General features: G+C 42.7%; 42 protein-coding genes, 1 tRNA gene and 1 pseudogene (1 of these 44 running past the window's edge). 32 read left to right on the top strand and 12 right to left on the bottom strand.

The genetic code is table 11. The features are described 5' to 3' along the window. The first annotated feature begins 150 nt into the window (after nt 1-150). A tRNA-Gly gene (locus BUA75_RS03720) sits at nt 151-226 on the top strand. A gap of 122 nt (nt 227-348) precedes the next feature. On the opposite strand, the gene BUA75_RS03715 is transcribed toward BUA75_RS03720, so the two are convergent. Then, on the bottom strand, nt 349-1,017 hold the full coding sequence (locus BUA75_RS03715; RefSeq protein WP_072873240.1) for a class II aldolase/adducin family protein: 669 nt from the start codon (nt 1,015-1,017) through the stop codon (nt 349-351). 184 nt (nt 1,018-1,201) lie between these two features. Between BUA75_RS03715 and BUA75_RS03710 the strand changes: the two genes are divergently transcribed. Both BUA75_RS03710 and BUA75_RS03705 read left to right on the top strand, forming a co-directional pair. After that, nucleotides 1,202-1,585, top strand: a complete 384-nt coding sequence (locus BUA75_RS03710) for a PadR family transcriptional regulator (RefSeq protein ID WP_072873239.1) — start codon at nt 1,202-1,204, stop codon at nt 1,583-1,585. Further along, nucleotides 1,582-2,991, top strand: a complete 1,410-nt coding sequence (locus tag BUA75_RS03705) for an MFS transporter (RefSeq protein WP_072873238.1) — start codon at nt 1,582-1,584, stop codon at nt 2,989-2,991. Before BUA75_RS03710 ends, BUA75_RS03705 begins: the two co-directional genes overlap by 4 nt. A gap of 33 nt (nt 2,992-3,024) precedes the next feature. On the opposite strand, the gene BUA75_RS03700 is transcribed toward BUA75_RS03705, so the two are convergent. Next, nucleotides 3,025-3,804, bottom strand: coding sequence for a sulfite exporter TauE/SafE family protein (locus BUA75_RS03700; protein ID WP_072873237.1), 780 nt, complete (start codon nt 3,802-3,804; stop codon nt 3,025-3,027). A 609-nt stretch (nt 3,805-4,413) separates the two neighbouring features. Between BUA75_RS03700 and BUA75_RS03695 the strand changes: the two genes are divergently transcribed. Both BUA75_RS03695 and BUA75_RS03690 read left to right on the top strand, forming a co-directional pair. Further along, on the top strand, nt 4,414-5,613 hold the full coding sequence (locus BUA75_RS03695) for an iron-containing alcohol dehydrogenase (RefSeq protein ID WP_072873251.1): 1,200 nt from the start codon (nt 4,414-4,416) through the stop codon (nt 5,611-5,613). Between the two features lie 78 nt (nt 5,614-5,691). Further along, nucleotides 5,692-7,152 carry a CoA-acylating methylmalonate-semialdehyde dehydrogenase gene (locus tag BUA75_RS03690; protein WP_072873236.1) on the top strand — a complete coding sequence of 487 codons (1,461 nt, stop codon included), beginning with the start codon at nt 5,692-5,694 and terminating at the stop codon, nt 7,150-7,152. 178 nt (nt 7,153-7,330) lie between these two features. Here the strand turns inward: BUA75_RS03690 and BUA75_RS16480 are convergent. Both BUA75_RS16480 and BUA75_RS16475 read right to left on the bottom strand, forming a co-directional pair. Next, nucleotides 7,331-8,065 (bottom strand): annotated as a pseudogene (locus tag BUA75_RS16480) (MFS transporter); the annotation flags it as partial. 15 nt (nt 8,066-8,080) lie between these two features. After that, nucleotides 8,081-8,497: an MFS transporter gene (locus tag BUA75_RS16475; RefSeq protein WP_165611937.1), complete on the bottom strand. Its 417-nt coding sequence runs from the start codon at nt 8,495-8,497 to the stop codon at nt 8,081-8,083. A gap of 87 nt (nt 8,498-8,584) precedes the next feature. Here BUA75_RS16475 and BUA75_RS03675 point away from each other — a divergent pair, with 87 nt between their 5' ends. After that, the gene (locus BUA75_RS03675; RefSeq protein ID WP_072873233.1) at nt 8,585-9,094 is read left to right on the top strand and encodes a hypothetical protein; all 510 of its coding nucleotides are present in this window, start codon (nt 8,585-8,587) and stop codon (nt 9,092-9,094) included. A gap of 774 nt (nt 9,095-9,868) precedes the next feature. Here the strand turns inward: BUA75_RS03675 and BUA75_RS03670 are convergent. The 5 genes from BUA75_RS03670 to BUA75_RS03650 form a co-directional block, all read right to left on the bottom strand. After that, nucleotides 9,869-10,192, bottom strand: coding sequence for an antibiotic biosynthesis monooxygenase family protein (locus BUA75_RS03670; protein ID WP_072873232.1), 324 nt, complete (start codon nt 10,190-10,192; stop codon nt 9,869-9,871). 31 nt (nt 10,193-10,223) lie between these two features. After that, nucleotides 10,224-11,279, bottom strand: a complete 1,056-nt coding sequence (locus BUA75_RS03665; protein ID WP_072873231.1) for a cytochrome d ubiquinol oxidase subunit II — start codon at nt 11,277-11,279, stop codon at nt 10,224-10,226. Continuing rightward, nucleotides 11,276-12,643, bottom strand: coding sequence for a cytochrome ubiquinol oxidase subunit I (locus BUA75_RS03660; RefSeq protein WP_072873230.1), 1,368 nt, complete (start codon nt 12,641-12,643; stop codon nt 11,276-11,278). Before BUA75_RS03660 ends, BUA75_RS03665 begins: the two co-directional genes overlap by 4 nt. Before the next feature lie 152 nt (nt 12,644-12,795). Further along, complete coding sequence (locus BUA75_RS03655; protein ID WP_072873229.1) at nt 12,796-13,488, bottom strand: response regulator transcription factor; 693 nt, start codon at nt 13,486-13,488, stop codon at nt 12,796-12,798. A gap of 49 nt (nt 13,489-13,537) precedes the next feature. Beyond that, nucleotides 13,538-14,569 carry a sensor histidine kinase gene (locus BUA75_RS03650; RefSeq protein ID WP_072873228.1) on the bottom strand — a complete coding sequence of 344 codons (1,032 nt, stop codon included), beginning with the start codon at nt 14,567-14,569 and terminating at the stop codon, nt 13,538-13,540. A 174-nt stretch (nt 14,570-14,743) separates the two neighbouring features. Here BUA75_RS03650 and BUA75_RS16255 point away from each other — a divergent pair, with 174 nt between their 5' ends. The 6 genes from BUA75_RS16255 (at nt 14,744) to BUA75_RS03625 (ending at nt 19,801) form a co-directional block, all read left to right on the top strand. Then, nucleotides 14,744-14,899, top strand: a complete 156-nt coding sequence (locus BUA75_RS16255) for a hypothetical protein (RefSeq protein WP_238413699.1) — start codon at nt 14,744-14,746, stop codon at nt 14,897-14,899. A gap of 3 nt (nt 14,900-14,902) precedes the next feature. Further along, a complete protein-coding gene (locus BUA75_RS16250) occupies nt 14,903-15,391 on the top strand; it encodes a sulfite exporter TauE/SafE family protein (RefSeq protein ID WP_238413700.1) in 489 nt (162 codons plus the stop codon). A gap of 334 nt (nt 15,392-15,725) precedes the next feature. Continuing rightward, complete coding sequence (locus BUA75_RS03640; protein WP_072873227.1) at nt 15,726-16,913, top strand: FAD/NAD(P)-binding oxidoreductase; 1,188 nt, start codon at nt 15,726-15,728, stop codon at nt 16,911-16,913. 30 nt (nt 16,914-16,943) lie between these two features. Beyond that, complete coding sequence (locus tag BUA75_RS03635; protein ID WP_072873226.1) at nt 16,944-17,537, top strand: helical membrane plugin domain-containing protein; 594 nt, start codon at nt 16,944-16,946, stop codon at nt 17,535-17,537. A gap of 51 nt (nt 17,538-17,588) precedes the next feature. Beyond that, nucleotides 17,589-18,986 carry an MBL fold metallo-hydrolase gene (locus BUA75_RS03630; RefSeq protein WP_072873225.1) on the top strand — a complete coding sequence of 466 codons (1,398 nt, stop codon included), beginning with the start codon at nt 17,589-17,591 and terminating at the stop codon, nt 18,984-18,986. 212 nt (nt 18,987-19,198) lie between these two features. After that, entirely contained in the window at nt 19,199-19,801 is a 603-nt protein-coding gene (locus tag BUA75_RS03625) for an NAD(P)/FAD-dependent oxidoreductase (RefSeq protein WP_072873224.1), read from the top strand. Here the strand turns inward: BUA75_RS03625 and BUA75_RS03620 are convergent, their stop codons facing one another. Next, on the bottom strand, nt 19,802-20,785 hold the full coding sequence (locus tag BUA75_RS03620; RefSeq protein WP_072873223.1) for an aldo/keto reductase: 984 nt from the start codon (nt 20,783-20,785) through the stop codon (nt 19,802-19,804). Between the two features lie 113 nt (nt 20,786-20,898). On the opposite strand from BUA75_RS03620, the gene BUA75_RS03615 reads away from it, so the two are divergent. From BUA75_RS03615 to BUA75_RS03530, 18 genes are all read left to right on the top strand, one after another. Beyond that, nucleotides 20,899-21,090, top strand: coding sequence for an H-type small acid-soluble spore protein (locus tag BUA75_RS03615; protein ID WP_420950533.1), 192 nt, complete (start codon nt 20,899-20,901; stop codon nt 21,088-21,090). Between the two features lie 137 nt (nt 21,091-21,227). Further along, complete coding sequence (locus BUA75_RS03610) at nt 21,228-22,226, top strand: RluA family pseudouridine synthase (protein ID WP_072873221.1); 999 nt, start codon at nt 21,228-21,230, stop codon at nt 22,224-22,226. 13 nt (nt 22,227-22,239) lie between these two features. Continuing rightward, the gene (locus BUA75_RS03605) at nt 22,240-23,298 is read left to right on the top strand and encodes a M20/M25/M40 family metallo-hydrolase (protein WP_072873250.1); all 1,059 of its coding nucleotides are present in this window, start codon (nt 22,240-22,242) and stop codon (nt 23,296-23,298) included. After that, nucleotides 23,289-24,314 (top strand): M42 family metallopeptidase, encoded by a 1,026-nt coding sequence (locus BUA75_RS03600; protein WP_072873220.1) that lies wholly within the window; start codon nt 23,289-23,291, stop codon nt 24,312-24,314. Before BUA75_RS03605 ends, BUA75_RS03600 begins: the two co-directional genes overlap by 10 nt. Further along, on the top strand, nt 24,311-25,300 hold the full coding sequence (locus BUA75_RS03595; RefSeq protein ID WP_072873219.1) for a zinc-binding metallopeptidase family protein: 990 nt from the start codon (nt 24,311-24,313) through the stop codon (nt 25,298-25,300). Before BUA75_RS03600 ends, BUA75_RS03595 begins: the two co-directional genes overlap by 4 nt. A gap of 15 nt (nt 25,301-25,315) precedes the next feature. Then, on the top strand, nt 25,316-26,473 hold the full coding sequence (gene aroC / locus BUA75_RS03590) for a chorismate synthase (RefSeq protein ID WP_072873218.1): 1,158 nt from the start codon (nt 25,316-25,318) through the stop codon (nt 26,471-26,473). Next, nucleotides 26,470-27,552, top strand: a complete 1,083-nt coding sequence (gene aroB / locus BUA75_RS03585) for a 3-dehydroquinate synthase (RefSeq protein ID WP_072873217.1) — start codon at nt 26,470-26,472, stop codon at nt 27,550-27,552. Before aroC ends, aroB begins: the two co-directional genes overlap by 4 nt. A gap of 57 nt (nt 27,553-27,609) precedes the next feature. Beyond that, complete coding sequence (gene aroH, locus BUA75_RS03580; protein ID WP_072873216.1) at nt 27,610-27,984, top strand: chorismate mutase; 375 nt, start codon at nt 27,610-27,612, stop codon at nt 27,982-27,984. Between the two features lie 391 nt (nt 27,985-28,375). Further along, nucleotides 28,376-29,437: an anthranilate phosphoribosyltransferase gene (gene trpD / locus BUA75_RS03575; protein WP_072873215.1), complete on the top strand. Its 1,062-nt coding sequence runs from the start codon at nt 28,376-28,378 to the stop codon at nt 29,435-29,437. Beyond that, the gene (gene trpC, locus BUA75_RS03570; RefSeq protein ID WP_072873214.1) at nt 29,434-30,231 is read left to right on the top strand and encodes an indole-3-glycerol phosphate synthase TrpC; all 798 of its coding nucleotides are present in this window, start codon (nt 29,434-29,436) and stop codon (nt 30,229-30,231) included. The genes trpD and trpC overlap by 4 nt, the downstream gene beginning before the upstream one ends. Continuing rightward, nucleotides 30,231-30,914: a phosphoribosylanthranilate isomerase gene (locus tag BUA75_RS03565; protein WP_072873213.1), complete on the top strand. Its 684-nt coding sequence runs from the start codon at nt 30,231-30,233 to the stop codon at nt 30,912-30,914. Before trpC ends, BUA75_RS03565 begins: the two co-directional genes overlap by 1 nt. Beyond that, nucleotides 30,895-32,112 carry a tryptophan synthase subunit beta gene (gene trpB / locus BUA75_RS03560; protein WP_072873249.1) on the top strand — a complete coding sequence of 406 codons (1,218 nt, stop codon included), beginning with the start codon at nt 30,895-30,897 and terminating at the stop codon, nt 32,110-32,112. The genes BUA75_RS03565 and trpB overlap by 20 nt, the downstream gene beginning before the upstream one ends. Beyond that, nucleotides 32,087-32,881, top strand: a complete 795-nt coding sequence (gene trpA, locus BUA75_RS03555) for a tryptophan synthase subunit alpha (RefSeq protein WP_083574044.1) — start codon at nt 32,087-32,089, stop codon at nt 32,879-32,881. The genes trpB and trpA overlap by 26 nt, the downstream gene beginning before the upstream one ends. A gap of 29 nt (nt 32,882-32,910) precedes the next feature. Further along, nucleotides 32,911-33,945, top strand: coding sequence for a 3-deoxy-7-phosphoheptulonate synthase (aroF, locus tag BUA75_RS03550; protein WP_072873211.1), 1,035 nt, complete (start codon nt 32,911-32,913; stop codon nt 33,943-33,945). Beyond that, complete coding sequence (locus BUA75_RS03545; RefSeq protein ID WP_072873210.1) at nt 33,942-34,844, top strand: prephenate dehydrogenase; 903 nt, start codon at nt 33,942-33,944, stop codon at nt 34,842-34,844. Before aroF ends, BUA75_RS03545 begins: the two co-directional genes overlap by 4 nt. Next, entirely contained in the window at nt 34,813-36,150 is a 1,338-nt protein-coding gene (gene aroA, locus BUA75_RS03540) for a 3-phosphoshikimate 1-carboxyvinyltransferase (protein ID WP_072873209.1), read from the top strand. The genes BUA75_RS03545 and aroA overlap by 32 nt, the downstream gene beginning before the upstream one ends. Nucleotides 36,151-36,461: 311 nt before the next feature. Further along, nucleotides 36,462-37,886, top strand: a complete 1,425-nt coding sequence (locus BUA75_RS03535; protein ID WP_207549696.1) for a hypothetical protein — start codon at nt 36,462-36,464, stop codon at nt 37,884-37,886. Between the two features lie 176 nt (nt 37,887-38,062). Continuing rightward, nucleotides 38,063-38,632 carry a YpiB family protein gene (locus BUA75_RS03530; RefSeq protein ID WP_072873207.1) on the top strand — a complete coding sequence of 190 codons (570 nt, stop codon included), beginning with the start codon at nt 38,063-38,065 and terminating at the stop codon, nt 38,630-38,632. Between the two features lie 102 nt (nt 38,633-38,734). Here the strand turns inward: BUA75_RS03530 and BUA75_RS03525 are convergent, their stop codons facing one another. Then, nucleotides 38,735-39,613 carry a YitT family protein gene (locus tag BUA75_RS03525; protein WP_370541552.1) on the bottom strand — a complete coding sequence of 293 codons (879 nt, stop codon included), beginning with the start codon at nt 39,611-39,613 and terminating at the stop codon, nt 38,735-38,737. A 128-nt stretch (nt 39,614-39,741) separates the two neighbouring features. Beyond that, the gene (locus BUA75_RS03520; protein ID WP_072873205.1) at nt 39,742-40,806 is read right to left on the bottom strand and encodes a YkvI family membrane protein; all 1,065 of its coding nucleotides are present in this window, start codon (nt 40,804-40,806) and stop codon (nt 39,742-39,744) included. 337 nt (nt 40,807-41,143) lie between these two features. On the opposite strand from BUA75_RS03520, the gene BUA75_RS03515 reads away from it, so the two are divergent. Continuing rightward, the gene (locus tag BUA75_RS03515; RefSeq protein WP_072873204.1) at nt 41,144-42,583 is read left to right on the top strand and encodes an NADP-dependent isocitrate dehydrogenase; all 1,440 of its coding nucleotides are present in this window, start codon (nt 41,144-41,146) and stop codon (nt 42,581-42,583) included. 363 nt (nt 42,584-42,946) lie between these two features. After that, nucleotides 42,947-43,638 carry the 5' portion of an undecaprenyl-diphosphate phosphatase gene (locus BUA75_RS03510; RefSeq protein ID WP_072873203.1) on the top strand. The gene runs 127 nt beyond the window's last position, so only the first 692 of its 819 coding nucleotides appear in the window; its start codon is at nt 42,947-42,949; its stop codon lies off the right edge, out of view.

The following is a 43,638-nucleotide window of genomic DNA, read 5'->3' as shown; positions in this document are numbered from 1 at the left end:
TCTGCATGGACATCCGCACATCGATCCCTTCGGTAAGATTTCTGTTTGAGTGAGCCGATACCCTTTCGGTAAGATTTTAGCTGAGTGATCGCGAATGCTTGCTTCCTAATGATCATGTGGGATATACTATAGATTGATTGAATTGAAGATGCGGATGTAGTTCAATTGGCAGAGCGTCAGCTTCCCAAGCTGAATGTTGCGGGTTCGAGCCCCGTCATCCGCTCCAGAAAAGACAAGGCTTCCGAGATGTTTATCGGAAGCCTTTTTTCGTGTAGAATCTACAAATTCACTACAAACTTAATTTTCGGATTCCAGCAATTGAGAGAATTTATCAACCGCTGAAGAAAATCAAGAATGAATATTTTCAAACTTGCGTTTATGCTCTTCAATTTGTTGAAATGCCTGTTCTGGCAATGATTTTTCTCCTCCAATAAGACGAGCTTTTAATATCAATTCTGCTCCTTCGTCAAGTGTGGCGAGCAACTGTGCCGTTTCTACAGGAGATTTTCCAAACGCTAAAACTCCGTGATTAGCTAGAAGGACAGCAGAAATGCCTGGTTTTAGTTTTACCGCTTCAACTATTCCATTCACGGACGCATTAGAACCTCGAGGTGCCCATTTAATAACAGGTGCTGGTTCAGTCATTCCAAACCGCATAAGTGGTTCGTACACTACCGGAATAGGTTCGTGTGCAATGGCAAAAGCTGTTGCATTTGGGGCATGCGTATGAATAATGCCACCTACCGATTCTCTCGCTCTATATACAGCAGCATGCATTTGTATAATTTCAGCTTGAGCTGGCATAACTTCGCCTTCCAGAACTGTTCCATCTGTACGAATGACCGCAAAACTATCTTCATCTAAATTTGCAACATTCCCACCGCGTGTCATGAGCATAGTGTCTGAGGATAGCCTAGCAGACAAATTCGCATGAAAACCCCGGAACATAAGACCTGCATCACGAAGTAAATTTGCGGCATTGATGATATTTTGTTTACTTTCTTGAATATCCACCATGTATAACCCTCCATTGTGTTAATGATATCATACTGTATATTACAGTATATTATTTTGATGTCAATAGATAATTCATTTATAAGTAAAAATTTAGATAAAATTAACTGTTGAGTATATATGCAACTTCAATTATACTGTTTAACACAGTATGATTTCTTTTCAAATTGTATAGAGAGGGATTTTAATGGCAAAAGATACTAGTTTACCAGGGAAACAAAATCGTCATTTACCAGCTTTTATTTTGTTGTTTTTATCAAAAGAAGATACACATGGTGGTGCTCTTTGGAACAGAATGAACGAAATGATGCCGGCTAATTGGGGAATTGATAGTGGAGCGGTGTATCGTGTTTTACGTGATTTAGAAGAACGTCAATGTGTTACATCTTATTGGAATACAGAAGATACTGGACCAGCTAAACGTATTTATCATATAACTCCTATAGGATTAGATGAATTAAAAATGTGGTACGAGGACATATGTTTACGAAAAAAAAATCTGGATTTTTTTATACATGAGTATGAATCCTTGAATAGAATCCACGAGTTCAATGGAGAGACAAAAGAGTGAAACAAGTATCCGAACAGACATATCAATCTTGGTATAGATGGATTATATTTACTGTTGTTGTGTCGGGTACATTTATGGTGAATGTAGACAGTAGTATTATGAATGTTGCCCTGCCGGTTCTTGAAAAAGATTTTCATACAACGCCACAAGTTTTACAATGGGTGATTTCTGCATACTTACTTATGATTACAGGAATTTTACCGATTATAGGAACTCTATCAGATAGATTAGATAGAAAAACTGTTTTTTTAACAGGTATTGGTATATTCACTTTCGGTTCTTTACTTTGCGCTTTCTCTGAAAGTATTTTACAATTGATAGTTTTTCGAATTTTCCAGTCTATTGGCGGCGCTATTATTATGGGAAATGTTATGTCCATTGTTTCGTATATATTTCCGTCAGGTGAACGAGGTCGGCCTTTGGGTTTGGTTGGAAGCGTTGTAGCAGCTGGAACCATTGTCGGACCTTCCTTAGGTGGTTTTTTAATTTCTTCGTTTGGATGGCGATCTGTATTTTTAGTGAACTTGCCAATAGGTGCAATTTCGTTTATTGCAATAATTTTTGTATTAATGTCCATTCGTAGCAACCAAGCGAAAAATTCATTTGACGTGATAGGAGCTAGTTTATATTTTTTGGCCATTATTTGCTTACTACTGTTTATGTCGGAAGGTTCGACATGGGGGTGGGATAGCCTGGTCAGTTTTGTGACGATAACCATCTCCATTATCTCGTTTCTATTTTTGATTAGACGAGAAATATCGATAGAACATCCTATAATTCAAATTTCATTATTTCGTTCAAGCGCATTTTCAATTGGTAATTTTACTGGATATATATCCTATATCATGATGATGTTTCCGGGAATTTTACTGCCTTTGTATATGCATCAAGTATTACATATCTCTGAATCTCATATTGGATTTCTTCTTACACCACAGGCTGTATGCATGATTCTCTTTTCTCCAATCGGGGGATGGTTAGCTGATAAATATGGAACACATGGTCCAGCGATGATAGGATTATTATTCGCAACACTAGGACTCGGATTTATGTCAATGTTTCATATCCATACATCCTATTTAAATATTGTGATCGCGCTATCCTTATTTGGCATTGGAATTGGTTTATTTACATCCCCTAATAATGTTGCTGTACTTGAAAGTGCACCACTCGAAAAATCGGGAATTACAGGTAGTTTAATGGCTACCGTACGGAATTTTGGAAGAGTTTCAGGCGTAGCTTTATCTGTATTATTCTTACAACTATCGGGAAATCATTTGTACACGACTCAAGGATTTATTCACGCCACATCTTTTTCATTTACCATGGGGTTCTTTATAGGAATACTAGGGATACTACTTACTTTGATTCGGTTGATCATTCAACGTAAATTACGTGCGTTATGATAATGTCAAATCATTTTTTGTCTAGTAAGATTATTAAAGTAAAACATCCATCCAAATTTTCAAACTTGTAGCTAATATAAGTGCAGCAAGTATGAATCGAAGCCATCGGGTATTCATGTGTTTACTGATTCGAGCTCCTAGGGGAGCACCGAGTATACTTGCCCAAATCATAATAAGGGCTGGACCTAGTAAAACATCACCAGTAGAAAGTTTTCCTATGGTTGTACCAATAGAAGAAATGAGCGTTATAGCTAAAGAAGATGCTATGGTGACTCGCGTTGGAATTCGTAGAACGACAAGCATAATAGGCACTAAAATAAATGCGCCTGCCGCACCTACAATTCCACACAATATGCCTACTATAAATGAAGCTATGACAGCAATGGAACGCTGAAAGGTAATTTCTGTTACAGGAATTTCTTCTAATTCTTTGTTCGAGAAAAACATCATTATGGCAGCTACAGTCGCTAAGGAAGCATAGATAATATTGATCGTCGATTCAGGTAAAAATTTAGCTCCGAATGCCCCAATAAAACTTCCAATAAGGATGGCGCTACCCATGTATGAAATAAGCTTCCAATGGAGGAAATTCCCTTTTCGATAAGCCCATACTCCGGATCCTGCTGCAAATAATACCTGAACTGCACTGATGCCAGATACCTGGTGAGCTGTAAATGCTGCAACTCCCAGTAAAGGTGGTATATAGAGCAATAGTGGGTACTTGACAATTGAACCACCAATACCAAGCATTCCTGAAATAAACGAGCCTACCAATCCAATCGTTAAAATGGTAACAAAAGTAGCTAAACTCATAAACACATCCCCTAACAACATGAATAAAGTAGATATTTGTTTATATGCTCAGCTGGACAAGATTATACGTGTAGGGGTATGTAGGGTGGGAGACCATCGGTATATGGATATGGATTGATGCCATTTTGCACTTGCCTTATCATTGAGTTATTCAGAGATTGGGGCAAGTAGTCAGGTTTAAACCATTTTGCCTGGATCACTCGGATCACTCAGATAAGGGGGAATGGAGAGCATTGCTGAAAGGCTCAGAGGCTGGAGTCACAGTGACATTGAACACATACACTTCATCTTTTCTTCAAATAAAAATAACAACTACGATAAGCAGAATCGTTGACGGAACAAATCTCATGAGTACACCGATATGAAATCCAGTTACTTCCTTAGTGAAAATGTCTGAAATGAACGACAAATTTGTTTTGATTTTTTTACATAAACAGACATTGCATCAACACTACATTTGGATAAATCAAAGAATACGGTTGATTGAAAAGTTCATTGTATTTGAAAATGACATGCTTTGCTGAGTTACCCTTACAACTTGTTATATTCTTGGCACGAGAATTGCTGATACATTGGTATGTAAGTCAATTATGGAAAGGATTGACGATCATGAGTTCAGCACAAGTGAGTTCAATTGGGGAGTTTCGTGTCCCAAGCGTGGTCTATTCAGGAATCGGATCGCTGGAGAAACTGGGAAGTGTAGTATCGAATCTTGGATCACGGGTGTTGGTTGTAACGGACAAGATTATGATGGATTTAGGACATGTTGAACGAGTTTCAACCCTCTTGAAACAATCCGGTCTGGAATACACGGTGTATGCAGGTGTGAACGCAGAGCCGACAGACATACATGTTGAAGAAGCACTAAGTGAATTTATCCAGCATCATTGCGATTTGGTCGTTAGTATTGGTGGTGGCAGTTGCATAGACGCAGCCAAGGCAGTCGCCGTTATGGCTGTTCACGAAGGTTACATTGGACAGTACATGGGGAGTAACAGGTTGTTCGATAAAACGCCAATACCTTTGATTGCAATTCCGACCACAGCGGGAACCGGATCGGAAGTAACAAGCGTTACGGTTATCACTCATACAAAAGCTGATATTAAAATGATGATTCGCCAACCGGCACTGATTCCATACGTGGCTATTGTCGATCCGTTGCTCACCATTTCGTCTCCACCTCAGGTGACAGCTGCTACGGGAATTGATGCGCTTTGCCATGCGATAGAGGCGTATATTTCAAAGCGGAGACATCCTCTCACTGATACGTTAGCCATGTCGGCAATTCAAAAAATTGTTAACCACATCGAAAGAGCCTATGTCAATGGTGAAGACCTCGTGGCTCGTGAAGCCATGTCCATTGCAGCGATGGAGGCGGGTATGGCATTTACCAATGCTTCAGTTTGCCTCGTGCACGGTATGTCTCGTCCCATCGGAGCAGTTTTTCACGTTCCGCACGGTATATCGAACGCAATGCTGCTGCCAACGGTTTTGGATTATTCGAAAGATGCTTGTACAGATCGACTTGCAAATATTGGCCGAGCGCTGAATCTCGGAGATGAGAGCAGTTCTGACGAAGATGTGGCCAACAGTACCGTTCAACACGTGTCGCAGCTTTGTGCAAAGTTGGATATTCCCAACATGAAACAATGGGGCATTGATGAAAACGAGTTCATAAAGACTTTAGACAAAATGGCTACGGATGCAATTGCAAGTGGAAGTCCGGCAAACAATCCGAAGGTACCTTCTCATGAAGAGATTGTACAACTCTACAAATCGGCTTATGCAATGGACTTTTCTTTTCAATGAAGAAAACTCGCGCGTAAGTTTGCAGGAGTTGTTTGAAGATACATTATATAAGATACCCATTTGGGAGGTAGTGGACATATGACAAAATCGTCAACAGAAATTAAGACCCTCAAGAACTATATAGGCGGTCAGTGGATAGAGGCACAGACTGAGAAATATGAGGACGTACCGAATCCCGCAACAGATCAAACAATAGCCCGCGTTCCACTTTCGACCCCAAACGACATTGATATAGCTGTCAAAGAGGCGACTAAAGCTTTTGCGGTTTGGAGTAAAACACCTGTTCCCAAACGAGCTCGAATCCTCTTTCGGTATCAACAACTGCTGGTTGAGCACTGGGACGAACTCGCTCGCCTCATCACCGTTGAAAACGGCAAAAGCTATAAAGAAGCCTATGGAGAGGTGCAACGCAGTATTGAGAATGTCGAGTTTGCTGCTGGTGCTCCAACACTGATGATGGGGGAACAGTTGACGGAAATTGCATCTGGGCTCGATTCTGCCATGTATCGTTATCCGGTTGGTGTTGTCGCAGGGATTACGCCGTTTAACTTTCCAATGATGGTTCCATGCTGGATGTTTCCGCTTGCCATTGCTTGCGGCAATACCTTCATTCTCAAACCGTCCGAACGGACACCAATGATGGCGCAGCGTCTTGTGGAACTGTTCAACGAAGCAGGACTTCCGCAAGGCGTCCTCAATATTGTTCACGGTGCTCATGACGCCGTAAATGGTTTGCTGGAACACAAAGGTATCAAGGCAATTTCCTTTGTCGGATCGCAACCTGTTGCAGAGTATGTCTATAGAACGGCTGCACAAAACGGAAAGCGGGTGCAAGCTTTAGCGGGTGCAAAGAATCATACGATTGTTCTTCCGGATGCCGATCTCGATTTGGCTGTAGAGCAAATCATTGGTGCAGCCTTTGGTTCTGCTGGGGAGCGATGCATGGCTTGTTCCGTAGTTGTTGCAGTAGGAGATATTGCAGATGAGCTTGTTTTTAGACTCAAGGAAGCATCGGATCAGATCCGGATAGGAAATGGATTGAATGAAGAAGTATTCTTGGGTCCGTTAATTCGTGAGAGTCATCGTCAAAAAACTCTCGGCTACATTGAATCTGGCGTGAAACAAGGGGCTCAGTTGGTGCGCGATGGTCGTTTAGACAGTGTCGAAGAAAATGGATATTTTGTAGGTCCTACCATCTTCGATCAAGTCAGTACGGAGATGACGATTTGGAAAGATGAGATTTTTGCACCGGTACTTTCCGTTGTACGCGTCAACACGCTCACCGAGGCGATTGAATTGACGAATCAATCCCGGTTTGCCAATGGTGCCTGCATTTTTACTGATAGTGCGAGTGCGATTCGGCAATTTCGAGAAGAAATCGATGCTGGTATGCTTGGAGTCAACATCGGGGTGCCTGCACCGATGGCATTTTTCCCGTTTTCTGGTTGGAAAGATTCGTTCTATGGTGACCTTCACGCAAATGGCAAGGACGGCGTCAATTTCTACACCAGGAGAAAAATGGTGACTGTGCGAATGTAATCCTTTGGGACATTAACACACTATTCGAATTCAATTTAAAGTTTTTATAGGATTGGGTAGCAGGAAATTAGCTGACTTATAATGATGGAAGATTACACAATCCTTTGATGCTAATCTTCATAAAACGACTCCGACCAGTTGATAACAAACGGCCGGAGTCATTCTGCAATTTAACAATTTAAGCCCCTTCAGTCGCTTGTGGAGTCCGGAGCCACACACCCTGCAGCCAGAACAGTGCAATGGCAGCAAGAACAACACCGCCAATCATGAATAGAAAGCCGTCATTGTACGAATGTGTCGCAGATACAATGCCGCCGATGATAAGCGGTGCAATAAAACCCCCAATCTGACCTCCGAAGTTCACAAAACCGGTAAATGTACCGCGCAAACTGTCGGGCAAAAGATCAAGTGCAACACCCCAAATTGGACCAAAACCACCGTAAAGGAAGAAAGCAGCGGCACAGAGTCCGACCACACTTCCATCAACAGTACCTGTAGTATACGCAATGTATAGTGATACGCCCGCTATCAAGTAGCTAATCGCAATCATGGTGGCACGGAAGCGGTACAACAGTTTGTTGCCAAGGAAGCCAAGAATGACAAGTCCTAAAAATCCAAACCAGTAGGGTAAAGAGGCATCTACACCGAGCGCTGAAAGCGTTATATGGCGTGCCTGACTTAGGTAGGATGGCATCCATCCCAGGAATCCCCAGTATGCGATATTAAAAAATAAATAGGCAAAGAACGCAAGCCTAATCATCGGATATGCCAAGACATCAGACCATGTTGCATGCAGTCCTTTACGATTTATGATTTCGGTATGCACGATACCTTCTGAAGGTTTGTGTGGAATCAGGAAGGAAATCAAAATGGCCATGAACACGCCCGGAATAATAAACCAATAGAACATGCCATGCCAACCGGCTACTTAAAGTAGCCAGACGGCTAACGGAGCCACAATAGCCGGACCTAGGGCAATAGATATCAAAAAAAGCCCGTTTGCAGCTGACCGCTGTTTCGATGGAAAAAAGTCTCCAATTAATTTGAATTGAGCGCCATTTTCGAGACCTTCCCCAACGCCAAACAGAACTCGGACAACAATCAGAAATCCAACGGACATGGCCATACCTGTCATGCCTGTGAAGATGGACCACCAAATGAGTGCAATCACAAGTAATTTCTTAGCACCAATTTTATCAGCGAGAATACCACCCGGAATTTGTAAAATGGCATAACCAAATGTAAATGCGGATAAGACTGCTCCGAAGGCCACTGGACTAATGTGCAATGCCTTTTGAATGGTAGGATCTGCAATTGAAATGTTGATTCGGTCCAAATAAGCCACAAACATCATACTCTCATGAGCTAATGAGAATGTAAGATGATGTAACATTCACAGGTTGTATGGCGTCTATATAGAGAGGTGATTGAAATGTCCAAATTATTGTTTATTTTCAGTTTGATGCTGTCGTTGTTACTGACTGGTTATGGTCAGCTTCCACATGTTGTTGCAAAAAAAGGGGCACAATGGGTGCCATTTCCTAAAACAAAAGATATTCAACATGTTTACGTAGTTTATGGATTGGCAGCTAGGTCATATAGTCCTAAAAAACAATCAAAGACAATAGCCCAGATTGAAAACTGGTTAACTAAGACTCAACCTGTATCCATACAACTTCCACCACCTCCCAATCCGCCCATCATAACAAACGCAAATACAAATCCTGCAAAACTAGTATTGCAGTTATCCTCTAAACAGCAAATTTTGATTAGTCCTGCATACTATATGTCGGGACATTCACAAGAACCGAAAGCGTTGTATCACTTTGTGAGTGGCGTGATTTCGTACCAGATTAAAAATAAAACTCTCTATTTTAAGGACAAAGATTTGTATAACTGGCTAAAAAACAACCAATGGAAAGATGAATTTAGCACCAATTAAATCAATGAGTTTTGTGGATTTTCTGTTACTTTCGGTTGCTGATCACGAAACAGGTATGGTAACGGATATAGGTTGTGAATTGCATTTGGGTTACAAGGTGTTCTGCTTGAACCAGTTGTAGGAAACGTAGTTGAACGTGCTCCATATCAATATATTGATTGCTACGGATGTGTTGCTGGGTATCGTGTTTATGGAAAATTCCACTGCTTTACGCAGTACACGCATTACTCATGCTGGTGTTTTTTTAACTTGTTCTTGTCGCAGGGTATTTAACTCCATGGACCAACGTTAGTTGGATAGTTGTTATTCCACTTCTTGTTACAGAAGATGAGTTGGTTCTTGCCAACTCGATTATTGAAACGATTTGGAAAGGCGCTTTATTGCGGTATCCTCTTTCTGGAAGACTTTTGATTGCGTGATTTGTGGCAACTGTGGCAGTTTTCGTTGATGGAGTATTGTTTTGGGTAGCCACAGGCTACCTTGTTGTACAAAAAATCCTGAATATGAATAAGCAGATGAAGACCATGGATTCAAAACTGTAACTAGCGGATTGCTGCTCAAGACAACATTTCACAAATGGCTGAACGGACTCTTCAGCATGCCTTTTGGCAAATTGACAAATTGTCTTAGCGGTGGTTTTGCTTTATTTTGATGGTGCTATCCATATAACAAAGGTTTAGATTAGAAAGAGGAGTGTGTATGGGAATAACTTTTACCACACTCCTCAAGCAGTCGAAAAGAGTTATAGAAACATTTTTCTATTAAAATAAATTTTTAATACTCATGTTCAACTTTACAGATGCGAGTGCGGAATTTTTGATACCATATAGATTTTCCTTTTGATTTTGCAAACTGATGAAAAGCGTTTCGACTCCAGGCTTCGATGGAAGCAAGAGAATCCCAGTAGGAAACAATAATTCCAAGTTCATCTTCAGCGCTCTCTATTCCAAGAAATCCTTCTTGTTCAGATGCAGCTTGAATAATCTCTTCTGTCATTTCATGGTATCCACTTAAATCCTCACCGGGAGCAACCGTTAGGATGACGGAATAGTAGGGGGGCCTAGGTGTATTTGAAACAATGGTTTTTGACTTTGTCATCATACTGTCTCCTTTCCTCATCTCAATAAGTTTAATGTCGTTCTTTCATGTGCGTGGCCACATATTCAGCATCGACGATAAATAATCGTCTAAACCAAAGCAATAAAGGACTCAACACGACTAAACCTAACAATAATACGAGGAGTGTCGAGCGAAACATTAAAGAATTTGAAGACGATGATTGAAGGGTTAAATATGGGTATAACAGATACGGAGCATGAGCAATAGCATAACCAAGTTGAGATAAAACAACTTGTGCCAAGGCCAATCCAAGTTGCCATAAAGCTCTCATATTTGATATTTTTCGATCGCGTCGAGTAGAAAGAATCAAACTGTAACTGAGTAAAAAGGCGAGGAGAGATCCTACCATTAAAAATATAAAAGTTGGGTGGCGTAATCCATTTTCCATCAGATGCATGCCGTGTGGAGTAGGATAAAATAGAGCACTGGCTCCTAAAAACAGACTAACAGACCCTATCCATCGAGCGCCGGAAACAAAGCGATAATAAGCGCTCCATTGTTCTGCCTGCTGAGCATAGCGTGCAAGAAAAAGTGCAGAAAGGTAAAGGGATAGTGCTACACCAAAGGCCATATATAGGTATACAGAAATACTTGTAAAAAACATTTTGACATGAAATATCAGATGACCGTCAATAAGGCTTATATACCCTCCTTGTGAAAGAGGAAGTAACGCAATAAACATGCCAGGCAGCAAAAGGCCTGTCAAACCAGAAACAAATAGGGTATGCGTTTGAAACCGTTGAGAAGCATATCCAAACTGTAAATAAGCTCCACGTAAGGATAGTAAAATTAATAACAGGGTAGCAGGAAGGGCAAGTATTGTGCCGTAAGTAAATGCAGCTTTAGGAAATAATCCTACTAAGGCAACCGGAATGACAATCAGAAAGGCATTAATTAATTCCCAAGTTGGTGATAGGTATGTCGATGCTACTGATTCCGCATATGCAAATCCTCTCATATGAAAAAACCATCGCCAAAAACTTGAACCAAAATCTATAGCCCCTAGAATAGAGTAAACAAAGACCAGCAGCCAAAAAAACCATGCTCCCATAATCAGAATGGTCATGCTTTCACGCCCTTTGTAGCAGACGTATGGATGAATGATTCAGATGGCTCGGACTCACAAACAGTGTGTTTCTTAAAATAGACGCGCAGTGACCATACGGTTGCTATGAGAAGCACTGTAAAAAGAGCCATAAACCCACCAAACATCCAGCCGATTCCAGGGGCAGTAGTAACTGCTTCTCTGACAGTCATCAGATTGTAGATAATCCAAGGTTGTCGTGCCTCTTCTGCAAAAATCCAGCCGTCTTCAATGCCAGCCATAGCTAAAAATCCAGAAAAAACGATAAGTTTTAGAAACCAGCGTGCAGAAAGTAAGTTGATCTTCTTCCATTTAAAATAGAAATAAATCATAGAAAGAAGAATACAAAAAGTTCCTATACCAACCATAGCATCAAACATGAGGTGAACAGGGATGAGATCTGGCCAGGTCCATCTTGCAAAAGCATCCAATCCTATTACAGGTCTATTAAAGTGCATGGTTGCAAGCCAGCTCAAGAAGCCAGGGATAGGAATTCCACCTATAATTTTTTGCTGATGCACGTTGACTATACCGCCGATGACCAAAGGCGCGTAACGGGTTGTATGAAACAACCCTTCTGCTGCAGCTAATTTCTCAGGTTGATAAGTGGCCATCATTTTCCCGGATGCATCTCCAAAAAAAGCCGTTAAAATTCCTGCTATCCCACCAACCAACATAGTGAGAGTTAAATTCTGCCGGTGATAACGTTGTTCAAACTCACTCAATCCCTTTTTCAGTAGAGATACAGCGGCAACTGCAGCAAAGACAAAAGCTACGGCCATATAAGCCGATGTTAATACATGACCTAGTTCTTCTGGCATGGATGGGTTAATCATAGCTTTCCAGGGATTAGCGTATAATATTTTTCCGTTATCCCATTTTATACCTGTCGGTGTATTCATAAAGGCATTGACATCCGTAACTAAAAGTGCAGATAGCGCCGCACCAATAGAAACTCCAAGACTAGCAAAAATCCGTGTACGTTGACTAATTTTATCAGCACCATAAACATAAATAGCAAGGAATAGTGATTCCATAATAAAAGCGAAAATTTCCAATTCAAAAGGGATGTTAATGATTTGTCCGACAACAGCCATAAACTTTGGCCATAGAACGGAGAGCATAACTGCTACTGTTGTACCCGTTACAATACCAACACCTACCAGCAAAACAGCCACACGAGTAAGTCGTTTGGCAAATAGTTGATAACTTGTGTCCTTTTTTTTGGCAGCCATTATTTCAGCCAAAAAAATTAAAAATGGAATTCCCACACCAAGCGTAGCGTAAGTAATATGATAGCCTAATGTTACACCGAATAAAGTTCGTGCAAGGGTTAAATCAGACATACTCGTCACACTCCTCTTTGCTTATCCAGCATATTCATTGTAGCTCTGAGGAGAAGTTTCAGGATATCAGGGAAGTTCCTGATATACGTACAGAGTTTAAATTACATGAGTAATGTGGAGTCGGAATGGAGAATCGGATCAATCGATGGACGCTATACATTAGGTTTGAGGATGTGAAGAAGGATCATCAGGAAGAGAAGAGATTCAATATATCCATTTTTTAAGGCATAATTGACAAGTTCAGCACGTGATTCTAGATTTAGTCTTTTCATAATATTAGAACGATGTGTTTCTACTGTTTTGACGCTAATATGAAGTCGTTTAGAAATTTCCTTATTAGTAAATCCATTGGCTAATAAAATCAAAACTTCTGTCTCTCGAGGAGAAAGTTCATGGAAAAAATTTTCTGCCTTAGATTTGTGCAAAATCCGATTGATTGTCTCTTGAGATAGACGTTTGGGTAAATAAGGATTCCTAACCGTACCCTTACGCACAGCTTCTAAAATTTCAGTACTATCATCGTTTTTAAACAATATCCCATCTACTCCAGCAGCTAGCATACGTTCAACGTGTATATCATCATCAAACATCGTTAACATGATAATGCGAATTTGAGGAGACATTTCACGAATGTGCCTTGCAGCCGTAATCCCATCTAGACCGAGTGGCATATGAACATCCATTAAAATCACGTCAGGAGATAATCGCTCAGCTAATATAAGAGCTTCATCGCCAGAAGTTCCTTCTCCAACTACAGTAATATCAGATACTCCTTCAAAAATGAGACGCAGTCCTTGTCGAACCAGTGTATGATCGTCCACTATAACCACTTTTATAGTTCCCATTCAGTGTCATCCCTTTTTTATGTTTATTTTTATTTTGAAAAAGTTGAAATTAAGAAAGTATCATTGGATTCGGAAATTGGACTTCTATCTTTGTACCCTTTCCAGGTAACGAATCTATGTTCCATTCCCCCTGTAATGCGGACACGCGTTCTTTGATGTTCTTTAAACCGTATCCTGTACTATTTTTGATTTTGTCCATATGAAATCCCATACCATTGTCGAAAATAGTCACTTTACACATATGATTGCAAGAGAGAGAAATAGAAATTTGAGTCGCTTTTCCATGTAAAATAGCGTTATGCAAAGCTTCTTGTACAATGCGATATACGTGTACGGCACTTCGATTTAAATCATCGTGAATCCAGTTGTTATCAATCACAACTTTTATTTCGCGTCGATGGGACGACATTTGTTCAGCTAGCATGCGAATGGCTGCTGTAAGTCCAAGGTCGTAAAGAACAGCAGGATATAAATCTCGAGACATAGCTCGTACTTCGTCTGAGCATAACTTCACTTGTTTTCTAATTTCCTCAATTCTCTTCTGAAGATGGATTGGAGCATTTCGTTTGAGATGGTCCAGACTTAAATCAATGCCATATAAAGTTTGTGAAATACTGTCATGTAATTCTTGAGAAATTCTTTTTCTCTCTTCTTCTTGTACTTCCAAGGTTCTTTGATTTAATTGAGCTCGTGTTTCCAATTCCTTTGCTTGACGCTCAATAGTAACATCCCGAATGGTAATCACCATATCACGTGAAGAAGTATTATTAGGAGTGGACAAAAAAGTTCTACTCATTCCAACAGGTACAAAAGTACCCATTTTAGTTGGTAGATCGGATTCAAAATAACTTTGCCTAGGTTGACTGGCTAAAAAACATCTTTCTTCTCCTGGTTCCACTTTTCTCTGCTGGCAATATAAGCAATATGGAATGATATCTCCAACTTCCCAGCCTGTCATACGTGTGGCCGAAGGATTAATAAATACAATAATTCTTTTCTTATCCATGACTATAATTCCATCGTTCAATAAATTAAATAGTTCTCGAAGTCTAGAATTCTCGTCTTCGATGCTAGATTTCATAGGACACACTCCAATATGATAAATTCCAATATCTATGAATTAGATTAAATTCTATCCTATTCTTCATAAGAACATCATCAGAGTTTTCTCTGATGTTTTATAACTTGCTTTCATCATACACTCTGCTCATGAGAGGAGAGTGTTTTTTTGACGGCCATTTAAATTTTTCTTGCTGTGTTGTCTGGAGGAATTGTTGGATTTTCTTTACGATTGCTCGGTGGTGGGGGATCCATTTTAGCTGTTCCACTATTGCTTTACGTAGTAGGAATTGGCGATCCACATGTGGTCATTGGTAGTACAGCATTTGCAGTTGCTGTAAATGCATTTTAAAAATTGATACCTCACGCTAGACACCAACATGTAAAATGGAAAATTGCAGTACAATTTGCTATTCCAGGTGCAATTGGAGCCTATGCTGGTTCAGCCGTAGGCAAATGGGTACCTGATAATCAAATTTTATTTTTGTTTGCGATTCTAATAATTATCATGGCTATTCGAATGATTATGCCCAAAAAACATCAGGCGGAAGATACTTTACATGTTCAAAATCAAGCGAATGTTTTCAAAATCATCATGATTGGGATGGCCGTAGGTTTTACATCAGGATTTTTTGGTATCGGTGGTAGTTTTCTCATTGTTCCTGGTCTAATGTTTTCGGCAGGTTTACCAATGATTGATGCTATTGGCTCTTCACTCTTCTCAGTTGGAACTTTTGGACTAACTACCGCTATAAATTATAGTATTTCAGGCCTTGTCAACTGGTGGGTTGTCATAGAATACATCGCAGGCGGAATGGTAGGAGAATTGTTGGAACCGTTTTAGCTTCTCGACTCAGTTCAAAACGTCGAACTTTAAATTATATTTTTCTGGTGTGGTTTTTGTGGTCGCCATCTATATGTTGGTATTAAATGTACAAGCCCTGCACCTTTGAACATTGTATTCTATGGTTTAGAAAATAGCACCTCATTATTTATGAAAATAATCTGATTAAACTAAACATTTGAAACTCACGAACAATCAGGGATTTCCATGATACAGAATTGGCATGATGAGGTGTACGTTATTCAGTAAAGACATCTTGCCATACTTTAATGCTATTCGTAATACCCTATCCTGTATTTAATCAGAAAAAATCATTAGAATGGAGTGAAAGCGTATGCATTATAAAATTGCCATTGTAGGCGGCGGTACCGGAGGAATTAGTGTAGCAGCGAGATTATTGCGAGAAAACAAGGGGATTTCTGGGCAGGTTGCTATTATTGATCCCGCTACAAAGCATTATTATCAACCTCTATGGACGCTGGTTGGAGGTGGTGTTGCTCAGCGTGAAGTAACGGAACGCGAAGAAGCTTCGGTCATTCCTGAAGGAGCTGTTTGGATTCAAGAGGCAGTTAAAGAATTCCTTCCTGAAAATAATCAAGTCATCTTAGATTCTGGAAAATCTCTTTCATACGACTATCTGGTGGTCGCTGCTGGTATTCAAATTGATTGGCATAAAATTAAAGGTCTCAAAGAATCGATAGGCAAAAATGGAGTATGTAGTAACTATTCGTATGACTATGTCAACAGCACTTGGGAAAGTTTGCGTAATTTTAAAGGTGGAAACGCAATATTTACAGCCCCCAATACACCAATTAAGTGTGGTGGAGCTCCACAAAAAATCATGTATTTAGCTGACGATTATTTTCGGAAGAACAAGGTACGCAGTAAGTCGAAAGTTATGTTTGTGTCTGGCGGAGGAACTATTTTTGGCGTTAAAAAATATGCTGATTCGTTAAATCAAGTGATAGCGCGCAAAGAGATTGAAACACATTTTAAACACAATTTAATAGAGATTCGTAGTCAAGAAAAGATAGCCGTATTTGAAAACTTAGATACCAAGCAGCATGTTGAAATGTCTTATGAAATGATTCATGTAGTTCCGCCCATGAGCGCTCCTGATTTTATCAAATCCAGTCCTTTGGCAAATGCAGATGGTTGGGTAGATGTAGATAAATTTACCTTACAGCACAATCGATTTAAAAATATATTTGGTATCGGAGATTGTACGAGTTTACCCACTTCGAAAACAGGGGCAGCGATACGCAAACAAGCTCCCGTTCTTGTAGCTAATCTTCTTAGCCTTATGCAGAAACAACCCGTGGTGAAGGAGTATAACGGTTATACTTCTTGCCCTTTAGTTACAGGCTATGGAAGCCTCATTCTTGCTGAATTTGACTACAATAATGAACCCTATGAAACTTTTCCGTTTGATCAAGGTAAAGAAAGATGGAGTATGTATTTACTCAAAAAGGAATTACTTCCCGTCATCTACTGGGATGGCATGCTTAAGGGATTGATGTAAAAGAAAGTCATGGAGAAAGGAGGGGACTTCATGTCAGTTGAACAAGAGGTTACACGTAGAACTCAAGATTCATTGACAGACATTCTGTCTAATCCAGAAATTCAATCAAGCCTTGTCAAGGCTTTGGAAAAGCTACCAAACATAATGGAGAAATATGATGCTCTTGACCGCATGCTATCTTTTGCAAATGAAGTTTTTAAAGACGGAGATTCCATGGATTATCTTTTGAGTGGAATAAAAACAGACTTACCACCAATTCACCTCAATCGAGATACGCTTGAATCTGCGTTCATTTTGCTAGACAAACTGCCAAAACTAGCAAAATATGTCCAACAGATGGAACTGGCAATAGATATTGTAGAATCTTTTGTCACAGATAAACAGTCGATAGAGTATTTAACAAATGGAATCAATGACATCGTAGAACCGTGGCGTTCTAAAATTCAGGATGGTGTCTCTATTGTAAAGGAAGCCCAACAAAGAGCAGCTAAAGATCAATCAACGCTGTCTGTATTCTCGCTGATGAAATTGGTAAAAGATCCTACTATGCAAAAAGGGCTGCATATCATAAAGGAAATTTTGACTGTCATAGGGGAGCGCAATGTATCGTCTCAAAATAAGTAGTTCTTGCACTTTATGATTTCACATTTTCAAGAGAATCGGAGTGAGTTGAACATGCTACTGAAATATTTTTATGATGAAAAGTTAGCGCATGCCTCTTATGTAGTGGGGTGCCAAGCCACAGGAGAAGCGATAGTTATTGATCCTGCACGTGATGTCAAGCCCTACTTAGAGCTAGCCCAAAAAGAAGGTGTACGAATCGTAGGTGCTACGGAGACGCACATTCATGCTGATTTTATCTCGGGTGCACGCGAATTAGCTGCAAGAACAGGGGCTACCTTATATCTCTCTGATGAAGGTGGAGAAGGCTGGCGATATGAATTTCTAGAAGAATATCCTTCAGAAAAATTGAAAGACGGTAGTCAATTTAACATTGGAAATATTCGTTTTGAAGTTATGCATACGCCCGGTCATACTCCTGAACATATTTCATTTTTAGTAACCGACGGTGGATCAAAGGCGACTGCGCCTTTAGCCATTTTTACAGGGGATTTTGTTTTTGTGGGAGATGTAGGAAGACCGGATTTGTTGGAAAAAGCTGCCGGACAAAAAGGTACATCTGATGCATTGGCAAGAAAAATGTTTCAATCTCTACAGAGATTCAAAACATTGCCCGATTTTATCCAAGTGCTACCTGCTCATGGTGCGGGCAGTGCATGCGGAAAAGCTCTTGGTGCGGTCCCTTCAAGTACGGTTGGCTATGAAAAAATGGTCAATTGGGCTTTGCAATATGATAACGAGGAAGATTTTGTACAGGCGTTATTAACTGGCCAACCTGAGGCACCCAAGTATTTTGCCATGATGAAAAAACTAAATAAAGAAGGACCACCTTTATTGTCAGATATCAATGAGCCTAAGATAAAATCTACAGATGGACATAAGGTGAATGAGTGGCTGGAAAAAGGTGTAGTTATTGATACCAGACCATCTAAATTGTTTGCTGAACGTCATTTTCCAGGTACTTTGAATATTCCATTTAATAAATCTTTCGTGAATTGGGCAGGATGGCTCATTTCCTATGATGTTCCTATTTACTTACTCGCCAGTGAAAAGCAACTTCCAGAAGTGTTAGAATCTCTTCAGTCGATTGGACTTGATCATGTCGTAGCCGCAATGGATCCTAAAGTCATCCATGAATCGGGATTGAACATGGAATCATACGAAAATGTTGATCCAAAATTAGCTAAATCTCGAGTTTTAAGTGGTGAAGTACAGGTATTAGATGTCCGAAACCTAAATGAATGGGATGAAGGACATATGTCGGAAGCTAAACACATTATGCTGGGACATTTAGATGAACGTCTCCATGAGCTTTCGTCAGATAAACCCATCCTTGTCCATTGCAAGAGCGGCGGAAGATCGGCAATAGCAGCTAGTATATTGCAAGCCAAGGGCATCAAGAATGTTCAAAATCTATTGGGCGGATATGATGAATGGGTTCGAACAAATTAAGGTGTAAAGATTGCGATCACTGAGGTGAATAGATAAGGCTGTCCCAACACGTGATCTGTATCCTCTGAGAGTTCAGACGGAATGTCAGATTAACCAAGGGACAGTTCTTTTTTATGAATGGATATGGATTCTGCTTTTGTGGTATAATAACCTCACGATACTATACAGGGTATAAGTATAAAAATAGAAATCTTATTGAGGGAGAATTCGCTATGAGACATGTCGATGTATTAATAGTAGGTGGAGGAGTAGCTGGATTAAGCTGTGCACTCTTTACAAGTAAAGCGGGACTCTCAACGCTAGTCATAGATAACGAAGATTCACAAATCTCTGATGTTAAACAAATTTGGAATTTCCCAGGAATTGTTGAAGGAATATCCGGAGAGGAATGGCTGAGTGCAGCTCGTCATCAAGTTCAAAAATATGGTGGGCAGTTTCTGACTGGTCAGGTTACATCCCTAGATGTACATAGCCCAATAAAAAAAGTCTTCTTGGAGCCTAACAAAATTTCCACAAATTACGAGTGGGAAAATCCTATTACCACAACTTATCTGGTCTTGTCTGTTAATTTGGGTTATCAATTACTGGAAGACGCAGGATTCTCATTGGCTGTGAATGAACACGTTCCCAGCCGTAAAATTCGATATGTAGAAGGTGTCCAGTACAATGGCCGTACTCATATTACAAATGTGTATATTGCTGGACTCTTAGCTCATTTGCCCAGTCAAACGGTCATTGCTTCTGGACAAGGTGCTTTTGTAGGTATACAAATTGCAAGTCAACATTTAGGCAAAGCTTTTATGTGGCATGATTGATTAATAGGCCCCACGAATCCATGGTTGGACTTGTATGCGATAGAACTCTCCCAGGCGCTGGTGTTCTTCTTTTGAAAAAGAGGGTACCTCTAATGATTTTAAATTATCTTCCACTTGAGCTGTAGTGCGAAAACCTGGTATAGCGCATGTTACTGCGTCAAAATCAAGAATCCAGCGCAATGCAGCTCTTGTCATATTGCCTCGATTTTCAGCAATCCAACGCACTTGTTCCGCCAATTCTACACCTTTTACAAATCCTAACCCTGCAAAAGTTTCGCCCACATTAAATTTTTCCCCATGTTCATTAAAGTTACGGTGGTCATTTTCTGAAAAACGATGTTCTGGGGTGAACTTCCCGGTTAATAACCCACTGGCTAACGGCAGGCGCGCTAAAATGCCCACACCCTTTTGCTTGGCGAGAGGAAACAAGGATTCAATTGGTTTTTGACGGAAAAGATTAAATATGACCTGCAAAGCTTTGGCATTCGAATGTTCTATTGTATAAATTCCTTCTTCGACAGTCTCTACACTTACACCGTAATATCGTATTTTTCCTTCATCCATCAATTTCTCCAATACCTCAAAAACTGATCCATCTTTTAAAATAAACATGGGGGGACAGTGAATCTGGTAAATATCCACATAGTCCCTTTTTAACCTTCGCAAGCTTCCTTCTAAATAATGGCGAATGGATGTTTCCGAATAGGTAGCAGGATTTAAAATATCACCGGATCGACAAAATTTCGTAGCTATATGGATCTTGTGCTCTTTTCCCTGCGTAGCTTTGGCAAGCAATTCTTCACTGTGTCCCATGCCGTATACATCAGCTGTATCAAAGAAATTCACACCAGCATCCATGGCTGCTTGCAGCGCGCGCAACGCTTCAATATCGTCAGTATTTCCCCAATCTCCACCAATCGTCCATGTTCCAAAACTGATTTCGCTCAATTGAAGCGACGTATGACCTAACGCACGATAGTTCATTAGATAAACACCTCATTCTCTTTGTTATTGGAACAAGCGAAAGCCAACGAATCAACGAACGTATAAATTTTGATTTACAGTAAATGTTAAAGTTAATTTCTTGAAAGGAGAAGATTCAAATTCATATCCAACGTGCAGTTGAAATAGCCTCATCGCCTGATATGGTGCATGTCACTTGCCAAGGTGTTCCTATCTACATTCAACACGTAGACGAAAAAAATGAAATGTGTCGAGTTTATCCTCTCGATCAGCCGAACAATGAACGGGACGTTCATGTTTCAGCACTTGAAGAACATCGTGGTTAACGATTCTATCCAAAAGCTGTCACCCAGATGTTTTCTTCTTCTGGGAGACAGCTTTTTTGTGTTCTGAAGAAGGCATCCTCTTGTCCAAAGACCCTTTCACCCGCTACAATGCACAGAAACGAAAGTAGGTGAGAAACATGAAAATAGAGTGGATTGTCAAGGAAAACGAACAAGGAAGGCGCTTGCAATCTATTCTGGAAAAATCTTTAGGTGTTTCCCACCGATTGATGCGCACGCTCCGCGATGAGAATAAAGTGTGTGTAAACGGACGATTCATGAAATTTTATGAACAAGTCTACCAAGAAGACCATATTGAAGTCATTTTACCGGAAGAATCTGCTAGTGTTCAACCTGAAGCTTTGCCCATCGATGTTTGTTACGAAGATCCGTACATTCTTGTGATAAATAAACCGGCAGGACAATTATCACATCCATCCGCTCGTGAGAGAAACAAATCTGCATTAGCAGCAGCCGGTCATTATCTTCTGTCTGAACACTTAGTGCCCCATTGTGTACACCGTTTGGATAGAGACACTTCCGGTTTGCTATTGCTTGCCAAGCACGCGCATATTCATCACTTATTTGATCTGTTAGTAAGAAATCATCAACTGAAAAGATCGTATATGGCTATTTGTTATTTTCCCAGCCATCTGTCGCTACACCAATGGTATACTATTCAATCGCGGATTGCCCAAAATCCAGAACGTCCTTCAAAGAGAATCGTTCAAGAAGAAATGGGCCAAGAAGCTATTACTCATTTTTTTATACTTGCAAAAACGCAACAAGCTGCTTTGGTACAGCTTGAACTGGAAACCGGTCGAACTCACCAGATTCGTCTACATATGGCGAGCGTCCGAATGCCTCTCATAGGCGACAGGGACTACGGTCAACTTTCCCTGAACGATGATGAGAGTTCTTTTTATACAAAGATGGCCAGTCGCCAAATGCTGCACGCCTATCAACTCGCTTTTTTTCATCCTATTCTAGAAAAATCAGTATGCGTCACTGCTGAACCTCGTTCAGAGATGATAGAACTATGGGAATGGCTTGGCGGATCGAGTAAAGAAATAGAGACAAAAAATTGCGTACAATTTGATACGAATGATAAAGTAAATTTATTGACAGGAGAGGAGTGAGCAACTCGAATTGATGAAACATGTGGATACACTCATTCGCTTATTAGAAGAACATGGCGGACCTGGTTTTGAAGAGGAAGTCGCCAAAATTGTGGAATCTGCAATGCGTACATATACTTCCAAAATTGAACGGGATACTTTGGGGAATTTGATTGCTACCGTAGAGGGTCAATCAAGTGGAAGACGCCCTCGGGTACTGCTCTCTGCACACATGGATGAAATCGCACTGATGGTAAGCCTCATTGACAAAGGTGGTTTCTTGCGTGTTGCGCAAACAGGAGGTTTTGATCCCAGGACGCTCGTTGGTCAAGAAGTGGTGGTGCACGGAAAAAACAAGCGTTGGCATGGAATTATTGGCAGCAAACCACCCCATTTGCAAGCGCCAGACGAACAAAAAAAAGCTGCTCCATTAGAAGATCTTTTTATCGATTTAGCTATGCCAGAAGAACGAGTGCGCTCGGAGATCCGTGTGGGCGATCGCGTTACGTTGCATCGCAGTGTTATGCCCCTGCTTCATCATCACTACAGCGGAAAATCACTGGATAATCGAACAAGCGTAGCAGTCATACTGGAATGTCTGGAGGCATTAAAAAAATACCACCATCAGGCAGATGTCATTGCTGTTGCTAGTGTTCAGGAAGAAGTAGGCGTTCGAGGAGCAACGACAGTGGGGTACGGCCAGGCTCCTGACGTTGCCATTGCCATTGATGTGACATTCGCTGACATGCCCGGACAGGCATCTGACTTCAGTTACAAAATTGGTAAAGGACCAGCCATAGCCAAAGGACCTAACATCCACCCTAAAGTATTCCAGGATTTAAGTGAAGCTGCGAAGGCAAACAACATTGACTATCAATTAGAATTATCACAAGGTCCCACAGGTACTGACGGACGGGCATTTCAAATTACGAGAGAAGGAATTGCCACAGGGCTGGTTGGGATAGCTATTCGCTATATGCATACCTCTGTTGAAACAGGCAGCTATCAAGATATTGTCGATTGCGGTAAGGTACTGGCCGAATATATAGCGCAATTAACTTGGGAAAGAGTGGAGGACTACTCATGCTACTAAAAAAATTGACTGAAGCTATGGGACCCTCCGGTTACGAGAATGAAATTCGTAATGTCATTCGCAGTGAAGTGACTCTGTCGCACAATCACATTTTCACGGATGTTCTAGGCAATCTTTTTGTACAGCAAAACCAAGATACTCAAGGTCCACATATTATGATTGACGCACATATGGACGAAATTGGCTTAATGATTGTTCATGTGGAGGAAAACGGCTTACTTCGTTTCCGTCCAATCGGTGGTATTGACCCCCGTGTTCTCGTTTCAAAACCTGTTGTCATTGGAGATAGCAAACACTTTGGCGTGATTGGCAGTAAGCCGATTCATCTGCAAAAACCGGAGGAACGCCGGCAGCCACTCGGTTGGGATCAACTTTACATCGATATAGGTGCTTCTTCCAAAGAGGACGCTCTTTCTGTTGTGCAACCAGGAGATGTAGCCGTATTTGCGACAACTTATGGAGAAATGGGAGAACGAGCAGCAAAAGCAAAATCGTTTGACGATCGCGTTGGTTGCGCGTTGTTGGTGGAAACGATGCAAAAAGAATGGCAGTTGAGACTTTCTGGAGTGTTCGCTGTACAAGAAGAAGTAGGGCTGCGAGGGGCTACAGCCGCAGCGTATCGATTGAAGCCTGACATCGCTATTGCTCTGGAAGGCACTGTTTGTTTTGATGTCGTTGACGCCCCGGCACACAATCAAGCCACACAACTTGGCAAAGGACCTGCCCTTACTTTGCAAGATGGCCTCACCCTGCCAGATCGACGTTTTACGGAGTTCATGATTGCCACCGCAGAAAAATATAACATCCCATGGCAATATCGACGCGTTAAAGGCGGTTCAAACGATTATGGAGCCATTCAAAAAGCCCGAGAAGGTGTGATTGGTGGCGCTATATCTGTACCTGTCCGCTATATTCATGCGCCTGCACAAATTATTTCACTCGAAGACTACCAAGCAGCCTTACAACTCCTTACAGCAATTCTGACTGAAATTCAGGAAGGAAGATGGCATTCATGAAAAATATCATCAAGCAATGGTCGGAGATGGTTATTCCTGCAGGAAGTGAAGCGGCGCATTTACCAAGCGTTCTTGCCACCTTTAAAGACATTGCAGATTCAACAGAGATTGACAGGCTCGGCAACGGGATTGTACGAAAAAATGGTGTTGGGCCGCATGTGGCGCTCGTAGCACACATAGATGAACCTGGAATCATGGTCAATCATATAGAAGAAAACGGCTTCCTTCGCTTTCTTACCATTGGCTCGCTGGAGGCCAAGCAGCTGATAGGGCAACACGTTCGATTTACCAATCAGACGCGCGGCATAATCGGTTGCGAAATGAAAGACGCCAATACCTCTTTAAGTGTTGACGATCTGTATATCGATCTCGGTGTGGATTCAGCAGAAGAAGCCTACCATCTTGCTCCCATAGGCATTTCTGCTGTACTGGATGTTCCCTTTGCTGAACTGGGTGAACATCGTTTGTCGGGACGCGCGTTGGACAATCGTGCAGGTTGTGTAGCTGCAGCAGATGCATTCCGTCAATTGGCTGACGAAGGTAGACAGGTTACTCTCGTTTTCAGTGCCCAATCAGTAGTGGGGGCACGCGGTGCCAAAACGGCTGCTTTCGCTCTTCAACCCGATCTCGTTTTGGTGATTGATAGTGCTCCAGCTGGAGATATGCCAAAAGCAAAACGTATGGATTTGCGTCTAGGTCATGGACCTGCGTTAAAAATCATGGACGGAACCGTCATAACCCCATTACGTGTCAAAAATGTTTTGCAAGATGCTGCTGAAACTCTTGGCATTAACATTCAGCATGAAGTATGGCCTGGAGGACAGTCGGATGCAGGACAAATTCATTTGTCACAAGCAGGCTTAATGGTAGGTGGTCTATCGATTCCGACACGCTATACAGGCCAGTTGTCGCAAGTGATTGATGTTCGTGATGTCGAGTCACTCGTCAAATGGGCTGTTGCGGCAGCCAATCAGTGGAAGGCTTAGACAGGAGGGCAAATAGTGCTTCGTTACCTGACAGCAGGAGAATCTCATGGACCTGAATTGACAGTGATTGTTGAAGGCATGCCCAGCCGTGTGCCAATTCAAAAAGAAAAGATTGATGAACAGTTGCGTCGACGCCAACAGGGATATGGACGCGGTAGACGAATGCAGATTGAAACAGATACGGTTGAAGTAACGAGCGGTATTCGTTTTGGAGAAACATTAGGTTCGCCGATTACCATGCGAGTTGTCAATCGCGATTTTAAAAACTGGATAGAAAAAATGTCTGTATGGGGAAATCCTCCAGAAAATTTAAAAGAAGTTACTCGCCCACGGCCTGGGCACGCTGACCTTGCCGGAGGTTTAAAGTACGATCACGAAGACTTGCGCAATATCCTGGAACGAGCCAGCGCTAGAAACACAACCACCGTCGTGGCCGCTGGAGCTTTGGTTAGACAATTGTTGGAACTCTTTAAGATAGAAATTACAGCTCATGTAGTGGAAATTGGCGGTGTAGTAGCGAAACCGGATACACTCGATTTTCAACAATTAATAGATGCTGCTGACCGTTCTCCTGTGCGAACAGCTGATCAAGTGGCTGAAGCCAAAATGATTGCTAAAATTGATGAAGCCAAAGAGCGTGGTGACACGGTTGGCGGGATTTTTGAGATTATTGTACGCGGTTGCCCACCTGGACTTGGCTCTCATGTGCATAACGACCGCAAATTAGATGCCCAATTAGCTGGTGCATTAATGGGTATCCAAGCCATAAAAGGTGTTGAAATTGGTCTTGGTTTTGAAGCAGCGCGGAGATTTGGTTCACAAGTACACGATGCCATTGTTTATCAGGCTCCACGTTATCTGCGTCCCTCGAATGGAGCAGGTGGCATAGAAGGCGGGATGACAACCGGTCAGGATATTGTCATCCGCGTGGCCATGAAGCCGATTTCGACGCTCTATAAACCCTTGGCCAGTGTTGATATGAAAACGAAAGAAGTGGAACTGGCAGCGGTGGAGAGATCAGATCACTGCGCAGTTCCTGCTGCATCGGTTGTTGGTGAAAATGTAGCGGCTTTTGTTATTGCGGATGCATTTTTACGCAAATTTAGCGGCGACTCTTTGCGTGAAATCCAAGCGCAAGTCGCGGCATACCAATCCATGGTGGAAAAACGATGATGAAACTCGAGGTGCGAAGTAAAAGTCGCCATTATCCTGTTTGGATTGGCGAACAGTTACTGGAACGCTGTGCTGAATATTGGCCTTCTGGGGAAAAGAAGCCCGGGAAAATTGTTGTTGTGACCGATCATCATGTGGTTTCGACACGAAAAACTCAAATTTTTCTCGAAACCTTGCAACAAATGGCTGAGACTCATTTGCTGACCGTGACAGCTGGAGAAGCTAGTAAGTCTCTGGAAACAGCTGAAACGATATATAGTAAACTGGCTCAATTACAAATTCGTCGGGAAGATATGCTGGTTGCTTGGGGGGGTGGTGTGGTAGGAGATCTGACTGGGTTTGTAGCCGCTACTTATCTGCGAGGCCTGCGTTATATCCAAGCTCCGACCACATTGTTAGCCCATGACAGTAGTCTGGGAGGCAAAGTTGGCGTCAATTTAAAGTATGCTAAAAATTTAGTCGGATCTTTTTATTCCCCTGTTGCTATCTGGTACGATGTTGAAATGCTAGAATCCCTATCTCAGCGAGATTGGGCAAGTGGTATGGCAGAAGTGATCAAACACGCCATTATCGGATCGGAAAAACTGTTTACTGAGCTTTACCAATCTCCGTACCGCAGCTATCCGGGAGGTGCGGCCTCCATAACCATGCTCAGTCAAGCTATGCAAGTAAAAATTGACGTGGTTGAAGCGGATGAACAAGAGGCAGAATGGCGTATGGTTCTCAATGCGGGACATACGATTGGCCATGCCGTAGAAGCCAAAAGCGAATACCGCTGGTCTCATGGAGAGGCCATATCGATTGGGTTAGCTGTAGAATCCTATTTGGCAAAGCGATTAGGGTTGCTCAGTGAAGATGATAAACAAAAAATCATTGAATGCTTGGAGCTGCATGGCTTACCAACTCAGGACAAGGGAATGGCCTTTGATGAATTGATTCCTTATCTTCAACTGGATAAGAAAAACTCTCAGGACGGTTGGACTTTTGCTTTACCAGAACGGATTGGTCAAGTAAGAATTATAAAAAATATAGATAAAGACCTGGTCAGGTTGGCTTGGCAGGATAATGAGTCTCGCTGATTGAGCAGACCCTAGAATACCAAGCCGCGTGTCCCATGTGAGAGGAGAGAACAGAATATGAAAGTACGGGGTATTCGAGGGGCTATTTGCGCAAGTGAAAACTCACCCTTAGCAATTCACACGGCTACTCGCGAATTGGTAGATACCATTGTAGAACTTAATGAAATTGACGTAGATGATGTGGCGAGTATTCTTTTTACCATGACCGCCGATCTGACAGCCGCCTTCCCGGCAGAAGCGGTCCGTTCGCGTCCTGGTTGGCAGTGGGTTCCTCTCATGTGCGCGACAGAATTGCCGATTGAAAATAGCAAGAGCCGCTGTATTCGGGTTTTGATGCACGTCAACACGCATAAAACCCAAGAAGCATTGCAGCACGTGTATTTAGGTGAAGCTATTGTATTACGGCCCGATCTCGCTCAAAAAAACGTCTAAGGAGAAACCTGCCTGTTGACGCATAGGATAATTTTGCGTATGATCGCAAGAAAGGATTTTACGTTTTTTACGAATATACCAGTAAGCCGTCTTATAAGGACGGCAGCCTACAGTGAAGTATAGACGAGTCGAGTGTGGATTTGAGGAGAGTTGAGTGGAGCAGAGCGATGTTTCTTCGTCTTTTGGCGAATGAATCAGCGTAAAAGTGCGTTCATGGAGAAGATAGTTGCCGACATTAAGGCAGCTTAATAGGCCATTGACCGTGCATCCACAGGTTAGGTTGAATCTCCTCCTAGCTTGTGGGTGTTTTTGCTTTTGCGCCGAAACGCAAACCGTCTTCATGCTTCACCACTCTTGCTCCTAATGTATTCTCAAGAGGAGTTGAGTGGAGATGTCTCAATCGTTGGTTCAAGACATTCTGCAACGTTTAACAAAAGGGGAAACATTATCTTTTCCGCTTGCTGAAGCTTTTACACAAACGCTTATGCAAGGAGAAGTAACGGAAATTCAAACCGCTGCCGTCCTGACAGCTTTAGCTATGCGCGGCGAAACTTCTGATGAAATTGCAGCATTTGCTAGCGCCATGCGCTCGCACAGCCTGCGCATAACAGCCCCAGAAAACGCAATAGACACTTGCGGTACAGGCGGAGATGGACGGAATACGTTTAATATATCGACTGCAGCAGCTATCGTAGCTGCCGCCGCAGGTGTTCCCGTTGCTAAACATGGAAACCGGAGTGCTACCAGTCGCAGCGGCAGTGCCGACGTTTTAGAACAGTTAGGGGTCAGTGTGACACTAGAACCTCATCAGGCAGAGTACTGCTTAAACGAAGCAGGAATTTGTTTTCTTTATGCGCGTACGTACCATCCTGCCATGAAATACGCTGCAAAACCTCGCCAACAGCTTGGTTTTCGGACGATTTTCAACATTCTAGGTCCGCTGACCAATCCAGCTCATGTCAAGCGGCAGGTCATTGGAGTTTTTAAAGCCGATCTCGTTCCCATAGTCGCAGAAGCCCTGCTGAAACTTGGCAGTGAACATGCACTCGTAATGCATGGCAGTGATGGATTGGATGAGTTCACATTGTCTGGAGAAACTTTGGTAGCTGAACTGTGTTCCGGCAACATTCGTAACTATACGCTGACACCAGAAGAAGTAAGTTTGCCAAGAGCTGATGTATCCGAGTTAGTGGGCGGGGACGCTGCTGATAATGCCCGAATGATGTTGGATTTGTTTGCTCAACAAAGGCCAGGAGCCATATTGAATGCTGTTTTATACAATGCAGCCGCCGCTTTGTACGTTGCTGGACAATCAAATTCCATCCGAGAGGGTGTCGCTGTCGCTCAACAAATTTTGAAAAGCGGTGCAGCCTTAGCGAAACTTCAGCAACTCGTGCAATCTTCGCAAGATGCACAGACAATAGGTAAAGCAGAGGAGGGGATCATCTCGTGAGCAGTTTTCTGGAAGAAATTTTGCGTGTAAAGGAACAGGAAGTAACTGCATTGCCGGATCGACCCACTTTTGAGAGAAACATTACCCTAAAACCAAGCCTGCGAAAACGACTGCTTGAATCTGATCATTTGCAAATTGTTGCTGAATTTAAAAGAGCCAGTCCATCGAAAGGCATTATAGTTGACACACTGCTACCTGTAGAACGTGCCAAAAGATACGAAGACGCTGGAGCAGCAGCAGTTTCAGTTTTGACAGATCAAACCTTTTTTCGCGGATCCCTTCAAGATTTACGGGAAATTGCTGAGTCTGTCCAAATACCTGTACTGCGGAAAGACTTTATCATTTCAGAAAAACAGCTTCGGGAAGCTCATGCAGCTGGAGCGGATATTGTTCTTTTGATTGTTGCTGCTTTATCTTCCGAGCGTCTGGCAGAATTGCGCCATTTTGCGGCAGAATTAGGCCTGGAAACACTTATTGAAATTCACAATGAACGCGAACTTGAAACCGCTTTGGCTGTTGAACCTGATATTCTAGGTATTAACAATCGAAACTTGCACACTTTTGAAGTCTCCTTGCAAACGACCGAACAATTGATGACGCAAATTCCTTCATCCATACCTGTACTGTCAGAAAGTGGTATGGCGACCCCGGATGACGCTCAAAGAGTAGCTATTGCCGGAGTGAGTGGTTTGTTAATTGGTGAGACGTTGATGCGTCAAGGGGACGATCAACTGCCAGGCGTTTTACGAGGATTTCAAGTCAAACGATTTCCGCTTGTCAAAGGGTCTTATTGATGATTCGACCTAAAGTTAAGATATGTGGTTTGAAAGCAGGAGACAATTTGGATTTTGCGCAGCATCCGCTGGTTTCCCATATAGGTTTTGTTCAAGTCCAAGCCAGCCGACGCTATATTGATCCGGATGACGCAAAAGTTATGGTGCAAGCGTTAGAACATCAAGTTCAAGCTGTAGGTGTTTTTGCCAATCAATCGGTTGAGGAAGTCATAGAACGCTGCCATAGAGCAGGTTTTACAGTAGCCCAGTTACACGGTCAGGAATCTTTGCAAGATTGTGAGGAAATTCGTAGACATGGACTGCAGGTCTGGAAGGCCATATCGGTGTCCACCAGTGATTCATCAGGACAAGTGCAGGCTGCTATAGAGCATTACCGTTCAGCGACAGATGCCTTGCTTCTTGACGCGGCAGCTCCCAATTCAAGTGAGGGCGTTACGGGTGGCTGGGGAAAATCTTTTGACTGGCATCTGCTCCCTCAGATATTGCGTTTTTTTCCTGGCGATCCGATTTGGATAGCAGGGGGTTTACGGCCTGACAACGTATCACATTTACTCTCCGTGACCATTCCTTATGGACTGGATGTGTCTTCAGGAGTCGAGATCGGCGGTAGAAAATCTTCAGAAAAAATTGCTGTTTTTTTAGAAAGGGTGAACTCGTTTGTCCATACCAACAAACTTTCCTGACGCCGCTGGTCGATTTGGTCCGTTTGGCGGACGCTATGTTCCAGAAACACTCATGGCTGCCTTACACCAGTTAGAAGCCGACTTTCATCGTTTGATGGCAAGCAACGATTTCCGCAAAGAATTGGACTATCATCTACGCACCTATGTAGGGCGTCCATCCGGACTTTATTATGCTGAAAATCTGAGTAAAAGTCTGGGTGGCGCGAAAATTTATTTAAAACGTGAAGACCTGAACCATACAGGAGCACATAAAATCAACAACACAATAGGCCAGGCACTGCTCGCTTTACACACAGGAAAAAAAAGGATTATTGCTGAAACAGGAGCCGGACAGCATGGGGTAGCATCTGCCACAGTAGCGGCTAAATTCGGCTTATCCTGCACGGTTTTCATGGGCGAGGAAGATATGCAGCGCCAGGCACTCAACGTATTTCGCATGCGCATGCTGGGAGCAGAAGTCGTGGCAGCCACTTCAGGTACGCGCACACTCAAAGATGCGACCAACGAAGCCATCCGTCACTGGGTCGAACATGTGGAGGACACGTATTACATTATTGGTTCGGTTGTAGGCCCTCACCCTTATCCACAAATTGTGCGCGATTTCCAAAGGGTGATTGGCGACGAGACAAAGCAACAAATTCTCGAATTGGAAGGTCGTTTGCCCAATCGGATTTACGCGTGTGTAGGTGGTGGCAGCAACGCTATGGGTATCTTCTATCCGTTTATAGAAGATTCATCTGTAGAATTGATTGGCTGCGAAGCGGCAGGTGAAGGGATTGACACAGAAAAGCATGCTGCTTCTATCGCTCGCGGCAAACCGGGTGTCATACATGGGGCCATGACTTATTTAATGCAGGACGAATACGGACAAGTGACACCGGCGCACAGTATTTCCGCTGGACTGGATTATCCAGGTATTGGTCCAGAACACGCTTGGCTGCATCAGAGCGGGAGAGCTCGCTATGTACCAGTGACTGACCAACAGGCGCTTGAAGCTTTTTACATGCTCTCCCGTACAGAAGGCATTATTCCAGCGTTAGAGAGTGCCCACGCTGTGGCCCAAGTTGTAAAGGATGCTCCTACACTAAGTAAGGACGAGATTATTGTGGTCTGTCTATCTGGACGTGGAGACAAAGATGTGGAACAAGTTGCCGCCAGAGGAGGAATTTCGTTTGGAACGCATTCAGAAGGCGTTTGAAAAACGCAAGGGAAAAGCGGCTATCCTGCCCTTTTTGACAGCAGGTGATCCAAATTTTGACGATTCGCTCGCTTGTTTCCGCGCTCTTTTGCAAGCAGGGGCCGATCTCGTTGAAATTGGTATACCGTATTCTGACCCATTGGCAGATGGGAAAGTGATTCAAGACGCAGCATTGCGCAGTCTACAATCTGGGTTTTCATTGCCAAGAATCTTTGAAATGACACAGTTGTTACGTCGCGAATCGGAAGCAGGACTTATCTTATTCTCTTACGTTAATCCTGTCTTTCAATATGGATTGGAACGCTTCTTTCAGGATGCTAGGAAAGCAGGCGCAGATGGCATTATCATACCTGATTTGCCTTTTGAAGAGAGTGTGGACGTCCGTCAAGCTGCCGATGCAGCTGATATAGCCCTGATTCCCTTGGTTACGCCTACGTCAGGTCGAGACAGAATCGCGTCCATCAGCAGTGAGGCCCGCGGGTTTGTCTATTGTGTTTCATCGCTTGGTGTAACAGGTGAACGGGTACAAATGTCCGAACGTGTGGAAGAGTTAGTGCGTACGGTACGACAATCCACCCCATTGCCTGTGGCTGTTGGATTTGGTGTATCCACTCCTGAGCAGGCTCAAAATATTGCAGCTTATGCTGATGGAGTGATTGTGGGTAGCGCTTTTGTGCGACGCATTGGACAATCGCTGGATCAAGGTCAAGATGCGATGTTGTCAACAATTACAGAATTTTTCAAAGAATTACAGACGGCTGTTCAATAGCAGCGCAGAAAAAAGGAGTGGAGAGAAGCATGATTATCGTTTTGAAAACAGGAGCAACAGAACAAGATGTGGAGCGGGTCAGTGAGTTATTGCGCAGTAAAGGACTTGGTGTTCACGTCTCACAAGGAATTGAAAAAACAATTATTGGTGTAATCGGTGCCAAGGAACGTGTGGGTGAATTAGCAGTTGAATCGCTGGAATGCGTAGAAAAGGTGGTTTCTGTGAGTAATCCATTTAAATTAGCTTCGCGGGATTTTCATCCTCTTGACACTGTCATTTCTGTAGGCAACTTGAAAATTGGTGGTCCAGAACCGGTGTATATGGCGGGCCCCTGTTCTGTCGAGTCACGGACAGGGATGATTGAAATTGCTCAGCGTGTAAAAGAAGCAGGCGCTCACATTTTGCGCGGTGGGGCATTTAAACCGCGATCGTCCCCGTATTCTTTTCAAGGGCTTGGCGAAGAGGGACTTAAATATATGGCTGAAGCTCGTGAAATAACAGGACTGCCGATAATCAGCGAAGTGATGGAACCAGAAACCGTCAATCTGATGGTTGACTATGTAGACATTCTTCAAATTGGTGCACGCAATATGCAAAACTACGCGTTGCTGCGCGCTGTTGGACGTACACAAACACCTGTATTGCTAAAGCGTGGTTTTAGCAACACGATTGAAGAATGGCTGATGTCTGCAGAGTATATTTTGTCTGAAGGCAACCCTAATGTTATTCTTTGTGAACGAGGTATTCGCACATTTGAAACATATACGCGCAACACACTCGACTTAAACGCTGTACCTGTAGTGAAACACTTATCGCATCTACCCGTCATTGTCGATCCTTCACATGGAGTTGGAAAATGGCGCTATGTGACTGCCATGAGCCGGGCGGCTATGGCTGCTGGTGCGCACGGCTTAATTGTGGAAGTACATCCCAACCCGCAAGAAGCTCTCTCCGATGGACCACAATCTTTGACTTTGGAAAACTTTGAGAATCTTATAGAGGAAGTCAATCGCATTGTTCGCGTGCTAAATCCAGAAGTAACGTCGGCAAACACAAACCAATGAACGTGCGTGTACTTGTGGTAGGATGCGGCTTAATCGGGGTTTCACTAGCGCTTGCTTGGAAAGAAAAGCATCCTGACTGGATTTTTTATGGTTTGGAAAATCACCCTTCACATCGTCAGGAGGCAATGCAGTTAGACGTTTTTACTCATGTGTTTGCCTCCTGGGATGATATGGAGAAAACCGCCTCTGATAGGTCATACACGATTGGATTGCTCGCGGTGCCAGTTGAAGCGGCTATTTCACTTCTCCCTAAAATTTCTGCATACTGTGAATGGTGTATAGACGTTTGTTCTGTGAAAGGTTGCATATGTGAAGTTGCAGAGCAACTTGGATTGCGTCAAAGGTTTCTGCCTACACATCCGATGGCTGGAAAAAGTGTGGGCGGTCCGCAATCGGCCAATGCTGAATTGTTTCTTAATTGTTCTTGGATTGTCATAAAGAATTGGCCAGCATTAGATTATTTTCGAGATTTTCTTCAAGGCACAGGTGCTCATCTTGTGATACTCGACAATGCTGAATTGCATGATGAATGGATGGCTGTGGTCTCGCATACCGTTCATCTCACTTCACTGAGCGTCATGCTTGCCTATGAAGATTATTGGATAAACAGCGGAGTCGATCCCAAACTGCTTGCTGCATGCACTGGGCCAGCATTTCGAGACATCACTCGACTTGCTTCTTCTCCTAGCCAATTTTGGTTAGAAACTATCCACCAAAACCGTGAACCCATACTTTTGCATTTACAACGTATAGAAGATACATTAAAACGTTTTAAATTTTTACTAGAAAATCAAGATTTTCAAGGTATAGAAAGCGAATTAAAGAGATCTCAAGTAGCTAGAAACGAATGGGAGGAGTGGAAAAGTCATGAAAATTTCTTTAACCCATCCGAATCGTAGAACTTTTAAAAAAACAGCCAACTTAAGTGGAACTGTGCGCGTTCCTGGAGACAAGTCCATGACCCATCGAGCTATCTTGTTTGCTTTACTGGCTGAGGGAACAACACGCATTGAAGGATGGTTGAATGCGGCTGATTGCCGTTCTTCTCTGGAAGTGGCCAAACAACTGGGCGCCTCTGTTTCTTTTGAGCAAGAGTCCTTACTCATTAAAGGTACTGGAGGGTCTTTGAAAGAACCTGAAAATGTATTGGATTGCGGTAATTCTGGGACAACCATTCGTCTTTTCAGCGGAGCTATTGCTAGTCAAGTTTCTTTTGCCTGCTTGACAGGAGATGACTCTCTGCGCCGTCGCCCCATGGGAAGAGTGCTGAAACCACTCGCAGAAATGGGAGCCATCGCTTACGCGCGCTCAGGCAGTTACGCACCTTTTGCTCTTATTGGCCAATCTCCACTCTCAGCCATTCGCTATACATTGCCCGTTCCCAGCGCACAAGTCAAATCGGCAGTGATGTTGGCTGGGTTACATGCACCAAAAGCTGGTGGAGTGACCACCATTATTGAATCTCAACCCAGCCGTGACCACACAGAACGAATGTTGCTTGGATTTGGAGTCCAGGTAGATATGGAAAAAGAGGGAGAAAAACGCTACATATCCATTCGAGCAGAACAACCCCTGCGTGCAACCTCAGTAGAAATACCTGGTGATGCATCTTCTGCTGCATTTCTGCTCGTGGCTGCCGCTATTGTTCCTGATAGCGATGTAACGATTGAGCATGTAGGGTTGAATCCTACACGTATTGGATTTTTAAAGGTATTACAAAGGATGGGCGCCCATGTGGAAATATTGAATCAACGGGAGAGTGCGGGCGAACCTCTTGGAAACGTACGTGTACGTTATCAACCACTCAGTGGAACGGATATTCTTCCTGAGGAAATCCCGTCATTAATTGATGAAATCCCCATTTTGGCCGTAGCTGCAGCAGTGGCAGAGGGAAAAACCACTATTCGCGGTGCAGGAGAATTGAGAGTTAAAGAAACAGACCGGATTTTAGCTATGGCTAAAGGACTTCAGACGCTCGGTGTACATGTCGAAGAAGCAGACGATGGGCTAACTATTATAGGAGGAAAATTAAACGGCGGAGTGGTGGATAGTTTTCATGACCATCGAATTGCGATGAGTTTTGCAGTGGCTGGTTTGGCAGCTGAGCAAGAAGTGACTATTGAAAATTGGTCAGCCGTTGATATTTCTTTTCCAACATTTTCAGATTTAATTTTGGAACTTCAAAGGGAAAGAAAATTCGAATAAAAAATGAAAATTTGCATTGACAGCGCTTCCATTCCGTTATATTCTTGTAGTCGAAGGGTGATTGTTCTGATTTCTCTCCACTCCTAGCTTTAATACTAGAGCCTGCGATTGCAGGCTCATTTTTTTGAAAACGCATTCATAAATACATTTTACCTCCCACATATAGACCTCACTCTACAGAATCCATGATTTTTCCCATACTGTCCATAAGCTGAATGTTATGCAAATAGGTATAAGCCTCTCGGCATCGTCCATAATGGATACTATATTCTGGCAAACCATGTATCCCTATACAAGTACAAAACAAAAACATGACCGAGAATCATACAAGCCCCAAAGGAGGAGTCGATGTGCGATTGGCAGACTGCCTGGTCCAAGCGGACATCCATACACTGCAGGCTATTGCTCGCCATTATCAATTCTCTTGCGCACTCTATTCCAAAAACGAGATGATCCAAGAAATTTTGCACCATTTTCGCATAAACCCACAATTTCAACTCGAGCAAACTGCTCAAGAATATTTGCAAAATCCAATTTACGCAAGATTAGCACTTCACAAAACAGGTTTTTTTGCTAAAGAAGAAATCCAAGCTATGTTCCAATCTAATCCAACAGATTCGCTGGATCTGCAAGAAGCAATTTCCAGAGGTTGGTTGATTCCTATCAGAAAGTATAACGGTGACACCATCTATGTCTTGCCAGATGAGCTTCGTGAGCATTTACTCTATAGCGTGATCGACCAAATGCGTGAGAAATTGGTTTTTCATGAAGACGATGAAAATATCTCTTTGGACAAAACATCAGTTCTGAGTGATTTGCATACATTTTTGCAATACACAGAGAGACACCAGGTACAACTCACTGTCAACGGTTCAATTTACAAACGGCAGTTAACACAAATACTCGAATTGATGTCAACTCCTGAAGAAATACCGGTCGAGAGCTGGCGCTTTGGTTATGGAAGAAGATTTCATGACTATCCAGATCGTTTTGCTTTACTTTATGATTTCAGCTACTTTACTGGACTGTTAGAAGAGCAAGAAGTTGGGCAACTCATTATAAATTCCAGCCATCCTTGGTTACAAAAGGGTAACCACGAACAGTTACAGTCGCTATTTGAATTTTATATTCGATCTTATCGTCGACCTTTGCCGCGCCTACCTCTGATTTTATCTTTACTTATACATTTGTCCGAAAGCTGGGTTCGGGAAGACACTGTATATGAGGTTATTCAACACTTTTTATCTGATTTTTATTTTGATTCCAAAGAACAGGTGTGGAAACAAAGAATTTTACAAATGCTTCATTATCTTGGAATTGTGCATCTTCATCAAGAAACTTTTTCAGATTCTATACACAACTGGTTTCAAATGAGCAAACTCGGTCTACAATTATTGCTAGGAGATATTAAGTTAAGTGAAGAGAAAATTCGTCCAAACGCGACACTCCATGTACACCCGAACTTTGAAATTGTGATAAGCTCTCCGACTCATCCCTTTTTTGTAGAATTGGGACGCTTTGCAGAAATGATGGAGAGTACGGAAAGTTATCTCCGTTTCAGAATTACCGAGCAACGTGTTCAGGATGGACTTGCGGCAGGTTACTCGCTCTCTGATTGGCTCGAACGCTTGTCTAAGCAAACGGCACTAGCCATTCCAGGCAATGTCGAGCGGACTTTGCAAAAGTGGAGTAACAGGGGTATACAAAAGGAGGTGAAAAGCCTCATCGAGGATTAAAGAAAGAAACCTTTTTGAACGTACACAATTTTGCGAAAAATAGGCGAGTTCTGTGAGGTTTAGCAGGAAAACCAGAAGAACCTCTCGAATAAAATATACAAAGAATTCTTACTACTGCAGAGTCGCATCTCACCAGACCGCTTTCGGATACGCCGCTTTACAAGGAGGAGTCGGCTATGGCCACAACCGTTACAATCGCCGAGAAGAAACATTTTCTCCGTTGGTTTCTCGCGAATTACCAGCTGCAAAGCCGTGAAGCCGAGATGCTGGTCCGGTATATGATGACACGCGAGAACGTATTGCGCCGAGTTCATTTTGTGGATAATTTTCGGCATCTGCCAAGAGTCATGGTCATTTCAACCACATGTGTGCAGGTTGCGCCGTTCCGCTATTATCGCCGCAATAAGCCCGTCAGTACAGATGTTGAACAAGCATTTTTAGACTTGTATCAACATCCAGACGAGGATGTGTATGTAGGATTCTTTTTTAAAGAACGCGCAACCAGTGCTGAATACGCCGCTGTTTTAGAAGAAACAGCGTCTCATGAACTTGAACCTGCAGTAAAAGAATTAATTTCTCTGCAGGCTGAATGGATTATTGATGTATCTCTTCGCAATTACCAGCGGGAACTGCTCATGCAAGCAGTTGACAGAGCACTTGATGGCGGAGACAAACAGGCTTTTATTGAAGCAAGCCGAGCATTGATTGAATTTGATCATATGCAGCCACTCGCTTCAACCAATTGATAAATCTGACGTAATCATCTTCATCCAGACACCACCTTATACCTCAGCCAACGGGGAAAGGTGGTGTCTTCTTGATACGGTGAAGCAGTTATTGCTTGCTCATCAAGGGCTAGGCTGTTGCTGCTCTGCAGGCTGGACAGCGTTTTCGTTGGAATCAAACGTGAACCCTTCACCGAGAACTTCATGAACATCATTGACAATGACAAACGCTGTCGGATCGAGCTTGGCCACAATCTGTTGCACGCGTATCACTTCTTCTCTCGATACAACAACATAGACAACAGGACGCTGTTGACCAGTATATCCGCCTTGACCACTTAAAATGGTAGTGCCTCGGCTCAAGCTATTGTGAATTTCCTGAACAATTTGCTGATACGATCCTGAGATGATATACAACGCTTTGCTTCGTGACATTCCTTCAATGACAAAATCAATCACTCGACTGGAGACAAATAACGCAACGAGCGAATACATGGCCGTCTCATATCCAATCATCAATGCCACCAGACCGATTACAATGACATCAATAATAAAAAGTAATCGTCCCATGGCAATGCCTCGCGCTTGACGTATCAATCGGGCAATAATATCGGCACCGCCAGTCGTTCCGCCAGCTCGAAAAATCAACCCTAGTCCAAGACCTGTAATGACACCGGCATAAAGTGCTGCTAGCAGTTTATCATGTGCATCAACCTGCCAATGAACCGTCAGCCAACTGAATAAAGATACAGAAAGAACACCCAATGTTGTTTTAATAACAAACTGATGGCCAAATTTTCTCCACGCAATCCAGAGTAACGGTAAATTCATGATTAAAAATGAAACACCAATAGCAATATGCAATCGATAAAGAAGCAGGACTGAAATACCGACAAAACCACCTTCCGCCAGGTGGTTTGCAACTAAAAACGCATTTAGTCCTATAGAATAAATCAATCCACCCAAAATAATGATGAAATACTCTCTTAGTACATTCCACATCAGCATGCCACTCACTTTCGCGGACCAGACTGCTGTTTGCGTTGTACGGTTATGGTATCTGAACGCAAACGAGCCCTTTTTCCATGGTGAGGCAGATGTCCAAAAACTCTGCCGCTCTTTAGTATGGCTTAAATTTGTTCACGATGGAATGGGGCGTGGTAGGTACGCAAAAGTGCAACTAAAAAAAGTAACGATAAACAGCCGAATGCTGTATAGCCATATTGGACAATCGACTTAAATCCTACAGCCGATAAAAGACCAGCTAGGGAGAGAATGAGCGGTAACAACCAACGTCTTTGCTTACCTTGATCTGGTGACAAAAAGGCAAGCGCGTAAACATTGCTGACAATAGTGGAAAAAATTTCAGCCCAGAGTACCAAGGGAAAAATCCATTCCAACCAAGCTCCCGCGTGTGCCGCAACATAGGCCATAGGCAATGCGTAATTACGCGCCTCTTGTCCGTAACAAAGCAAGATAAACGTTACCGTCAACAACATCATTCCAAGTGCCAAAGATCCCAGTAGAGAGCCTAGTTTTAATTCCTTTTGATGATGGGCAGTCGCCCCAAGTGGAATAAGCACTCCGGCAGACAATCCTACATTTAATCCTATGTAAAATAGAACCGACAAAACTGCATGCAGAAAACCTGGATTTGTGTTACTGATTATCCATTGGGAATGAACGGGCCATTTATGTTGAAGAAATGTCTGCCAGCCAACGTAAATCACAAAACTGACCATGAGTGGAACAATAATCACATTGGCACGCATTAAGCCATGAATGCCATGACGCACGGTAAACCAAGAGAGCAAGGCTGTCAAAAAAACGCCTAAAAAGTACGGCGCATGCAACCTCTCCCGAAACAATTCACCAGCTCCGGCCAACATGGCGACTGTCAATCCAAACATCATCATCACATAAAGAATGTCAATCAGCCATGCACCACGTTTGCCAAACATAACTTTGGTAGCGTCACGAAATGTATGGGCTCGGAGAATACGACCTAGTCTGAGCATTCGATAGCCGAAAAAAATAAAAAGCAGCGTAGTCAATAAAACCATGGAAAATGCAGGAATACCAAAGCGAACAAAAAACTGATCCACCTCTCGGCCAGAGGCAAATCCTGCTCCTACCACTGTTCCGATATATACACATGCAATTTGTACACTGCGCCAGATGGAGCCATCTTGCATGCCGATGTCCCTCCCTTCTTTACTATCCTATTGAAGATATTGGACACCCATTCCACCACAATCCAGCTTGATGAAAAGAAATACTCTGCATAAATTTGCTCATTTTTTAGAATGATTGATTTCAGAATACATAGACAATTTTTTGAGAAAATAGCAATTGCTATAATGACCGTGGAGGTGGATGTCATAAACTTATCCTTCATTACGAGTCACGATGAAGAAAAGCATGCGTGGCTGGTCAAACTCTGTTTATACCAAGTTAACCACGTTAAATTCAGTTATCATGAAAAATCGGAGTTCACTTCACTCTAAGTTTCATGAAGAAGGGGATTGCAAAATGGAAAAAACACCTATAACAGTAGCTTATGGAGACGGAATTGGTCCGGAAATCATGACAGCAACATTACGTATCATACAAGCAGCAGGTGCCCAATTGGACATAGAGACGGTCGAAATTGGAGAAAAAGTTTACAAACGCGGCGTAGACTCCGGCATGGATCCAGGAGCTTGGGAAAGCATTCGCAAAACTCGAGTTTTTCTAAAGTCTCCTATTACCACTCCACAAGGTGGGGGATACAAAAGTCTTAACGTAACCATGCGCAAGGCTCTAAACTTATACGCTAACGTTCGTCCTACCATCGCTTACTCCCCATATGTAGAAACCAAACATCCCTCTATGGATTTGGTCATTATCCGAGAAAACGAAGAGGATTTGTATGCAGGCATTGAACACCGACAGACTCATCAGGTTTACCAATGCCTCAAACTCATTACACAACCAGGTTCGGAACGTGTCATTCGCTATGCATTTGAATATGCTAGAGTCAATCATCGCAAAAAGGTTACTTGCTTTGTGAAAGACAACATTATGAAACTGACAGACGGATTATTTCATAAAGTTTTTGATCAGGTTGCATCTGAATACCCAGATTTGGAACATGAAACGCTTATTGTTGACATTGGGGCAGCAAGGTTGGCAAATACACCAGAAAAATTTGATGTGATTGTTATGCCAAATCTCTATGGTGATATTTTGTCTGATGTAACAGCAGAAATATCCGGATCTGTCGGTTTGGCCCCATCGGCCAACATTGGCGATGGTTTTGCCATGTTTGAAGCTATTCATGGTTCTGCACCAGATATTGCTGGACAGAATATTGCTAATCCGTCTGGCTTGTTGCTTGCAGCCGTGATGATGCTCGTTCACATTGGTCAGTCAAAAGTGGCAGAGCGCGTTCATCAAGCGTGGTTGCGAACAATTGAAGACGGTATACATACTCGGGACATCTATCGAGAAGAAATAAGCCGTCAACAAGTAGGCACAGACGAGTTTGCGGATGCCGTGATTGCTCGATTAGGACAGCATCCTCAAGTATTAAAACCCGTCTCCTATCGAGAAGATATTGTCATGGCTCGTCGCCATATCAAGCCTGTTGAAAATACGCTCAAACAATTGGTGGGTGTAGACATATTTCTTGATTGGCAGTCAGGAAGTGCTAACGATTTGGGCAGCCAGTTAAGCACCATTTCTGTAGGTGAACTCAAGCTTGAAGTGATCACCAATCGCGGTATCAAAGTGTGGCCAAACGGGTTGCCGGAGACGTTCTGCACCGACCACTGGCGGTGTCGATTCCGCAAAACAGATGGAAGCCATGTAACCGCTGATGAGGTGATTTTGATACAAAAGAATATTCTTAATGCTGGATTTGACATTATTAAAACAGAAAATCTCTACACATTTGATGGTGTACCCGGATTTTCTGCAGTACACGGTTAATTCATCAAAAAAGAACGTTTTCAAAATTGGCTGTGAAGCCCTATTGTGAATGACTTAGTGCACAAACCAAACTGCCTTCCTCGCACTACAAAGTGCCGAAGGCAGTTTTTAATTTTCAGAATACCAGACAACGGCTTTAAACAAACATAGGCTCCATTCAAAAGCAAAAAATTGGATTTCCTGGATGACCACAAAATTACGAGTTGAAACATGAAGCAAGCCCGGTATCTCACAGCGCTTGTCTCATATATATGAATTGAATTCTGATAGCTTGTCTGTGAAAGGGAGGTGATAGACGTGCTGTTCACTATGCTATGGTCCTCACTTCCCGTTTCATCAGGCATCCCTTAAAGGAGGTGCGCGATGAACGCGCTACAAGCAATGATTATGGGTATTGTGCAGGGAATCACGGAGTTCTTGCCTATTTCTTCATCAGGTCATCTCGTCATGCTCGCAAAAATCTGGCATTTGAATCCAGAGGCTTCCGGAACTCTATTTGTCCTTTTTTTACATCTTGGTTCCCTTATTGCCGTCATGTATGCTTTGCGTAAGGAACTGATGTGGTGGTATCGACATCCTAAGTCCCGCTTGACGTGGATGATTGGCGTCGCGCTTTTGCCAACAGCCGTGATTGGCGTTCTGTTTGAAGAATGGTTTGAACATCTTTTTTCTACAGGGGCTACAGTAGGTTTAGAATTTGTCATTACCGGATGCATACTTTGGTGGATGGACAGTCGTACTGACGGAATGAAAACAGAAGAAACGATGCATGTCAAAGACAGTTTATGGATAGGTGCATTACAAGGCGCAGCCATCTTACCCGCTTTATCACGTTCTGGGCTTACCATAGCCGGAGGACTTTGGAGAGGAATGGAACGCCGAGCAGCTGCTCGTTTTTCTTTTTTGCTCAGCATTCCAGCTATTTTAGGAGGCATCTTAGTAGAATTGGACGATCTCTTTGAAGATCCGGTTGCTGCTCATCACTTGCCTTGGATGCCTATACTGGTAGGTACGGTTTCCGCAGCCGTTGCTGGATATATTGGCGTTCGTTTCAC

The sequence above is a fragment of the Alicyclobacillus tolerans genome (assembly GCF_900142255.1).
GTDB lineage: Bacteria > Bacillota > Bacilli > Alicyclobacillales > Alicyclobacillaceae > Alicyclobacillus_I > Alicyclobacillus_I tolerans.
Note: the sequence above shows the minus strand (reverse complement) of the source record. Positions and strands in the feature narration are given on the sequence as shown.

What these genes read in the sequence shown, in the direction of transcription:
- BUA75_RS03715 (WP_072873240.1), bottom strand. Translation starts at nt 1,017, where the DNA reads ATGGTGGATATTCAAGAAAGTAAACAAAATATCATCAATGCCGCAAAT.
- BUA75_RS03710 (WP_072873239.1), top strand. Translation starts at nt 1,202, where the DNA reads ATGGCAAAAGATACTAGTTTACCAGGGAAACAAAATCGTCATTTACCA.
- BUA75_RS03700 (WP_072873237.1), bottom strand. Translation starts at nt 3,804, where the DNA reads ATGAGTTTAGCTACTTTTGTTACCATTTTAACGATTGGATTGGTAGGC.
- BUA75_RS03695 (WP_072873251.1), top strand. Translation starts at nt 4,414, where the DNA reads ATGAGTTCAGCACAAGTGAGTTCAATTGGGGAGTTTCGTGTCCCAAGC.
- BUA75_RS03690 (WP_072873236.1), top strand. Translation starts at nt 5,692, where the DNA reads ATGACAAAATCGTCAACAGAAATTAAGACCCTCAAGAACTATATAGGC.
- BUA75_RS03675 (WP_072873233.1), top strand. Translation starts at nt 8,585, where the DNA reads ATGTCCAAATTATTGTTTATTTTCAGTTTGATGCTGTCGTTGTTACTG.
- BUA75_RS03670 (WP_072873232.1), bottom strand. Translation starts at nt 10,192, where the DNA reads ATGACAAAGTCAAAAACCATTGTTTCAAATACACCTAGGCCCCCCTAC.
- BUA75_RS03665 (WP_072873231.1), bottom strand. Translation starts at nt 11,279, where the DNA reads ATGACCATTCTGATTATGGGAGCATGGTTTTTTTGGCTGCTGGTCTTT.
- BUA75_RS03660 (WP_072873230.1), bottom strand. Translation starts at nt 12,643, where the DNA reads ATGTCTGATTTAACCCTTGCACGAACTTTATTCGGTGTAACATTAGGC.
- BUA75_RS03655 (WP_072873229.1), bottom strand. Translation starts at nt 13,488, where the DNA reads ATGGGAACTATAAAAGTGGTTATAGTGGACGATCATACACTGGTTCGA.
- BUA75_RS03650 (WP_072873228.1), bottom strand. Translation starts at nt 14,569, where the DNA reads ATGAAATCTAGCATCGAAGACGAGAATTCTAGACTTCGAGAACTATTT.
- BUA75_RS03640 (WP_072873227.1), top strand. Translation starts at nt 15,726, where the DNA reads ATGCATTATAAAATTGCCATTGTAGGCGGCGGTACCGGAGGAATTAGT.
- BUA75_RS03635 (WP_072873226.1), top strand. Translation starts at nt 16,944, where the DNA reads ATGTCAGTTGAACAAGAGGTTACACGTAGAACTCAAGATTCATTGACA.
- BUA75_RS03630 (WP_072873225.1), top strand. Translation starts at nt 17,589, where the DNA reads ATGCTACTGAAATATTTTTATGATGAAAAGTTAGCGCATGCCTCTTAT.
- BUA75_RS03625 (WP_072873224.1), top strand. Translation starts at nt 19,199, where the DNA reads ATGAGACATGTCGATGTATTAATAGTAGGTGGAGGAGTAGCTGGATTA.
- BUA75_RS03620 (WP_072873223.1), bottom strand. Translation starts at nt 20,785, where the DNA reads ATGAACTATCGTGCGTTAGGTCATACGTCGCTTCAATTGAGCGAAATC.
- BUA75_RS03610 (WP_072873221.1), top strand. Translation starts at nt 21,228, where the DNA reads ATGAAAATAGAGTGGATTGTCAAGGAAAACGAACAAGGAAGGCGCTTG.
- BUA75_RS03605 (WP_072873250.1), top strand. Translation starts at nt 22,240, where the DNA reads ATGAAACATGTGGATACACTCATTCGCTTATTAGAAGAACATGGCGGA.
- BUA75_RS03600 (WP_072873220.1), top strand. Translation starts at nt 23,289, where the DNA reads ATGCTACTAAAAAAATTGACTGAAGCTATGGGACCCTCCGGTTACGAG.
- BUA75_RS03595 (WP_072873219.1), top strand. Translation starts at nt 24,311, where the DNA reads ATGAAAAATATCATCAAGCAATGGTCGGAGATGGTTATTCCTGCAGGA.
- aroB (WP_072873217.1), top strand. Translation starts at nt 26,470, where the DNA reads ATGATGAAACTCGAGGTGCGAAGTAAAAGTCGCCATTATCCTGTTTGG.
- aroH (WP_072873216.1), top strand. Translation starts at nt 27,610, where the DNA reads ATGAAAGTACGGGGTATTCGAGGGGCTATTTGCGCAAGTGAAAACTCA.
- trpD (WP_072873215.1), top strand. Translation starts at nt 28,376, where the DNA reads ATGTCTCAATCGTTGGTTCAAGACATTCTGCAACGTTTAACAAAAGGG.
- BUA75_RS03565 (WP_072873213.1), top strand. Translation starts at nt 30,231, where the DNA reads ATGATTCGACCTAAAGTTAAGATATGTGGTTTGAAAGCAGGAGACAAT.
- aroF (WP_072873211.1), top strand. Translation starts at nt 32,911, where the DNA reads ATGATTATCGTTTTGAAAACAGGAGCAACAGAACAAGATGTGGAGCGG.
- BUA75_RS03545 (WP_072873210.1), top strand. Translation starts at nt 33,942, where the DNA reads ATGAACGTGCGTGTACTTGTGGTAGGATGCGGCTTAATCGGGGTTTCA.
- aroA (WP_072873209.1), top strand. Translation starts at nt 34,813, where the DNA reads ATGAAAATTTCTTTAACCCATCCGAATCGTAGAACTTTTAAAAAAACA.
- BUA75_RS03535 (WP_207549696.1), top strand. Translation starts at nt 36,462, where the DNA reads ATGACCGAGAATCATACAAGCCCCAAAGGAGGAGTCGATGTGCGATTG.
- BUA75_RS03530 (WP_072873207.1), top strand. Translation starts at nt 38,063, where the DNA reads ATGGCCACAACCGTTACAATCGCCGAGAAGAAACATTTTCTCCGTTGG.
- BUA75_RS03525 (WP_370541552.1), bottom strand. Translation starts at nt 39,613, where the DNA reads ATGTGGAATGTACTAAGAGAGTATTTCATCATTATTTTGGGTGGATTG.
- BUA75_RS03520 (WP_072873205.1), bottom strand. Translation starts at nt 40,806, where the DNA reads ATGCAAGATGGCTCCATCTGGCGCAGTGTACAAATTGCATGTGTATAT.
- BUA75_RS03515 (WP_072873204.1), top strand. Translation starts at nt 41,144, where the DNA reads ATGGAAAAAACACCTATAACAGTAGCTTATGGAGACGGAATTGGTCCG.